Origin of the sequence: Geomonas diazotrophica, assembly GCF_018919385.1 — a bacterium.
GTDB lineage: Bacteria > Desulfobacterota > Desulfuromonadia > Geobacterales > Geobacteraceae > Geomonas > Geomonas diazotrophica.
This window is the reverse complement of the sequence record NZ_JAHLMF010000015.1, coordinates 1-57,205: the sequence shown is the minus strand read 5'-3', so window position 1 is coordinate 57,205 and position 57,205 is coordinate 1. Positions and strand designations below refer to the sequence as shown.

General features: G+C 62.6%; 52 protein-coding genes and 1 rRNA gene (1 of these 53 cut by a window edge). 12 read left to right on the top strand and 41 right to left on the bottom strand.

Annotation, left to right across the window (positions count from 1 at the left end; translation table 11 throughout):
* The 25 genes from hldE to KOM00_RS16075 form a co-directional block, all read right to left on the bottom strand.
* On the bottom strand, nt 1–1,255 hold the 5' portion of the coding sequence (gene hldE, locus KOM00_RS16195) for a bifunctional D-glycero-beta-D-manno-heptose-7-phosphate kinase/D-glycero-beta-D-manno-heptose 1-phosphate adenylyltransferase HldE (protein ID WP_216499975.1). 209 nt of this gene lie to the left of the window's left edge; the window shows 1,255 of its 1,464 coding nt (coding positions 1–1,255); the start codon lies at nt 1,253–1,255; its stop codon lies off the left edge, out of view.
* Nucleotides 1,256–1,403: 148 nt separating this feature from the next.
* Nucleotides 1,404–1,943: a transposase gene (locus KOM00_RS16190; RefSeq protein ID WP_216499974.1), complete on the bottom strand. Its 540-nt coding sequence runs from the start codon at nt 1,941–1,943 to the stop codon at nt 1,404–1,406.
* A gap of 187 nt (nt 1,944–2,130) precedes the next feature.
* Nucleotides 2,131–3,087: a hypothetical protein gene (locus KOM00_RS16185; protein ID WP_216500066.1), complete on the bottom strand. Its 957-nt coding sequence runs from the start codon at nt 3,085–3,087 to the stop codon at nt 2,131–2,133.
* A gap of 169 nt (nt 3,088–3,256) precedes the next feature.
* Entirely contained in the window at nt 3,257–4,276 is a 1,020-nt protein-coding gene (locus tag KOM00_RS16180; protein WP_216499973.1) for an NAD-dependent epimerase, read from the bottom strand.
* Nucleotides 4,277–4,408: 132 nt separating this feature from the next.
* Nucleotides 4,409–5,890 (bottom strand): capsular biosynthesis protein, encoded by a 1,482-nt coding sequence (locus KOM00_RS16175; protein WP_216499972.1) that lies wholly within the window; start codon nt 5,888–5,890, stop codon nt 4,409–4,411.
* Nucleotides 5,891–5,959: 69 nt separating this feature from the next.
* Nucleotides 5,960–7,018, bottom strand: coding sequence for a pseudaminic acid synthase (gene pseI / locus KOM00_RS16170; RefSeq protein WP_216499971.1), 1,059 nt, complete (start codon nt 7,016–7,018; stop codon nt 5,960–5,962).
* Entirely contained in the window at nt 7,015–7,575 is a 561-nt protein-coding gene (gene pseH / locus KOM00_RS16165; protein ID WP_216499970.1) for a UDP-4-amino-4,6-dideoxy-N-acetyl-beta-L-altrosamine N-acetyltransferase, read from the bottom strand. Before pseH ends, pseI begins: the two co-directional genes overlap by 4 nt.
* A 19-nt stretch (nt 7,576–7,594) precedes the next feature.
* Nucleotides 7,595–8,290 (bottom strand): pseudaminic acid cytidylyltransferase, encoded by a 696-nt coding sequence (pseF, locus tag KOM00_RS16160; protein ID WP_216499969.1) that lies wholly within the window; start codon nt 8,288–8,290, stop codon nt 7,595–7,597.
* Nucleotides 8,287–9,456: a UDP-4-amino-4,6-dideoxy-N-acetyl-beta-L-altrosamine transaminase gene (gene pseC / locus KOM00_RS16155; protein ID WP_216499968.1), complete on the bottom strand. Its 1,170-nt coding sequence runs from the start codon at nt 9,454–9,456 to the stop codon at nt 8,287–8,289. Before pseC ends, pseF begins: the two co-directional genes overlap by 4 nt.
* Nucleotides 9,457–9,466: 10 nt before the next feature.
* Nucleotides 9,467–10,477: a UDP-N-acetylglucosamine 4,6-dehydratase (inverting) gene (gene pseB, locus KOM00_RS16150; protein WP_216499967.1), complete on the bottom strand. Its 1,011-nt coding sequence runs from the start codon at nt 10,475–10,477 to the stop codon at nt 9,467–9,469.
* 237 nt (nt 10,478–10,714) lie between these two features.
* Nucleotides 10,715–11,767: a lipopolysaccharide heptosyltransferase I gene (gene waaC / locus KOM00_RS16145; protein WP_216499966.1), complete on the bottom strand. Its 1,053-nt coding sequence runs from the start codon at nt 11,765–11,767 to the stop codon at nt 10,715–10,717.
* A 123-nt stretch (nt 11,768–11,890) separates the two neighbouring features.
* On the bottom strand, nt 11,891–12,967 hold the full coding sequence (gene lpxK, locus KOM00_RS16140; protein ID WP_216500065.1) for a tetraacyldisaccharide 4'-kinase: 1,077 nt from the start codon (nt 12,965–12,967) through the stop codon (nt 11,891–11,893).
* Between the two features lie 25 nt (nt 12,968–12,992).
* Nucleotides 12,993–14,303, bottom strand: a complete 1,311-nt coding sequence (locus tag KOM00_RS16135; RefSeq protein ID WP_216499965.1) for a 3-deoxy-D-manno-octulosonic acid transferase — start codon at nt 14,301–14,303, stop codon at nt 12,993–12,995.
* Nucleotides 14,304–14,417: 114 nt separating this feature from the next.
* On the bottom strand, nt 14,418–15,344 hold the full coding sequence (locus KOM00_RS16130; protein WP_216499964.1) for a lysophospholipid acyltransferase family protein: 927 nt from the start codon (nt 15,342–15,344) through the stop codon (nt 14,418–14,420).
* Nucleotides 15,345–15,359: 15 nt separating this feature from the next.
* The gene (gene msbA / locus KOM00_RS16125; RefSeq protein WP_216499963.1) at nt 15,360–17,102 is read right to left on the bottom strand and encodes a lipid A export permease/ATP-binding protein MsbA; all 1,743 of its coding nucleotides are present in this window, start codon (nt 17,100–17,102) and stop codon (nt 15,360–15,362) included.
* On the bottom strand, nt 17,099–18,217 hold the full coding sequence (gene lpxB, locus KOM00_RS16120) for a lipid-A-disaccharide synthase (protein ID WP_216500064.1): 1,119 nt from the start codon (nt 18,215–18,217) through the stop codon (nt 17,099–17,101). Before lpxB ends, msbA begins: the two co-directional genes overlap by 4 nt.
* A gap of 199 nt (nt 18,218–18,416) precedes the next feature.
* Nucleotides 18,417–19,193, bottom strand: a complete 777-nt coding sequence (gene lpxA / locus KOM00_RS16115; protein ID WP_216499962.1) for an acyl-ACP--UDP-N-acetylglucosamine O-acyltransferase — start codon at nt 19,191–19,193, stop codon at nt 18,417–18,419.
* Between the two features lie 15 nt (nt 19,194–19,208).
* A complete protein-coding gene (gene fabZ, locus KOM00_RS16110; RefSeq protein ID WP_216499961.1) occupies nt 19,209–19,643 on the bottom strand; it encodes a 3-hydroxyacyl-ACP dehydratase FabZ in 435 nt (144 codons plus the stop codon).
* A gap of 163 nt (nt 19,644–19,806) precedes the next feature.
* Nucleotides 19,807–20,847: a UDP-3-O-(3-hydroxymyristoyl)glucosamine N-acyltransferase gene (lpxD, locus tag KOM00_RS16105; protein ID WP_216499960.1), complete on the bottom strand. Its 1,041-nt coding sequence runs from the start codon at nt 20,845–20,847 to the stop codon at nt 19,807–19,809.
* 182 nt (nt 20,848–21,029) lie between these two features.
* Nucleotides 21,030–21,545, bottom strand: a complete 516-nt coding sequence (locus KOM00_RS16100; RefSeq protein ID WP_216499959.1) for an OmpH family outer membrane protein — start codon at nt 21,543–21,545, stop codon at nt 21,030–21,032.
* Between the two features lie 25 nt (nt 21,546–21,570).
* Nucleotides 21,571–23,985, bottom strand: coding sequence for an outer membrane protein assembly factor BamA (gene bamA / locus KOM00_RS16095; RefSeq protein WP_407931692.1), 2,415 nt, complete (start codon nt 23,983–23,985; stop codon nt 21,571–21,573).
* Between the two features lie 54 nt (nt 23,986–24,039).
* Complete coding sequence (locus KOM00_RS16090) at nt 24,040–24,720, bottom strand: ABC transporter ATP-binding protein (protein WP_216499958.1); 681 nt, start codon at nt 24,718–24,720, stop codon at nt 24,040–24,042.
* A complete protein-coding gene (locus KOM00_RS16085; protein ID WP_216499957.1) occupies nt 24,713–25,963 on the bottom strand; it encodes a lipoprotein-releasing ABC transporter permease subunit in 1,251 nt (416 codons plus the stop codon). The genes KOM00_RS16090 and KOM00_RS16085 overlap by 8 nt, the downstream gene beginning before the upstream one ends.
* The gene (gene lysS, locus KOM00_RS16080; RefSeq protein ID WP_216499956.1) at nt 25,963–27,441 is read right to left on the bottom strand and encodes a lysine--tRNA ligase; all 1,479 of its coding nucleotides are present in this window, start codon (nt 27,439–27,441) and stop codon (nt 25,963–25,965) included. Before lysS ends, KOM00_RS16085 begins: the two co-directional genes overlap by 1 nt.
* Before the next feature lie 143 nt (nt 27,442–27,584).
* A complete protein-coding gene (locus tag KOM00_RS16075; protein ID WP_216499955.1) occupies nt 27,585–28,946 on the bottom strand; it encodes an RCC1 domain-containing protein in 1,362 nt (453 codons plus the stop codon).
* Between the two features lie 170 nt (nt 28,947–29,116).
* Here KOM00_RS16075 and ettA point away from each other — a divergent pair, with 170 nt between their 5' ends.
* The gene (ettA, locus tag KOM00_RS16070) at nt 29,117–30,802 is read left to right on the top strand and encodes an energy-dependent translational throttle protein EttA (protein ID WP_216499954.1); all 1,686 of its coding nucleotides are present in this window, start codon (nt 29,117–29,119) and stop codon (nt 30,800–30,802) included.
* 81 nt (nt 30,803–30,883) lie between these two features.
* Here ettA and bioC read toward each other — a convergent pair whose 3' ends face one another.
* From bioC to bioF, 3 genes are all read right to left on the bottom strand, one after another.
* Nucleotides 30,884–31,693: a malonyl-ACP O-methyltransferase BioC gene (bioC, locus tag KOM00_RS16065; RefSeq protein ID WP_216499953.1), complete on the bottom strand. Its 810-nt coding sequence runs from the start codon at nt 31,691–31,693 to the stop codon at nt 30,884–30,886.
* 123 nt (nt 31,694–31,816) lie between these two features.
* Entirely contained in the window at nt 31,817–32,596 is a 780-nt protein-coding gene (locus KOM00_RS16060) for an alpha/beta fold hydrolase (RefSeq protein ID WP_239027560.1), read from the bottom strand.
* Between the two features lie 52 nt (nt 32,597–32,648).
* Entirely contained in the window at nt 32,649–33,818 is a 1,170-nt protein-coding gene (bioF, locus tag KOM00_RS16055) for an 8-amino-7-oxononanoate synthase (protein WP_216499952.1), read from the bottom strand.
* Nucleotides 33,819–34,119: 301 nt separating this feature from the next.
* Between bioF and KOM00_RS16050 the strand changes: the two genes are divergently transcribed.
* The 3 genes from KOM00_RS16050 to KOM00_RS16040 all read left to right on the top strand — a co-directional run bounded on the left by KOM00_RS16050 (nt 34,120) and on the right by KOM00_RS16040 (nt 35,178).
* Complete coding sequence (locus KOM00_RS16050) at nt 34,120–34,260, top strand: hypothetical protein (protein WP_216499951.1); 141 nt, start codon at nt 34,120–34,122, stop codon at nt 34,258–34,260.
* A gap of 82 nt (nt 34,261–34,342) precedes the next feature.
* Nucleotides 34,343–34,855, top strand: coding sequence for a M48 metallopeptidase family protein (locus KOM00_RS16045; protein WP_216499950.1), 513 nt, complete (start codon nt 34,343–34,345; stop codon nt 34,853–34,855).
* A gap of 137 nt (nt 34,856–34,992) precedes the next feature.
* On the top strand, nt 34,993–35,178 hold the full coding sequence (locus tag KOM00_RS16040; protein ID WP_216499949.1) for a hypothetical protein: 186 nt from the start codon (nt 34,993–34,995) through the stop codon (nt 35,176–35,178).
* 81 nt (nt 35,179–35,259) lie between these two features.
* Here the strand turns inward: KOM00_RS16040 and KOM00_RS16035 are convergent, their stop codons facing one another.
* Together KOM00_RS16035 and KOM00_RS16030 are read right to left on the bottom strand one after the other, a co-directional pair.
* Nucleotides 35,260–36,129 (bottom strand): sterol desaturase family protein, encoded by an 870-nt coding sequence (locus KOM00_RS16035; protein WP_216499948.1) that lies wholly within the window; start codon nt 36,127–36,129, stop codon nt 35,260–35,262.
* Between the two features lie 59 nt (nt 36,130–36,188).
* A complete protein-coding gene (locus KOM00_RS16030) occupies nt 36,189–36,704 on the bottom strand; it encodes a DUF1440 domain-containing protein (protein WP_216499947.1) in 516 nt (171 codons plus the stop codon).
* Nucleotides 36,705–36,923: 219 nt separating this feature from the next.
* On the opposite strand from KOM00_RS16030, the gene KOM00_RS16025 reads away from it, so the two are divergent.
* Together KOM00_RS16025 and KOM00_RS16020 are read left to right on the top strand one after the other, a co-directional pair.
* Nucleotides 36,924–37,373, top strand: coding sequence for a hypothetical protein (locus KOM00_RS16025; protein WP_216499946.1), 450 nt, complete (start codon nt 36,924–36,926; stop codon nt 37,371–37,373).
* Nucleotides 37,374–37,376: 3 nt separating this feature from the next.
* Nucleotides 37,377–37,808: a hypothetical protein gene (locus tag KOM00_RS16020; RefSeq protein ID WP_216499945.1), complete on the top strand. Its 432-nt coding sequence runs from the start codon at nt 37,377–37,379 to the stop codon at nt 37,806–37,808.
* 3 nt (nt 37,809–37,811) lie between these two features.
* On the opposite strand, the gene aroC is transcribed toward KOM00_RS16020, so the two are convergent.
* The 5 genes from aroC to KOM00_RS15995 form a co-directional block, all read right to left on the bottom strand.
* Nucleotides 37,812–38,894 carry a chorismate synthase gene (gene aroC / locus KOM00_RS16015; protein WP_216499944.1) on the bottom strand — a complete coding sequence of 361 codons (1,083 nt, stop codon included), beginning with the start codon at nt 38,892–38,894 and terminating at the stop codon, nt 37,812–37,814.
* 15 nt (nt 38,895–38,909) lie between these two features.
* Complete coding sequence (gene glgX / locus KOM00_RS16010; RefSeq protein WP_216499943.1) at nt 38,910–41,042, bottom strand: glycogen debranching protein GlgX; 2,133 nt, start codon at nt 41,040–41,042, stop codon at nt 38,910–38,912.
* A 102-nt stretch (nt 41,043–41,144) separates the two neighbouring features.
* Nucleotides 41,145–42,695, bottom strand: coding sequence for an apolipoprotein N-acyltransferase (gene lnt, locus KOM00_RS16005; RefSeq protein WP_216499942.1), 1,551 nt, complete (start codon nt 42,693–42,695; stop codon nt 41,145–41,147).
* Nucleotides 42,696–42,864: 169 nt separating this feature from the next.
* Entirely contained in the window at nt 42,865–43,392 is a 528-nt protein-coding gene (locus KOM00_RS16000) for a YMGG-like glycine zipper-containing protein (RefSeq protein WP_216499941.1), read from the bottom strand.
* Nucleotides 43,393–43,395: 3 nt separating this feature from the next.
* The gene (locus KOM00_RS15995) at nt 43,396–43,791 is read right to left on the bottom strand and encodes a hypothetical protein (RefSeq protein WP_236027025.1); all 396 of its coding nucleotides are present in this window, start codon (nt 43,789–43,791) and stop codon (nt 43,396–43,398) included.
* 394 nt (nt 43,792–44,185) lie between these two features.
* On the opposite strand from KOM00_RS15995, the gene KOM00_RS15990 reads away from it, so the two are divergent.
* On the top strand, nt 44,186–45,724 hold the full coding sequence (locus KOM00_RS15990) for a cytochrome B6 (protein WP_216499939.1): 1,539 nt from the start codon (nt 44,186–44,188) through the stop codon (nt 45,722–45,724).
* Nucleotides 45,725–45,919: 195 nt separating this feature from the next.
* Here KOM00_RS15990 and KOM00_RS15985 read toward each other — a convergent pair whose 3' ends face one another.
* The 3 genes from KOM00_RS15985 to KOM00_RS15975 form a co-directional block, all read right to left on the bottom strand.
* Nucleotides 45,920–46,447 carry a DUF4142 domain-containing protein gene (locus KOM00_RS15985; RefSeq protein WP_216499938.1) on the bottom strand — a complete coding sequence of 176 codons (528 nt, stop codon included), beginning with the start codon at nt 46,445–46,447 and terminating at the stop codon, nt 45,920–45,922.
* Nucleotides 46,448–46,655: 208 nt separating this feature from the next.
* Entirely contained in the window at nt 46,656–47,441 is a 786-nt protein-coding gene (locus KOM00_RS15980) for an Fpg/Nei family DNA glycosylase (RefSeq protein WP_216499937.1), read from the bottom strand.
* Nucleotides 47,442–47,519: 78 nt separating this feature from the next.
* Nucleotides 47,520–48,446, bottom strand: coding sequence for a DMT family transporter (locus tag KOM00_RS15975; RefSeq protein WP_216499936.1), 927 nt, complete (start codon nt 48,444–48,446; stop codon nt 47,520–47,522).
* A 223-nt stretch (nt 48,447–48,669) separates the two neighbouring features.
* On the opposite strand from KOM00_RS15975, the gene KOM00_RS15970 reads away from it, so the two are divergent.
* Genes KOM00_RS15970 through KOM00_RS15960 form a run of 3 tightly spaced genes read left to right on the top strand, consistent with a single transcriptional unit; the run spans nt 48,670 to nt 52,016 of the window.
* A complete protein-coding gene (locus KOM00_RS15970; protein WP_239027673.1) occupies nt 48,670–49,005 on the top strand; it encodes a hypothetical protein in 336 nt (111 codons plus the stop codon).
* Nucleotides 48,995–49,870 carry an HDOD domain-containing protein gene (locus tag KOM00_RS15965; RefSeq protein ID WP_216499934.1) on the top strand — a complete coding sequence of 292 codons (876 nt, stop codon included), beginning with the start codon at nt 48,995–48,997 and terminating at the stop codon, nt 49,868–49,870. The genes KOM00_RS15970 and KOM00_RS15965 overlap by 11 nt, the downstream gene beginning before the upstream one ends.
* Nucleotides 49,857–52,016: an ATP-binding protein gene (locus KOM00_RS15960; RefSeq protein WP_216499933.1), complete on the top strand. Its 2,160-nt coding sequence runs from the start codon at nt 49,857–49,859 to the stop codon at nt 52,014–52,016. The genes KOM00_RS15965 and KOM00_RS15960 overlap by 14 nt, the downstream gene beginning before the upstream one ends.
* Nucleotides 52,017–52,095: 79 nt before the next feature.
* Here KOM00_RS15960 and KOM00_RS15955 read toward each other — a convergent pair whose 3' ends face one another.
* A complete protein-coding gene (locus KOM00_RS15955) occupies nt 52,096–52,398 on the bottom strand; it encodes a hypothetical protein (protein ID WP_216499932.1) in 303 nt (100 codons plus the stop codon).
* A 299-nt stretch (nt 52,399–52,697) separates the two neighbouring features.
* Here KOM00_RS15955 and KOM00_RS15950 point away from each other — a divergent pair, with 299 nt between their 5' ends.
* Nucleotides 52,698–54,296 carry a methyl-accepting chemotaxis protein gene (locus KOM00_RS15950; RefSeq protein WP_216499931.1) on the top strand — a complete coding sequence of 533 codons (1,599 nt, stop codon included), beginning with the start codon at nt 52,698–52,700 and terminating at the stop codon, nt 54,294–54,296.
* A gap of 65 nt (nt 54,297–54,361) precedes the next feature.
* Here the strand turns inward: KOM00_RS15950 and ung are convergent, their stop codons facing one another.
* Nucleotides 54,362–55,054 carry a uracil-DNA glycosylase gene (ung, locus tag KOM00_RS15945; protein WP_216499930.1) on the bottom strand — a complete coding sequence of 231 codons (693 nt, stop codon included), beginning with the start codon at nt 55,052–55,054 and terminating at the stop codon, nt 54,362–54,364.
* Between the two features lie 235 nt (nt 55,055–55,289).
* Here ung and KOM00_RS15940 point away from each other — a divergent pair, with 235 nt between their 5' ends.
* Entirely contained in the window at nt 55,290–56,816 is a 1,527-nt protein-coding gene (locus tag KOM00_RS15940) for a radical SAM protein (RefSeq protein WP_216499929.1), read from the top strand.
* Between the two features lie 128 nt (nt 56,817–56,944).
* On the opposite strand, the gene rrf is transcribed toward KOM00_RS15940, so the two are convergent.
* A 5S ribosomal RNA gene (gene rrf, locus KOM00_RS15935) occupies nt 56,945–57,061 on the bottom strand.
* Between the last annotated feature and the right edge of the window lie 144 nt (nt 57,062–57,205).

The following is a 57,205-nucleotide window of genomic DNA, read 5'->3' as shown; positions in this document are numbered from 1 at the left end:
CCACGCACCCGAGGGCCGCCAGGATGTGGGCCCGTTCCTTCTCCTCGATGAGCGGCCTCCCCTCCCCCTTGAGCCGGCGCACCGAGTCGTCGGTGTTGAGCCCCACCACCAGGATGTCGCCCAATTCCCGCGCCTTTTGCAGGTATTTCACGTGCCCGACGTGCAACAGGTCGAAGCAGCCGTTGGTGAAGACCACCTTTTTACCCCGAGCGCGCTCGCGGGCCGCCAGGTGGGCGAGGACGTCCAGGTTCTTGATCTTGGAATCGCTGTCGCGCAGGGAGTGGCCAACCTCCGCGATGATCTCGCGGGGAGAGACCGTTGAGGTGCCGAGCTTGCCAACCACGATGCCGGCGGCCACGTTGGCCACCCAGGCGGCATCCGCGAGTGTCACCCCGCAGGCAAGCCCGAGCGACAGGACCGAGATCACCGTGTCGCCGGCGCCGGTCACGTCGAAGACCTCGCGGGCCACGGTCGGGATGTGCACCGCCTCCCCCTGGGCCGGGAAGAGGGACATGCCCGCCTCGCTGCGGGTGATGAGGAGGGCGTCCAGCTCCAGGGTGGAGAGCATCCTGGCTGCAGCCACTTCCAGCGAGGCCTGGTCGATGATGGCGGTCCCCGAGGCGACCTCGGCCTCCTTGCGGTTGGGGGTGAGCAGCGTGGCGCCGCGGTACTTGGCGAAGTCGTCCCCCTTGGGGTCGACCACCACCGGCACGCCGAGTTCGCGCCCCTTGCGGCAGAGCGCGGAGAGAAGCGACGGGGTCAAGACCCCCTTCAGGTAGTCAGAGACCACCACCACGTCGAACTCGCCCAGGTGGTTGAGGAGGTAATCGAGCAGCGTCTTTTCACTGGCTGCACCGATCGAGGAGCGCATCTCCCGGTCGATCCGGACGATCTGTTGGTTGGCGGCGATGACGCGGGTCTTCTTGCTGGTGGTCCGCTCGGGGTCCTCGACCAGCCCGTCCACCCCGGCCCCCTTCTCCTCCAGGGCGTGGCGCAGGAGCTGGCCGTCTTCGTCCGTGCCGATCACCGAGCCGACAGACACCCGGCAACCGAGGGCGGCGAGGTTGTTGACCACGTTCCCCGCCCCGCCAAGGCGCAGGTCCTCGCGCGCCACCTCGACCACCTGCACCGGCGCCTCCGGCGAGATCCGTTCCGCGCGTCCCCAGAGGTATTCGTCCAGCATCAGGTCGCCGACCACCAGGGCGCGCACGCTGGCGGCGCGTTCGAAAAGGGATTCTACTTCTCGCCTATCCATGGGTTCTCCTGATGGTGCTTGGGACGGTGGCAGGGCGAATGATTATTCGCCCCTACGGCCATTGCACCGTCATTGGTTTTATTGCAGGGTGGCTGGACCGTCAGGGCGAATGATTATTCGCCCCTTACAGTTGCAACCCGTTGCAGCGTCATTGGTGTTCGTGCAGCTTTGTTGGGTTCTCAACTATGTATTGCCGGGCCAGATCCAGCTCGTTGTCGTTTCGGATTACGTGTTCATAGTAACTACGCTGCCAAACCTTATCGGCACATGGTTGGTTTTCTTTGAACCATTTCGTTACACCAATCTTGAATCCTCTAACCACTGAACCTACCGTCAATGATGTTCCGTGCTCCTGTAGGGGCGAATAATCATTCGCCCCCCTTACCCGCCCCGAGACCGGTACGTGCCCTGACAGTAACATGATGCCATGCACATGATCCGGCATGACGATGAACGCATCGAGGGTGACCAGTGGGAAATGCTGAGGTATCTCCAGCCAATATCTCTGTGCCGCCTGCCCGGCCGGGTTAAGTTCTACAGTAGTTTCAGTATCACCCGCCCGTAGAGCCCCGAAGAGAGGTTGTCTTTCATGGGCACACACCGTGACGAAGTATGCGCCATTTTGTGAATAGTCGAAGCCTTCCAGGCGAACGGATCGCCGATGGTGCAGCCTTGGATCATACGGCATCACCAACCTCTGAACGGATGTGGAATAGCCTGCGGCGGGGGCGAATGATTATTCGCCCCTACAGGTTCTGCAAAAAACCAGCGGCGTTCGTATCAGTTACTTTGGCATTACCCAAAAGCGGCATGATGAGCTGTGATCCAGTGTGCGTAGGGGCGAATAATCATTCGCCCTTGACCAATCTGCAACGTCACCTTTTGTTCCCCATTCTGTCCAGGATCCCTGCCGCCAGCAGCGGCAGCATGATCTCGTGATGCCCGGTGACCGTGTAGCCGCGGCTGTCGCCGGAGGTGGGACGCTTGACCACGTTCACCAACGGACGGTAATGCTGCTGCATGTCGAAATTTGCGGTGGTGAAACGGTCGACGTGATGCCCAAGGTTCTGTGCTATGGAAAGGGCCTTCAGGAACACTTCGGGCAGGAGCACGGCGCTGCCTATGTTGAGGTAGACACCGCCGTCACCTAGCTCGGAAACTACCGAGGTGAAGATCCGAAAATCGGTGAAACTCGCCGCGCCCAGAACGGCGCCGTCGGCGGAAGGATGCTGATGGGTGATGTCGGTGCCGATGGCGACGTGCACGGTGACCGGGATCCCCTTCTGCACGCAGGCGGCCATGAGGCTTTGCTCCCGGTAGGGAAGCTCGCGCTCCAGTATCATCCGCCCCAGCGCCTCGCCGTGCCCGAGCCCCTGGGCGACGCCCTGCTTCAGCGCCTCGTTGATCTGGGCCCCGGTCTCTTCCGCCATACCGAAGGTACCGGCATGGAGCACGGCGCCCACGTCCTCGCTGGTGGCACCGATCAGGGCGATCTCGAAGTCGTGTATGGAACCGGAGCCGTTCAAGGCGACGGCGGTGATCACGTCGGCATCGATCAGCGCCTTAAGCACCGGTTGGAGACCGCACTTGATCACGTGCCCCCCCATGGCCATGACCACCGGCTTCCCCTTGGCACGGGCGGCGACAACCGCGTCGATGACGCCGTTTAAGGCCTGGGAGCCCAGTTGGTCTGGCATGGCGGCCAAGAGCTCGGCGACGGTCATGCCGGGTCTCACCGGCTTGGCGAAGTGCTCCTGCACGTTCATCTTGTTTTTGCGGGACGCTAACGGGTAGGTGCTGACACCAGAAAAATCGAGTGGCCGGTATTTCACAGCGATCCTTTCTGCAGCTTTGGTGGTGTAAACATCCAACATCGCCTCTCCCTCCGGGAGAGGCCTGGGTGAGGGGAGTTTCCAGCTTCAAAAAGCCCCTCACCCGCCCTTCGGGCACCCTCTCCCGGTGGGAGAGGGGACTGGAGAGCTTGATGATTAGGGATGCCTGTTACAGGCCTTGTCCCCTGTAGAACTCGCGGTACCAGGCGACGAAGCGGTTGATGCCGTCCTCTATGGAGGTGGCGGGGCGGAAACCGACGTCCCGCATCAGGTCGTCCACGTCGGCATAGGTGGCCGGAACGTCGCCTGCCTGGATCGGGAGCAGGTTTTTCTGCGCTTCCTTGCCCAGCGCCTGTTCCAACACCTCGATGAAGCGCAGCAGCTCCACCGGGTTGTTGTTGCCGATGTTGTAGATCTTGTAGGGGGCGTAGCTGGTCCCAGGATCGGGGTGGGCACCGCTCCAGGTGGAGTCCTTCTGCGGCACCTTGTCGATGACGCGGGTGACACCTTCGACGATGTCGTCGACGTAGGTGAAGTCGCGCTGCATCTTGCCGTAGTTGAAGACGTCGATGGGGCGTCCCTCGAGGATCGCCTTGGTGAACAGGAAGAGCGCCATGTCCGGGCGCCCCCAGGGTCCGTACACCGTGAAGAAGCGCAGGCCCGTGGTGGGGATGCCGTACAGGCTCGAGTAGGTGTGGGCCATCAGCTCGTTGGCCTTCTTGGTGGCGGCGTAGAGCGAGACCGGGTGATCCACGTTGTGGTGCACTGAGAAGGGCATCGAGGTGTTGGCGCCGTACACCGAACTGGACGAGGCGTAGACCAGGTGCTTGACGCCATGGTGGCGGCACCCCTCAAGGATGTTCATGAAGCCGGAGAGGTTACTGTCCACGTAGGCGTAGGGGTTGATCAGGGAGTAGCGCACGCCGGCCTGGGCGGCGAGGTTCACCACAACGTCGAACCGCTCGCGCTCGAACAGTGCCGCCATCCCATCCCGGTCCGCGAGCTCCATCTTGACGAAGCGGAAGCCGGAGGTCTCTTCCAGCTGTTTCAGGCGGCCGTACTTCAGGTTGACGTCGTAGTAGTCGTTCAGGTTGTCGAGACCGACCACCTCGACGCCGGCGGCCAAAAGTCTTTTGCTAAGGTGAAAGCCGATGAAACCGGCGGCACCGGTGACCAGCATCTTCCTCATGACTCCTCCTATGCCGCGGGGGGCGGCCAGATTTCTGGGATGGCAATATGTACTGGCTGCAACAGGAGGCCGGCGTCTGGCGCCGGCTTTTGGCATCGAAGCGCCGCTGGTGCGGCGGCGCCTGTTTCCGGCCTAGGCGGCGGGGCCGGGGTTGAAGGTGAACTCCGCCTTCCCCCTCAGGAGGTCCATCAGGAGCGTGCAGACACCCTCGTCGTTCTTTGCCGCGTCGTAATCGGGGACCAGCTTGGTGTAGTGCCGGTCCACGACGCCGTCATGACACTTGAAGAGCAGCGCACCGAAGGCCTGCTCGAGTTCGGCGTGGTCGACCCGGTAGTTCATGATCTCGTCATAGCTGGTAGCATCCCCGTACTTGAAGACCCCGGGGAAGGACTGGTACCAGGTGTTGCCGAAGATGAGCGCCTTCTTCCCCTTGATGAGCGCCTCCCAGCCGACGGTCCCGGTGATGGTGCAGACGAAGAGGGAACGGTCGGTCAGGGTGTGGGTGTTGGCGAAGGAGGGGAGGACCACCACGTTCTTGATGCGCCGCAGGCGGTGGTAGAAGAGCGGCCCCCTGTTGTAGGCTCCCTGCTTCGGGTTCTCCTTGACGTAGATCTTTACGTTTTCCGGGAGGATGCTGGCCAGGCACTCGATGGCGAGCGCCTGGTCCCGGAAGTACCCGCCCAGCGCCGAGGTGGTCATCTCAGGCTGCAGTTGCAGCGGGAAGTAGACAAACGGGACGTCCAGGTCGTACTCCACCTTCTCGTACTGGATGATGTGCTCGAAATACTCCAGCTCGTTGACATGGAAGAACCGTGCGAAGGGGTCGCGCCACTTGGGCAGACGCCGGTAGATGTCGTTGGTGCGCTTGAGGATATCGTACAGCTTGGCCGGGTTCAACAGGTACGAAGGTTTCTTGATGGCCAGGAAGGAGAGGATGTGGCCGATCGCCTTGGCGGTGATCTTCCCGGTCTCCCCCTGCTCCTGCTTCACGTTCTTCATGTAGAAGAGGTCGATTTCCTTGTTCTTCTCGATGTGCGCCGGCGGTGCCTGGTGCTTCTTGGGCTCGAAACTGCCGTAGGCATCCATGGAGGGCATGGAGAAGTACTTGTTCGGGAACAGGGACTGGGTCACGATCACGATCTTCAGCCCGAGGCTCTTGCCGATCTGGTACAGGATGGTGTCGTAGGCCAGGTGCGGCACGTTGAAAAACAGCATGTGGGTGATGTTGTTTTCAATCACCTTCTCCGCCATGACGTCGAACAGGATGTAGTAGTAGTCAAGGTAATCCTGCATGCAGGCAAGGTTATGTGATTTATAGCAGAATTTTTCATCCCTGCGATGCAGGTGGTCGATAAAGATCGAGATGTCCTTCTCGAAGTCGTCCCGGGTGATCACCGAGTGCAGCAGGCCGTTGAACTTCTGCCCGTCCATGACATGGGTCTTGCCGACCGCCCTGGTCCTCGTCATCCGGGTCATGGACGATGCCTTGAGATCGGAGTCCTTGTCGCCAACGTGCAGCAGGAACTCGACCTCATCCCGGTACTGGTCCATGATCTTCTGCAAGATCGCGCTGGTGTTCTTAGATGTGGAGACGCACAGGAGCCTCATTGCCATAGTCACAAAACCCTTTCTGAAAGTTGCATCGTCCGCGACGCCAAGCCGCAGAGGAAAAAACGACCGGCGCTAGAGCCCGCCCAAGAGATCGAAGGAGAGCGGCGTTCCCCTGCGGATATCGACTGCCGCCCGCTTGCCCAGGAAGGTCTCCAGATACTTGGTGGGAAGACCGTTGCCGGGCCTGATGGCGCGGACGTTCTTCTCGGTGAACGGCTCGCCGGCCTTGACGTCCTCGACCACGTAGAGCGAGCGCCTGAACACCAGCGACTTCTTCTCCTTCTCGGTCGGCCCGTAGCTGATCCGCCCCAGCGACTGCCAGGCGCGCTCGGTCTCGACCACCAGGCTCTTCAGCTCTTCCGGCTCCAAGGAGAAGGTGGAGTCGACCCCGCCGTCGGCGCGGCACAGCGTGAAGTGCTTCTCGATCACCGTGGCACCGAGGGCGACCGCCGCCACCGAGACCCCCACCCCCATGGAGTGGTCGGAGAGCCCGATCTCGCAGCCGAAGAGATCCTTCAGGTGCGGGATGGTGCGCGCGTTGGTGTTCTCAGGGGTGCTCGGGTAGGTGCTGGTGCATTTCAGGAGCACCAGGCCGCGGCACCCCGCTTCGCGCGCCGCGCGCACCGTCTCGTCCAGCTCGGCCAGGGTCGCCATGCCGGTCGAGATGATCACCGGCTTCCCCGTCGCCGCCACCTTGCGGATCAGCGGCAGGTCGGTGTTCTCGAAGGAAGCGATCTTGTAGCAAGGTACGTCCAGCTCCTCCAGGAACTCGACGGAGCTCGCGTCGAAGGGGGTGCTGAAGCAGATGAGCCCCAGTTCGCGGCAGCGATCGAAGATCGGCTTGTGCCACTCCCAAGGGGTGTGCGCCTCCTGGTACAGGTCATACAGGGAGCGCCCCTTCCAGAGGCTCTTGGGGTCCTCGATGAAGAACTCCCCCTCCTTCAGGTCGAGCGTCATGGTGTCGGCGGTGTAGGTCTGCAGCTTCAGTGCGTGCGCGCCGGAAGCGGCCGCGGCCTCGACGATCTCCAGGGCGCGCTCCAGCGACTGGTTGTGGTTCCCCGACATCTCGGCGATGATGAATGGCGCGTGGCCCGGGCCGATGAACCTGTCGCCGATCTGGATAGAACTCATTGTGCTGCGTCCTCCCGGAATATCTTTGCCGCCAACGCTTCCTTGTTGGCCAGCCAGTTCTCTTTGAAAGTAGCGAAGACGACAACGTCCTCGTAGCGCCCGTTCTTCAGCACGTGCTGCACCAGCCGCCCCTCCTGCGCGAAGCCGAGGCGGGTGTGGTACTTGATGCTCCCCTCGTTGAAAGCGAAGGCCTCGGCGCAGAGCTTTCTAACGCCCTGCTTCTCGAAGATGTACTCCTGCGCCAGGAACCCCATCACCGTGCCGCAGCCGCGCGGCAGCTCCACGTCCCCGAGGTAGAAGCCCCAGTGGCAGCGGTTGGAATGACGGTCGATCTGGTTGAAGCTCTTCAGGCCGACCTGCCGGCCCTGGTACTCGAAGATGAGGGTCGCGGGGAATTCCGCGTCGCGCGTCCTGGCGAACCAGGCCCGGTGTTCCTCGGGGGCGATCAGGTGGTCGGTGTACATGTAGGAGCGCACGCGCTCGGAATTGCGCCAGGAGAGGACCAGGTCGAGGTCCCGCTCTTCGATGGGGCGCAGGTTGAACTCTTCAGGGCGCATCTGTCACCTCGATGGTTTTTTACTCGACCTGCCCGCGCCAGGCCCGGAACATCAGCTCCGCCCGGTGCCAGTCTTCCAGGGTGTCGATGTCCTGCACCTGGTGGCGCGGCAGAAGGACGGGGACCGCCTTTTCCGAAAAGATCTTCTCCTCGGCTATCCAGGCCTCGGCACGCCCCCAGTAGAACTGCCCGGCATCGTGGAAGGCCTCCTCGAGGTCCTGAGAACGGGTGGAAAACTGGGCGGGATCGAACATCCCGACGCGGCCGTTGCCGTCGATCCTGATGGCGCGCTGGATCGGAAAGGGGTAGCTGGTCACCGAGAAGGCGTAGGAGCAACCGGCCTCCCTGATCAGGTCGAGGCCGCGCTTCAGGTCCGCCGGCGTCACGAACGGGGCGGTGGCGTAGATGCAGCAGGCGTACTCGGGGCGATCCCCCTCCCCCGCCACAAACTCGACCGCGTGGCGGATGACGGGAATGGTGCCGGTATGGTCGTCGGAAAGCTCCGCGGGACGCCGGAAAGGAACCTCCGCCCCGAACTTCTTGGCCACCTCCGCAATCTCGGCGTCGTCGGTGGAGACCAGGACCCGGCTGAAGCAGCCGCTTTCAAGCGCCGCCTCGATGGACCAGGCGATCATCGGCTTGCCGCAGAACTCCTTGATGTTCTTGCGGGGGATCCGCTTGCTGCCGCCCCGTGCCGGGATGATGGCTACGTTCACGACAGCGTCTCTTTGAGCGCCGCGACCACACGGTCCTGCTGCTCGTCGGTGAGGCTGGAGAACATCGGGAGGCTGATCGCCTCGGCGTAGTAGCGCTCGGACTCGGGGAAGTCGCCCGGCTTGAAGCCCAGGCGCCGGTAGTAGGGCTGGGTGTGCACCGGGATGTAGTGCAGGTTGACCAGGATCCCCCGGGCACGCAGCGCCTCGAACACCTCGCGGTGGCTCTTCGAGATCTCGTCCAGCTTGAGCCGGATCACGTAGAGGTGCAGACCCGAGTAGCTGTCGGCGTGCTGGTACGGGGTGACCACCGGGAGCTGCGCCAGGAGTTCGTCGTAGCGCGCCGCCAGGCGGTGCCGGGAAGCGACGAACTCGTCCAGGCGGGTCATCTGGGAAAGGCCGAGGGCCGCCTGCAGGTCGGTGATGCGGTAGTTGAAGCCGAGCTCGATCTGCTGGTAGTACCAGGGGCCGTCGCTCTCCCATTCCATGAAGGCGGGGTCGCGGGTGATGCCGTGGCTTCTCAGGCGGATCAGCCGGTCGTACAGGTCCTTGCGGTTGGTGAGTACCATGCCCCCTTCCGCCGTGGTGATGATCTTCACCGGGTGGAAGCTGAACACGGTCATGTCGGAGAAGCGGCAGCCGCCGATCGCCTCACCTTTATACTTGCCGCCGATGGCGTGGGAGGCGTCCTCGATGACGGAGAAGCCGTACTCGCGGGAGAGCTCGGCGATCCGGTCCATCTCGCAGGGCTGGCCGGAGAAGTGAACCGGGACCACCACCTTGGGGAGCTTCCCTTCCGCCTTGGCCTTTGCCAGCTTCTTTTCCAGCTCGGTTGCGGAGAGGTTGTAGGTCTTCGGGTCGATGTCCACAAAGTCGACACCGGCGCCGCAGTACAGGCCGCAGTTGGCCGAGGCGACGAAGGTGTTGGGGGTGGTCCAGAGGGTGTCCCCCTCGCCAAGTTCGGCGGCGAGGCAGGCGATGTGCAGCGCGGAAGTGGCGCTGTTCACGGCCACCGCGTACTTCGCGCCGCAATACTGCGCCACCGCCTGCTCGAAGGCTTCGATGGACGGCCCTTGCGTCAGCCAGTCGGAACGCAGGACGTCAACAACCGCCTGGATGTCGGCCTCGGAGATGGACTGCCGGCCGTAGGGGATCGGTGCCTGTTTCACGCCCTGCCTCCTAGTAGGTGAAGTTCGGGTCGACGTGTTCCTTGATCAGCTCGCGCAGTTCCTCGACGTTCAGCCACTCGCTGTTGGTGCCGGAGTTGTAGCAGAACCCGTCCTGGCAGAGCTTGCCGTTGAAGGCGGCGGCGAACTTGTCCACGTCCCAAAGCGGGATGGAGGGGAGGATGACGAAGTACTTCTCGAACTCGACCGTGGAGATGGCGTCGGTCATGGTGATCATCTCTTCGTGCAGCTTCTCGCCCGGGCGGATACCGACCACTTCGCGCTTGCAGTTCGGGGCGATCGCCTCGGCGATGTCGTTGATGCGGTAACTCGGGATCTTCGGCACGAAGATCTCGCCGCCCCACATGTTCTCGAGCGCGTAGAGCACCAGCTTGACGCCGTCCTCGAGGGTGATGTTGAAGCGGGTCATGCGCTCGTCGGTGATGGGGAGGACGCCGGAGCTCCTCTTGTTCATGAAGAACGGGATCACCGAGCCGCGGCTCCCCATGACGTTGCCGTAGCGCACCACGGAGAACTTGATGTCGTGCTTCCCCTTGAAGTTGTTGGCGGCAACGAAGAGCTTGTCGGAGCAGAGCTTGGTGGCGCCGTAGAGGTTGATCGGCGCGGCGGCCTTGTCGGTGGAAAGGGCGACGACCTGCTTCACGCCGCGCTCGATGGCGGCTTCGATGACGTTCTGCGCGCCGTGGATGTTGGTCTTGATCGCCTCGAACGGGTTGTACTCGCAGGCCGGGACCTGTTTCAGCGCGGCGGCATGGATGACGATGTCGATCCCTTCCATGGCCTTGGAGAGGCGCTCGCGGTCACGCACGTCGCCGATGAAGTAGCGGATCTGCTTGTACTTGTCGTGGGAGAACTGCTGCGCCATCTCGAACTGCTTCAGTTCGTCACGAGAGTAGACCACCACCCGTTCGATCTCCGGGTACGCAGTGAGAATGGTTTCCACGAATTTCTTGCCAAACGACCCGGTGCCACCGGTGACCAGAATGCTGCGATTTTTTAACACGTTCGTCCCTCGCTTGATAATTTCGATAAATATCTTTTCAGGTGCTGCGGCAACCGCTCCGCCCCCGTTTACCTTCACATTCCCAACCGCCCAGGCGGGCTCCGGGCAAAACAACGCACAACATAGCAGAAACGCCACAAAAAAGCGAGCAAGGACAGCGTCTGCGGCCATCCTTGCCCTAATTAACCTCTTTGCCTATTTCTCCCTCCTCCCTTGCGGGGGAGGGGGTGGGCAGTTCTACCCGACTGACGGCGCCAGCAGGCGCAGCACGGCCGAGAGCACCGCCTCGACCTTTATGCTGTCACGACACTTGGCGTCCTTGTCGCAGTGGTCCCTCAGGCATCCCGCACAGTGCATGGGCGATTGCAGGGCGACATGGGCGTCGCCGCGCGGCGCGCTCCTCTTGGCGAGGGTGCCGCGGTAGAAGGAGACCGTCGGTGTCCCCAGGGCGGCGGCCATCTGCACCAGCCCGGCGTCACCCCCGACCACCAGGTCCACCTTCTTCAGGAGGGCGACCAGCCCCTTCAGGGAAAGGCGGTCCAGGACCCGGCACCCCGGCCCGACGGCGGCGGCTATCGAGCAGGCCACCTCGCGCTCGGCGTCGGTGCTGCAGGGGAGCAGGATGGATGCGTCGTGAAAGCGATCCAGCACCTCCCGGCCCAGTTCGGTCCACCCCTTTTCACTCCAGGCCCCGGTCGGCTGGGCGGTGCCGTGGTGAAACAGGAAAACCAGCCCGTCCGCCAGCGTGGCGAGGAGCGCCTCGGCGTTGGCTTCGTCCTCCGGCGAACTCTCGAGGTGGCTCACCAGGTCCATGGAGCGGAAGTCCTTGGCCAGAGGGATGCTGACCATGCGCAGGGCACGGTCGACGTTGTGGAACTCCTGCCTGCGCACCGGAATCAGGCGGGTGTTGCACATCGTGTTGAGGGGTTCCTTGACCTCTTCGCGCTCGAAACCGAGCCGGTCGGCACAACCGGAAAACCGGGAGATCACCCCGCTCACCTGGTCTCCCTGGAGGTCGAACACCAGGTCGTAGGCCCGCTCGCAGAGGGTCTTCTGCAGGGCGGAAATCCCGCGCCAGGTCTTGACGGCAAAGCGGTGCCTGCGCCACCGGGCGGCCGGCACAGGGTGCAGTTGGCTTACCAGCGGGTGTCCCGCCAGCAGCTCCTGCAGGCTCTCCTCGATCACCCAATCGACCTCGATGCCGGGCGCCGCCTGGTGCAGGTAGTCGAGCACCGGCAGGGTCTGGATCACGTCGCCAAGGGATGATGGTTTGATGATCAGTACGCGCATCTAGTTTTCACTCGCAGCATTTTTTTCGCTTTCTAGCCCCTCTCCCCACTGGGAGAGGGTGGCCGAAGGCCGGGTGAGGGCGACGGCAGGATCAAGATCTTGCCACTTGCAGCGCCCTCACCCCTACCCTCTCCCGGGGGGAGAGGGGGAGGGTGACGATGTCAGCAGCTTGGACAGGGCATCCTCAAGGGGATGCGAGTCCCGGAACTCCAGTTCGAGCACCACTGCAAAGCAGCCCGGGAGCTTTTCCGCATGGGGGAGCAGTTTCACGGCATCCTTCTGGGTGGTGAGAAGCACCGTGGAGCGCGAGGCGGTCTTCAGCCGGACTATGGCGGCGATCTCGGGCTCGCCGTAGCTCACGTGGTCAGGGAAGGAGAGCGTGGTCACCGGCCTTACCCCGACCGCTTCCAAGCCGTCGAAGAAGGCACCCGGGTTGGCGATGCCGGAGAAGGCCATGACGCGCGGCCCCTGTGCCGATTCGAATCCGGTGGCGGGCCCGCCGCCGAGCGGGACTATGCCAGAAAGGCGATGCTTTGTCCAGCAGGTCGGCTTGCCGGGAACAGGGGCGCCCCCCCCCTTTCCTTCCGGCGTCCTGGTGCATACCACCACGTCGGCGCGCCCGGCCGCAGCAGGCGCCTCGCGCAGGAAGCCTCCCGGCAGGGTGAGGCCGTTGTCGAACGGCTTCTCCGCGTCCAGCAGCAGGAGGTTCAGGTCCCTCTTCAGCTTCAGGTGCTGGTAGCCGTCGTCCAGGATGAAGATGTCCGGGTTGAGAAGCTCCAAGGCATGGAGCCCGGCCCGGTAGCGGTTGGAACCGATCACCACCATGAGGCCCGGCAGCATCCCGGCCAGCTGGCACGGCTCGTCCCCCGCCTCCTCGGGCGAGAGCAGGAGGTTCTCGCCGTCGGAAACGATGCGGATCTCCCCCTCGGCGCTCCCGCCGTAGCCGCGGGAAAGCACACAGACCCTCTTGCCTTGACTCATCAGACGCCCCGCCACCCACGCGACCATCGGGGTCTTGCCGGTGCCGCCCAACACCAGGTTGCCGACCGAAATCACCGGGCGCGGCAGCCGGTGCGAGGGAATGAGCCCGAGCCGGTACCCGAGCGCCCTCAGTCGCAGCACCGCCGCGTACGGGCGTGAGGCGAGACGCAGCAGGGCGAGCAAGGCCCGGTCTCCCCGGCCGGAGCGTTTCCCCGACATCAGCTCGCGATAGTAGTTCTCCAGGTCAGCCACGTTGTCCTCCTCGTTCCAGCAGGGAGGCCATCACGTCAAGGTGCCGCCCGGTGGCGCCCGCGCTCTCCAGGAGGATGCCGGCGCCCCGGCGCCCCAGCTCTTCCCGAAGGGAGGCATCGGCGGCGAGACGCATGACCTCTGACTTGAGCGCCGCCACGTCGGGGGGCTGCACCTCGGCGCCGCAATGCTTCACGAAGAGCGCCGCGATCTCGCGGAAGTTTTCCATGTGCGGCCCGAACAGCACCGGCACCTGGCATGCGGCCGGCTCAAGCGGGTTGTGCCCGCCGGTTGGGACCAGGCTCCCCCCGACGAAGACGAGGTCGGAGGCGCGGTAGAGTCCGGCTAGCTCGCCCACCGTGTCCAGCAGCAGGATCCCCCCCGCCGGAAGCGGACCGGAGCCGTCCAGGGCGGAGCGGGACTGGAAGGGGAAGCCCTCCTTCTTGATCAGCTCGGCGACCCCGGGAGCGCGCTCGGGATGGCGCGGCGCCAGGATCAGGAAGCTCTGCGGATCGCGCGCCAGCAGGTCGCGGTAAGCCGAGAGGACCTGTGCCTCCTCCCCCTCGTGCGTGCTTGCCGCGGCGAAGACGAAGCAGTCCGTGGGTATTTGGTATTTCTCCTTGATCCCGGCCACCTGCTGGGCCGGCGCCTTGACCACCGGAATGTCGTACTTCAGGTTCCCACCGACGTGCACCGCGGCGGGCGGAGCGCCTATCGCGCGGATGCGCTCGGCGTCCACCGCAGTCTGCATGCAAAGGGCCGAGAGGCGCTGCAACACCGGCCGGAAAAACCAGGACAGACGCAGGTACCGACCGAAGGAGCGGTCGGAGATGCGGCCGTTGGCTAAAAGCACCGGGATACCCAGCTCCCGCGCGACGGCGATGAAGTTGGGCCAGATCTCGGTCTCCATGATGACCACGAGCTCCGGGCGGATCTGTTCCAGCACCGAACGGACGGCGAAGGGGTAGTCGAAGGGGAAGTAGATGCAGAGGTCGGCGGCCTTGCTCTTCTGGGCGACGCTGCGGCCGGTCTCTGTGACGTTGGAGACAACGATCTTCTTACCGGGGAAGCGCTGGCGGATCCCCTTCAGGAGCGGCAGCGCGGCGTTGGTCTCGCCGACGGAGACGGCGTGCACCAGGATGGTCCTTCCCCCGTTGCCGATCAGGTCGAGTTCCTCGGCGGGGATGCGGCCGAAGCGTTCCAAGAAGGCGGTACGGCGCCCGCGGGAGAGAGAACGGTAGGCGTGGAAGGGAACCAGGAGCGGCAGGATGAGCCACAAAAGCAGGTTGTAGATGATGTTGATCATGTAAGGACTTTCGTAGGGGCGAATAACCATTCGCCCGCCTTTGGCTCGCCTGATTGCTCCTGCGCGGGTACCGTGGTCGGGGCACCGGTGGGCAGGGCAAATGATTATTTGCCCCTACAGTGCGGGGCTGGCGGCGGGCTGCGGCGCGTTCTTCCAGCGTTTGTGCACCCAGTACCACTGTTCGGGGTGCCGGACCACGTACTCTTCGATGTAGCGGTTCAACCCGCAGGCGTCCTCGAAAGCGGTCACCTCCGGATCCTCCGCAGCGGAGAGCCGGTACTCGGGATGTATGGTGATGACGCTCTTGTCCCCCTCGCGGTGGATGAAGGCGGGGACCAACGGTGCACCGCTCTTCCTGGCGATCAGGGAGGGCATGCGCATGGTCCAGGCCGGACGCCCCAGGAAATCAGCGAGGATCCCCCACTCGGACTGTACCGCCTGGTCGATCAATAGCCCCACCACCTCCCGCTTCTTGAGCGCGGAGAACATCGCCCGGAGCGCGCCGTCCTTGTAGATAAGCCCGTTGCCGTAGCTCTTGCGGATGCGCTCGACCATCCGGTTCAGGTGGGGGTTGTCCTGGCGCCTGGCCACCACGGAGAGCTCATGCTTGTGCACCCCGAAGGCGAGCGCCAGAAGCTCCCAGTTGCCGCTGTGGGCCGTGATGAAGATGAGTCCCTTCCCCTTGGCGAAGGCGGCGTCGAAGTGCTCCAGCCCGCGGAACTCGACGTTGTCGATCAGTTCCTGCCCACGCCCCCGGTATATCTTGCAGACCTCGACGATGCAGCAGCCCAGGTTCTCGAAGACGCCCCGGGCCACTTCCTTGGCGGTCCCCCCCTGCCACCCCGGCTGGCGCTCCAGGAAGGGGAGGCTCGCTTCCAGGTTGGCGATGGCGATGCGGCGCCTCCTCCCCAGGAAAAGGAATGCGATCCGCCCCAGCAACCGTCCGGCCGACAGGGCGACGCTGTTGGGGAACAGCGCGATCGTGGAGGAGACCACCACGAAGAATGCCATCTCAAGATACCAGCGCACCTGTTTCAGCATGCCCCGCTCCCCCGTTTACGCCCTGAACTGCATGCCGTGCAGGCGGCTGTAGATCCCATCCGCCTTGAGCAGGTCGTCGTGGCTCCCCATCTCGGCAACCGCCCCCTTCTCAAGCACCACGATGCGGTCGGCATGGGTGATGGTGGAGAGACGATGGGCGATGACGAAGGTGGTTCGGTTCTGCATCAGGTTGTTGAGCGCCTTCTGCACCATCTGCTCGCTCTCGGTGTCGAGCGCGCTGGTCGCCTCGTCCAGGATGAGGATCGGGGCGTCCTTGAGTATCGCGCGGGCGATGCAGAGCCTCTGGCGCTGGCCGCCGGAAAGACGCACGCCGCGGTCCCCGATGTTGGTCAGGTACCCCTCCGGGAGATCCTGGATGAAGTCGTGGGCGAAGGCGGCGCGGGCCGCGGCCTCGACCTCCGCATCGGTCGCGGTCATCCTCCCGTAGCGGATGTTGTTGGCGATGGTGTCGTTGAAGAGGATGGTCTCCTGGTCGACCAGCGCGATCTGCTCCAGGAGGCTCTTCATGGTCCGCTCGCGGATGTCCACGCCGTCCATGAGTACCTGGCCGCTGGTCGGGTCGTAGAAGCGGGTGATGAGTGAGACCAGCGTGGTCTTGCCGCCGCCGGAGGGGCCGACCAGGGCGATCACCTCGCCTCTTTTCGCCGTGAGGTTCACCCCCTGCAGCACGTAGTCGTCCTCGTACTTGAAGCGCACATCGCGGAACTCCACCTCGCCGCGCGCCTTGCCCAGGTCGCGCGATCCCGGGGCGTCGACGATCTCCGGTTTCTCGTCCATGACCTCGAAGACCCGCTCGGCGGCCCCCATGGAGCGCTGCAGGTTGTTGAAGGCGGCCAGAAGCCTCTTGATCGGGTTGAACACCAGCACCATGGCGGTGATGAAGGAGAAGAACTCCGAGGCACTCTTCGTGCCGTGCATGACGTTGGAGCCGCCGACCCAGATAACCGCGGCGATGCCGAAGGAGGTGATGAACTCCATGATCGGGGTGGAGAGCCCCTCGTACTTGATGTTCTTCCGGGTGAAGTGGTAGAAGTCGCGGTTGCGCGCCCGGAAGCGCTCGATCTCGCGACCCTCCAAACCGAAGGCCTTGACCACCTTGATGCCGGAGTAGGTCTCCTGGAGGATGCTGGCGAGATCCCCCATCTTTTCCTGCCCCTGCCGCGCCACGCGCTTGATCCTCTTGCCGATCTTCCTGGCCGGGACCACGGTGAGCGGGATCACCACGAAAGAGATCAGCGCGAGCTGCCAGTCACGGTAGAAGATGACCCCCAAAAGGGCGATGGCGGAGAGGCCGTCGCGGAACAGGCCGGTGATGACCTGCCCCACCCCCTCCTGCATCATGCTCACGTCGGAGAGGACGCGCGACATCAGCGTCCCGGTCTCGTGACGGTGGAAGTAGCCGATGCTGAGCCTCATGTTCTTTTCGTACAGGTCGTTGCGCACGTCCTGTACCGCGAGCTGTCCGGCGCTTCGGATGAAGTAGTCGTTGGTGTAACGGCACAGTCCGCGCAGGGCGTAGAGTAAGACGATCCCCGCCGGGAGCAGGACGAAGATCGCCGTCTCCTTGCCGGAGAAGATCCTTCTCAGGACCGGTTCCACCAGGTACGCCATGGCGCCGTCCATGCCGCCCACGCCGACCGAGCCGAGCGCGGCCAGCGCGATGCGCCACCCGTAGGGGCGGCTGTAACTTAACAGGCGTTGAAACACGTTGGGTCTTACGGGTACTGCACTGCTCATTTCATCATCTCCAAGGCGAGTCGGGCCACCCGGCCCAGGGCCCCGCCGTTACCAAGCTTCACTCTCATCGCCGCGAAATCCTCGCGCATCTGCGCCGCATACCCCGGCCGGTTCAGCAGGGCGTCGATCTCGTCGGCGATCGGCACCGGCTCGGCCTCGTGCTGGAGCAGTTCCTGGACCATGCGCTTTTCAGCGACGATGTTGCTGATGCCGATGTGCGGCACGTTGATCACCCGCTTCCCGATCTCGTAGGTAAGGGTGGACATCTTGTAGATGATCACGTGGGGGACTCCCACCAGGGCGAGCTCCATGACCACGGTACCCGATGCGGCGATGACCGCGTCGCAGCCGCTCATCACGTCGTGGTTTCTCCCGGAGACCACCTTTACCTCGAGCCGCGAACCGGCGAGGTACGGTGCCAGGTCCTCGTCCTTTAGGGACGTCGCGCGCGGCAGAACGAACTGCAGGTCCGGCATGCGCTCCTTGAGGATCCGCGCCGACTCCAGGATGATGGGGAGGAGCTTCTGGATCTCGGAGCGGCGGCTCCCCGGGAAGAGGCCGATGCAGCGCCGCTCGGGGTCGAGCCCGAGCGAGGCGAGCGCCTCGTCCCGCTTCATGGTCGGCTTGACCAGGTCGAGCAGGGGATGCCCCACGAAGGTGACCGGCACGCCGGCCTTCTGGTAGAAGGGAACCTCGAACGGGAAGAGCACCGCCATCATGTCCACGACGCGTCCGATGCCGTGCACGCGGTGGCTTCTCCAGGCCCAGACCTGCGGCGAGATGAAGTAGAGCACCTTGACGCCGGCCTTCTTGGCCACCTTGGCGAGCCGAAGGTTGAAGTCGGGGTAGTCGATCAGGATCAAAAGGTCGGGGGGATCGTTGTGGATCTTTCTCTTGAGGGTGGTGAAGCCGCTCACGATGGTGGGGAGGTGCGCCACCACCTCGACCAGTCCCATCACGGCCATCACGTTGGCGTCGACCAGCGTCTCGACCCCGGCCTCGCGCATGCAGTTCCCGCCCATGCCGAAGAAGCGGGTCCCGGGGGCAAGCGCGCGGATGGCGGTCGCGATCTGCGCGCCGTACATCTCGCCGGACGCCTCACCGGCGACGATCATCACTGACTGTTTCTTCTCTTGCAAAAGAACCTCTTAAAGACAGATAAAGATTAAGATCAAGACTAAGAAGGCCTCTCTCAATCTTAATCTTTGTCTCAATCTGCCCTCTTAAAGACAGGTAAAGATAAAGATTAAGACTAAGAGAGTGTAACTTAATCTTAATCTAAGTCTTAATCTTCCTTTTGATCTGCCTTCGTTGCTACCTGGCGACGCCGCGCTTCGAGCTCTCGATGAACTCGATGAAGTGGTCCACTTCGGGGCACCTGGGAACGTCGCTCTTCATCTTCTCTACCGCCTCGGCAAGCTTCAGCCCCGACATGGAGAGGAGCTTGTACGCTTTCTTAAGGCTCGAGATGGTCTCGTCGGAAAAGCCGCGCCGCTTAAGCCCGATCAGGTTCAGACCGCGCAGACGGCTTTCGGAGCGGTCACCGGTGATGATGGTGTAGGGAGGAACGTCCATCGGAACCGAGGTCATCCCCCCCACCATCACGTGCGCGCCGATGCGCATGAACTGGAGCACGGCACAAAGCCCCCCCAGGATCGCGTAATCCTCGACGGTGACGTGGCCAGCCAGGGTGGCGGAGTTGGCCATGATCACGTTGTTGCCGATGTGGCAGTCGTGTGCGACGTGCGAGTAGGCCATGAAGAGGTTGCTGTCCCCGACGGTGGTCTCCCCGTCGCCGGTGACGGTGCCGAGGTGCAGGCTGGCGAACTCGCGGATGGTGTTGCCGTTGCCGATCTTGAGCCAGGTCTTCTCGCCGCGGTACTTGAGGTCCTGCGGAATGGCGCCGACCGAGGCCATGTGGAAGATGGTGTTGGCCTCACCGATCTCGGTCCAACCGTCGATGACAGCGTGCGGACCGATCTTGGTCCCCTTGCCGATGCTGACGTTTTCGCCGATCACTGCGTACGGGCCGATCTCGACCCCCTCGGCGATCTTGGCGCCGGGGTGGACTATTGCGGTGCTGTGGATCATAACGTTCTCCGTGTACTACTTGTCGCCCAGCGTTGCCTTCAGTTCCGCCTCGGTCATCAGGGTCTCGCCGACGTAGGCCTTGGCGGCGCAGCTCCAGATGCCGCGCTTACTGAAAAGGGTCTCCACCTCGATCCTCAGGGTGTCGCCCGGCTTCACCGGCTTTCTGAAGCGTGCGTTGTCGATGGCCATGAAGTAGCTCACCTTCTCCTTGGCGTCATCGCCCATGGCGGTGTAGGCGAGGATGGCGGCGGACTGCGCCATGGCCTCGATGATGAGGACCCCCGGCATGACCGGGAAGCCCGGGAAGTGCCCCTGGAAGAAGGGCTCGTTCATGGTGACGTTCTTGATTGCGACCACCCGCTTGCCCGGCTCGAGTTCGAGGACCTTATCGATCAGGAGGAACGGGTAACGGTGGGGCAGGATTTCCATAATCTGGACTATGTCGAGCATGCTGATTTCTCTCCTCGCATCGGCGTTTTGCCGGTCAGGCTTGAGCCGAAGTAATTGCATTTCAGTCGTTATGACTCTTCCCCCTTGCGGGGGAAGTTGGGAGGGGGAAGCGCGAAGCCCCCTCCCTACCCCTCCGGGGGAGGGACTAGAACCTTGTGAACGGTTACTCGCCTTTTTGCGCGAGCTTCTCTTCCAACTCGGCCACCCGCTTCTCCAGTGCAGAGAGGGTCTTCCTGAACTCGGGGAGCTTGGGAACCAGGGTGGAGGACTTGAGCCACTCCCGGTGCGGCATGACCGGGGTCCCGGAAAGGACCTGGTTCGGCTCCACGTTGCCCGGCACGCCGGATTGGGCGCCGATCATCACGTTGTCGCCGATCTTGATGTGGCCGGCGACCCCCACCTGCCCCCCCAGGATGACGTGCTTGCCGAGTTGGCTGCTGCCGGAGATCCCCACCTGGGACACGATCATGCAGTCCTCGCCGATCACGCAGTTGTGCCCGATCTGGACCAGGTTGTCGATCTTGGTGCCGCGCTTGATGCGGGTCACTTCCAGCGCCGCGCGATCGATGACCGTGTTGGAGCCGATCTCGACGTCGTCCTCGATTACCACGATGCCGATCTGCGGGATCTTGTACCACGAGCTGCCGTCGGGCGCGTAGCCGAAGCCGTCCGAGCCGATCACCGTGCCGTCATGGATGGTGACCCGGTTGCCGACCCGGCAGCGCTCGCGGATGCTGACGTTGGCGTACAGCGTCACGTCGTCACCCACGCTGGAGCCGGGGTAGAGGACAACGCCCGGGTAAAGGGTGACGCGGTCACCGACGGTCACGCCGGGGCCGACGCTTGCGCCGGGATAGATGGTGACATCAGCCCCGATCTTGGCGCCCGGAGCCACGAAGGCGCCGGGGAGCACGCCCAGCCGCGGGGGCGGTGCCGTGTAGAACAGGGTCAGCAGTTTCGCGAAGGCCAGGTACGGGTTGACATGGAAGATGGCATTCTTGCCGTGGGTGTTGCCTCCGACCCCCATCAGCACCGCCGAAGCGTTGGTGGTGGCGACCTTGCCGGCGTACTTCGGGTTGGCGAGGAAGGTGAGCTGCCCCTCCCCTGCGTCATCCAGGGTGGCCAGTCCGCCGATCAGGATCTCGCCGTCCCCGGCAACGGTGCCACCGAGGTACTCTGCTATCTCACGAAGGGTCTTTTTCATGTAAACATCCTTGAAACCGTTCTAAGTTCTAAGTTCTACGTTCTACGTTAAAAACGACAAGTCCCCCTTCGTGCAAAGGGGGCTCATCGAAATGTTCCGGCAACGGCTGAGGAAGGAGTTATCCGCACCTTCAGACGTGCTTCCTAACGTGGAACGTAGAACGTAGTACGGCAGTTAGAGTCTTATTTCTTTCTGCTCTCGTTGAAGGCCTTCAGGACCGCATCGGTGACGTCGGCGGCCGGGTCAACGTAGACCATGGTCTCCCTGCTGAAGATGGCGGTGTAGCCGCTCTTGCGGCCGAACTCCTGAACCACCTTGCCGATCTCGTCCAGGATCTTATTGGTGTACTCTGAGTTCTTCAACTGCAGGTCGTCCTGGGCATCCTTCAGGAAACGCTGGTAATCCTTCATCCCCTTCTGGTAATCGCGATCCTTCGCGCTGCGGGCGGAGTCGTTGAGCAGCGCGGTCCCCTGGCTCTCCAGTTCACCTTTCAGCTTGAGGAGTTCGGCCTCCCTGGCCGCCTTCTCAGCCTCGTACTTGGAGGCCTTCTGCATCAGCTGGTCCTTCGCCTCTTTGCCGGCGTCGGACTGCGACAGCACTTTCTGAATGTCCACGGAACCGACCTTGGAACCGTCGGCAGCCATTACCGCCAGCGGAAGTGCCAGAACCAGCATAATTGCGATGATGAAACGTTTCATGACTTGCTCCTTCCAGTACATGGATTTAGAAAATGCTGCCGATTGAAAATTCGAGCTTGCCGCCCTTGTTGTCGATCCCCTCCCTGGGGTTGATCGGAATCCCGTACTCCAGCCTCAGCGGGCCGATCGGGGAGAACCACCTGATGCCGCCACCGTACGAGGTGAGGATGTTCGAGAAGGTCCCGTTAAAGGTGTTGTCGCAGTTGCCGGCATCGAAGAACAGCACCCCTTTGAGACCCGCCTCCTTCAGGAGCGGGAAGGACCATTCCACGTTGGCCACAGCCTCGACGTCCCCGCCCAGGTAGACGCGGTTGTCCTTGGAGCCGGTCAGGCCGCCGATACCGGAGGTCGGCACCGGGGTCGTCTTGTTGGGGCTCACCGTCCTCGATGAGTACCCGCGCAGCGAGCTGATGCCGCCCAGGTAGAACTTCTCGTCGATCGGGATCTCTTTGCCGCCGTAGGACTGGACGTACCCCAGCGTGCCGCGCACGGACCCCACGCCGTAGAACAGCGGGTGGAACAGCGTGTGCTCGGTGATGTACTTGATGTACCGGTTGGTCCCCCCTACCCCGGCGAACTCGACGGAGAGGGTGTTCAACATCCCGGTCGAGGGATCGAGGCGGTAGTCGGTGGTGTTCCTGGAGAGGCTGGCGATGATGGCGCTGGTGGTAGAGGTCTTCTCAGGAGCGAGCACCGTGCCGTTAAGGATGTTGAGCCTCAAATCCTCCGACTCGTCGAAGATCTCCTTCTGCTCGTACTTGTAGAGCCAGAAGGTGCTCACCGTGTCGGAGAGGGGGTAGCCCGCCTTGATGTCGCCGCCGGTGGCCCTGCGGGTGTAGTCGAGGTACTGCCGCTCGTTGCGGTAGATGTCGGCGCCCAGGGTCCACTTGGTGTCCATGAAGTAGGGATCGGTGAGGCCCAGGTTGTAAGTCTGCGACTTGCTACCCAGCGATGCCGCGGCGGTCATCTTGAGCCCCAGGCCGAGGAAGTTCGCCTGCTGCACCGACCCCTGGCCGATGATGCCGTCCAGCGAGCTGTAACCGGCGCCGATGCTGAAGGTGCCGGTCGGCTTCTCCTTGACCTCGACGTTCAGGTCGAGCTTGTCCGCGGCGCTCCCCTTGGCCGTGGCCAGGTTCGCCTCCTCGAAGAAGCCGGTGTTCATCAGGTTCTGCTTGCTCTTCTTGAGCGCGGTGGAGCTGTACAGGTCCCCTTCGTCGAGCTTCAGTTCGCGGCGCACCACCTTGTCGCGGGTCTTCACGTTGCCGGTGATGTTGATCCGGTCGATGGTGACCTTCTGCCCCTTCTCCATGTCGAAGGTGATGTCGATGGTGTGGTTCTCCGGGTTGAGCTTGGTGATCGGAGAGGCGTTGGCGAAGGCGTACCCCTTGTCGGCGTAAAGGTCGGTCAGGCCGAAGACGTCGGTGCGCAGGTCGGCGCGGCTGAAGAGCTGGCCCGGCTTCTCCTTGAGCTTGCCGTTCAGCACGGTCTCGCTCTCCAGCAGCTCACCCTTGAAGCCGAGCTTGCCGACACGGTACTGCTCCCCCTCGGTGATGCCGATGCTCACCTTGAGTCCCTTGCGGTCCGGGAGCAGCTCCACCTTCGGCTCGCCGACCTTCACGTTGACGTAGCCGTTGTTCATGTAGTGCTCGGTGAGGAGGTTGACGTCGTTTTTAAGGACCTCTTCCTTGTAGGTGCCGGCGCCGGTCAACCAGGAAAGGAACCACTTCTCGCCGGTCTCCATGGTCTTCTTGAGCTTCTTGTCGGGGAAGGCGTGATTCCCCTCGAACTCGATCTGCTGGATGAGAACCTTGTCCCCTTCCTTGATGCGGAAGATGACGTGGACCTCGGTCTCGGAGCGGATGCTCAGGTCGCCGGAAACCTCGGCTAAGTAGTACCCCTCGTCGGAGTAGAGCTTCTTCACCTTCTTGACGCTCTTTTGCAGGTCCTTGGCGGAGAAGACGGTGTTGGGCTTGATCTCGATCGCCTCGCGGACCTTGTCGGTGGAGAGCTCCTTGGCCCCCTCGATCTTCACCTCGCGCACGATCGGCTTTTCGGTGACCACGTACTCGATGACGACACCGCCGTCCTTCGCTTCGCTCTGCACCTTGACGTCGGTGAAGTGCCCGAGCTTGTAGATGGCACGGATGTCCGCGTCGACCTTGTCCGGGGTGACGACATCGCCGCCCTTCAGGCGCACCGCCTGGAGGATGGCTGCGGTCTCGATGCGGTGGTTGCCGCTGATCTTGACCGCCACGATCTTACCGCCGGCAGCTTGCTCTCCGGCTGCCTTGTCGGCAGCGGACTTGTCGGCAGCGGCCTTGTCGGCGGAGGTGGTATCGGCGGCCTTCCCGGCAGCAGCTTGCTCGGCCTGGGCGGAGGCAACCGTCATGCAAAGCATCAGCTGAGCGGCAAGCAGGGTAGATAACGATTTACGCAGCAAAGGGTCCCCCGAAAAAGCCAAAGATAATAGTTATCAGTAAAAAGGGCGGCGTGGTCAGGCCGCCTCGACCACCTTGCCGTCGACCATCCTGACGGTGCGCGCCATGCCGGCCGCCAAGTGCTCGTTGTGCGTCACTATGACCAGCGAGATGCCGGTGTTGCGCTGGATCTCGTACAAGAGCGAATGCACCTCTTCGCTGGTCTTCATGTCCAGGTTGCCGGTCGGCTCGTCGGCCAGAAGGAGCTTCGGCTCGCGCACCAGGGCGCGCGCAATGGCCACCCTCTGCTGTTCTCCGCCGGAAAGCTCGCCCGGCCGGTGGGTCACCCGGTGGGAAAGCCCCACGTCTTTCAAAAGCTTGAGCGCCCGCCCTTCGCAGCGGGAGCGCTTCTCGCCGCCGATCAAAAGCGGCATCATCACGTTTTCCAGCGCGGAGAACTCCGGCAGCAGGTGGTGGAACTGGAACACGAAGCCGATGGAACGGTTGCGAAAGGCCGCCAGCGGCTGGTCCGCGAGGTTGAAGATCTTCTCGCCGTCGAAGAGCACCTCGCCGGAACTGGGACGGTCGATGGTCCCCATCACGTGCAGGAGCGTGCTCTTGCCTGCGCCGGAGGGCCCCACCAGGGCGATGGTGTCGCCGGCCGCCACGGTTAGGTCGATCCCCTTCAGGACCTCGACCCTGGCCTCGCCGGTCCCGTAGGACTTGAACAGGTTCTTTACCTCGAGCAGGCTACTCATAGCGCAGCGCCTCGGCGGGGGCCATGCGCGAGGCGGCCCAGGAAGGGTACAGCGTCGCGGCAAAGGAAATGAGCACGGCGGTGACGCTGATCAGCACCACGTCGGACGTCACCACCTGGGACGGGAAGTGGTCGAGGTAGTAGATGTCCTTGCTGAAGAGCTCGAAGCCGGTCAGTTTCTGGATCACCGACACAATCGGCTCCAGGTTGAGGGCGACCAGAAGGCCTCCCAGGACGCCGATGATGGTGCCCAAGACGCCGATGATGAGCCCCTCGAAGACGAAGATGCGCATGATGCTGCGGCTGGTAGCCCCCATCGACTTGAGTATCGCGATGTCGCGGGTCTTTTCCATGACCACCATGAACAGCGTCGAGGCGATGCCGAAGGCCGCCACCAGCACGATCAGGGTCAGGATGATGAACATCACGCTCTTCTCGGTCTTGAGCGCGAAGAGGATGTTCTTGTTCATCTGCATCCAGTCCCGGGCGTGGAAGGGAGGGCCCAGTTCGCGGTCGATCCTGCCGGCCAGCTCCCCGGTCTTGTAGACGTCGCGCACCTTCAACTGGATCCCGGTCACCACGTCCCCAAGCCCCAGGAACTGCTGGGCTTCCTTGAGCGAGACGTAGGCCAGCGTCGAGTCGTACTCGAACATGCCGGTGTTGAAGATGCCGGTGATGCGGAAGCGGTTCAGCTTGGGCATCATCCCAAGCGGCGTGATGTTCCCCATCGGGGAGATCACGTCCACCGTGTCGCCCAGGAACAGCCCAAGGTTCTTGGCGAGCTCCTTGCCGATCACCACCCCCGGCGTCTTGCCCACCTCGGGCTCCAGCGATGTGAGGTTCCCCTCGACCATCGACTTGTGCAGGTTGGTCACCTTGGCGTCGGTGGCGACGTCGATGCCGCGCAGGACCACACCGGAGACGTTCTTCCCGGTGGAGAGCATGACCTGGTTGTAGATGAACGGGGTGGCGGCGACGACACCGTCCACCCCCTCAAGTTTCTTCATTACCTGCGGGTAGTCCTGCACCGCGCCGAGGCCGTTCAGGACCACGATGTGCGCGTTGGTCCCAAGGATCTTGTCCTTGAGATCCTCCTCGAAGCCGGTCATCACGGCCAGCACGATGATGAGGGCCATGACGCCGAGGGCGACCCCCGCCACCGAGATCAGGGTGATCAGCGAGATGAAGGTCGATTTGCGCTTCGCCTTCAGGTAGCGCAGCCCTATGAAGAGCTCAAAGGGCATTATTTGCCCTCTTTACGCAGCTGCGGGAACAGGATGACGTCGCGTATCGACGGGGAGTCGGTGAGGAGCATGACCAGGCGGTCGATGCCGATCCCCTCCCCGGCGGTCGGCGGCAGGCCGTACTCCAGGGCGCGGATGTAGTCCTCGTCCATGTAGTGGGCCTCTTCGTCCCCCTTGGCCTTGGCGGCCACCTGGGCCAGGAAGCGCTCCTTCTGGTCGCGCGGATCGTTGAGCTCGGAGAAGGCGTTGGCCATCTCCCGGCCGGCGCAGAAGAATTCGAAGCGGTCCACGTACTCCGGGTCGTGGTCGTTCTTCCGGGATAGGGGCGACACTTCGGTCGGGTAGTTGGTGATGAAGGTCGGCTGGATCAGCTTGGTCTCGGCGACCTCCTCGAAGATCTCGGTGATCAGCTTGCCGTAGCCGATGTCCTCGGGGAGCTCCAGCCCGATCTTCTGGGCGTAGGCGTAGGCGAGGTCGCGGTCCTCGAGGCTCTTCGCGTCGATGTCGCCGTACTCGAGGATCGCTTCCTTCACGGTGAACCTCTTCCAGGGGCGCTGGAAGCTGATCGCCTCGTCGCCGTAGGTGAAGTCCAGGGTCCCTAAGAGTTCCTGGGTCACGTGGCAGAGAAGTTCCTCGGTGAAGTTCATCAGGTCCTCGAAGGTGGCGTAGGCCTGGTAGAACTCCATCATGGTGAACTCGGGGTTGTGGCGCACCGAGATCCCTTCGTTTCTGAAGTTGCGGTTGATCTCGAAGACGCGCTCGAAGCCCCCCACCACCAGGCGCTTCAGGTAGAGTTCCGGGGCTATGCGCAGGAACAGTTCCATGTCCAGCGCGTTGTGGTGGGTCACGAACGGTTTCGCGGTGGCGCCGCCGGGGATCGGCTGCATCATCGGCGTCTCGACCTCGAGGAAGTCGTTTTTGGTCATGAACTCGCGGATCAACTGCACGATCCTGGAGCGCTTGTAGAAGACCTCGCGCACCTCGGGGGAGACGATCAGGTCGACGTAGCGCTGGCGGTAGCGGGTCTCCACGTCGGTCAAGCCGTGGAACTTCTCGGGGAGCGGCAGAAGCGACTTGGTCAGAAGGCGTACGGTGGAGACTGCCAGGGACAGCTCGCCGGTCTTGGTCCTAAACGGGGTACCGGTGGCGCCGATGATATCGCCGATGTCGTAGTTCTCGAACTCGGCGAAGAGCTCCTCGCCCAGGGTGTCCTTCTTAAGGTAAAGCTGCATGCGCCCCTTGCGGTCCTGCACCTGCACGAAGGCGGCCTTGCCGAAAGAGCGGCGCATGATGATGCGCCCGGCGACCACGAAGGTCTGCGGGTCGTCCTCGATGACCTCCTTATCGCCGTAGGCGTCGCGCACGTCGGCCGAGGTATGCTGAGGCTTGTAATCGTTCGGGTACGGGTTGATCCCCGCCTCCCACAATGCATCTACCTTGCGTCTTCTCTGCAGCAGCAGTTCGCTCAACTCTTCCATGTTATCTGCAACCTTTCTTTACCGCGTTGGGCTGTGAAACAATCCGTCAAACTAAACTATTTGCGCCAGCCAAGTCAAGGGAAAAGGGGTACGGCTCGGCCTGGTGAAGCAAGGCTAAAGCCGTATCCCTTCTGACAAATGTGCTACTGGAACTTGACCGTCACCGGCACCTTGAAGTAGGGAACCCCAGAGGTGGTGTCGACAGTGTTGCCGAGCTGCCCCATGCTGTTGTTGCCCCAGCCATACCAGACGCCGTTCACTTTGGCGAACGAGCAGGTCCCGAAGGCGGCGATGTCGGTGGCCCCGGCGAAATGGGCGCCGCCGAAGGTCTGCAGCACATAGACCAGGCTGCTGGAGTTGGTGAAGGTGCCGTTGCCGAGCTGTCCGTAGTAGTTGTTGCCGATGGACTGGATCTCGTAGCTGCCGTCGCTGCCGTCGTTGCCGGGATCCCCCAGAAGCAGCAGGATATGGTTGGTCCCGGTGACCATCTTCTTGATCACCTTGCCGGTCACGGTAAAGACCGGTACCGGGTCGGGGCTGCTCTTCAAGGTCAGCGGCGTCACGTTGCCGTGCTCGATCAGGTCGCCGAGTTCCCCCGCGTCGTTGTACCCCCACCCCCACAGGATCTCGGAGGCGATGGCGCCGAGGTTGTCCCGCTGCACCTCCAGAGCGAGGCTTGCGCTGCCGAGGGCTGCGACCTGCTCGATGGTGCCCGTAAGGGTATCGGGGAAGGTCACCTTCCTGGGACGTGCGCAGCTCGTAGAGTAGGTGCCGAAGCTGGTCTTGCCGAAGCCGACCTGCCCGTAGCTGTTGCCCCCCCAGGCGTAGACGTAGTTGACCGGGGTCCCGCCGCCGGTGGTCAAAAGCGCAAGGGAATGGAGGCCGCCGGCCGCCACCTGCAAGGGGTGCAGCAGGGTCAGGTCTTCGCCGTCGCGGCCGGTGGTGACCTGGACGGGAGCGGTGGCGTTGGTCGTGCTGTTGTTGCCGACCTGGTGGTAGGTGTTCTGCCCCCAGGCGTAGAGCTTGTCGCCGGCGACGGCAAGCGAGTGGTAGCCGCCCGCTGCGATGTCGGTCACGGTGGCGTGCATCCAGACCTCAACCGGTTTCGAGCTGTAGGCATCGGGATAGGTGGTGGAAACCTTGCTCCCCGCCCCGAGCTGGCCGTACAGGTTGTACCCCCAGGAGGAGACGAGGCTCGTGATGTTGCCGAACACCATGGTATGTTCGTTCCCCGCGACGGCCTTTGCCCCGGGCAAGACCATGTTGTCCATTCCCGGAACGTGGACGGCGACCTCGCGTTTCGTCAACGTGCCGTCGCCCAGTTGGCCGAAACCGTTGTACCCCATGGTGAAGGTACTGTGGTTTCTGAAGATGACGCTGTGGCTGTAGAATATGGTGACCGTGGAGGGGATGTGGTCCTTGGAGGAAGAGCCGCCGCAGCCGGAGAGTGCGGCAGTAAGAAGCCCGGCGCAGATCAAAACCTTGAAACGCCCGCGAGTTTGCATGTTAGAGACCCCTTGTTGGTTAATTCGATCCGGCGGATTTAACTATACATAAATGGGAATGTCAAGGACGGACTCCGGGGGATGGCAGTTGACATGCCGCGGTAGTTGCATGTAATAATGGCCCTTTTACAAAACGATACAAAGATTAATAAAACGATACGGAGGAAGTCATGGCTATCGAGCCGAACAAGGTCATCTACTCGATGATCGGGGTGAGCAAGTTTTACGACAAGAAACCGGTGCTGAAGGACATCTACCTCTCCTATTTTTACGGCGCCAAGATCGGCGTGCTCGGTCTGAACGGCTCCGGCAAGAGTTCGCTTCTGAAGATACTCGCCGGCACGGACAAGGAGTTCAACGGCAAGACCATCCTCTCCCCGGGCTACACGGTCGGCTTCCTGGAGCAGGAACCCACCCTCGACCCCTCCAAGACGGTGCGCCAGTGCGTCGAGGAAGGCGTGCAGGAAGTGGTCGACCTGGTGAACGAGTTCAACGAGATAAACATGAAGTTCGGCGAGGAGATGACCGACGCCGAGATGGAGAAGCTCTGCGACCGCCAAGCCAAGGTGCAGGAGAAGCTGGACCACCTGGACGCCTGGGACCTGGACAGCCGCCTGGAGCTTGCCATGGACGCGTTGCGCTGCCCGCCCCCCGAGACCAACGTCGCCAACCTCTCCGGCGGCGAGAAGCGCCGCGTCGCCCTGTGCCGCCTGCTGTTGCAGAAGCCGGACATCCTGCTTTTGGACGAGCCGACCAACCACCTCGACGCCGAGAGCGTGGCCTGGCTTGAGCAGCACCTGCAGCGCTACGCCGGCACCGTCATCGCCGTGACCCACGACCGCTACTTCCTTGACAACGTGGCGGGCTGGATCCTGGAACTGGACCGCGGCCAGGGGATCCCGTGGCAGGGGAACTACTCTTCCTGGCTGGAGCAGAAGGAGAAGCGCCTGGCCCAGGAGGAGAAGACCGAGAGCGAGCGGCAGAAGACTCTGAAGCGCGAGCTGGAATGGATCCGGATGTCCCCCAAGGGTCGCCATGCCAAGGGCAAGGCGCGCATCAACTCCTACGAGGACATGCTGAACACCGAGAGCGAGCAGCGGGCCAAGGACCTGGAGATCTTCATCCCGCCCGGGCCGCGTCTGGGCGGGGTCGTGGTCGAGGCGGAGAACGTCAGCAAGGGGTACGGGGATAAGCTCCTCATCGAGGGGATGGAATTCCGGCTCCCTCCCGGCGGCATCGTCGGCGTCATCGGCCCCAACGGCGCCGGCAAGACCACCCTGTTCCGCATGATCACCGGCGAGGAGAAGCCGGACTCCGGCAGCTTCAAGACCGGCGAGACGGTGAAGCTCGCCTACGTTGACCAGAGCAGGGACGCCCTCGATCCGGACAAGACCATCTGGGAGGTGATCTCGGAGGGCCAGGAGCAGCTGCAGCTCGGCAAACAGCTGGTCAACTCCCGCGCCTACGTGGCCCGCTTCAACTTCTCCGGCGCCGACCAGCAGAAGAAGGTCGGCATGCTCTCCGGCGGCGAGCGCAACCGCGTGCACCTGGCCAAGATGCTCAAGGAAGGCGGCAACGTAATCCTCTTGGACGAGCCGACCAACGACCTGGACGTGAACACCATGCGTGCGCTGGAGGAGGCGCTTGAGAACTTCGCCGGCTGCGCCGTGGTCATTTCCCACGACCGCTGGTTCCTGGACAGGATCGCCACCCACATCCTCGCCTTCGAGGGGGACAGCAAGGTGGTCTGGTTCGAGGGGAACTACTCCGAGTACGAGGAAGACCGCCACGCCCGCCTGGGGACCGCGGCCGACCAGCCGCACCGCATCAGGTACCGCCAGCTGACCCGCGCCTAGGCGGCAAAGGGGCAGACACAAGAAGGGGGCGGCCGATTGACGGCCGCCCCCACTTTTTTGTGCACCTGTAGGGGCGAATAATTATTCGCCCCCTCCCTTGCGGGCGACCCCGTAGACCACCTCGTAGGTCGCCGGCACCCCCGCCTCGCTGCCGAAGCGCGAGCGGTAGCTCGCCATCATCTCCAGCATAACCCTGCGCTCCGCCAGTCCCCTGCCGCTGGCGGGTGCCGTGCTCCCGGCCCCGATCCTCTTCAAGGAGCGGAGCAGTGCCGGCACGTCGGGGTGCAGTTCCACCTCCAGCTCGGAGCCGACCCGCGCTGCCTCGAAGCCAGTCCGCTCCAAGGCGGCCGACACCTCTGCGCAGGGGAAAAAGCTGTGGGTGCGGTCGCCCCCCCCTTCGACTGCCGCCCGGTAGGACTCCCGCAGTTCGAACAGGGTACGCTCCCCGAAGAGGGCGAAACAGAACACCCCGCCGGGGGCCAGCACGCGGCGCGCCTCGGAGAACGCCTGGTCCAACGTGGCGAGCCATTGATAGGTCGAGGTGGAGACCACCACGTCGAAGCTCTCCGCCTCGAAGGGTAGCGACTCGGCATCGGCGTTCACCATGCGTACCCGCCTGCCGGCAAGGTTTTCGGCCGCCGTCTGGCACATCCCCGGCGCGAGATCGACGCCGACGGCGTCCATGTCCGGATACAGATCGGTCAAGCGCGCCAGGAGCCTCCCGGTCCCGGCGCCAATGTCCAGCAGGCGAGCCGGGCTCACCCCTTCCGCCTGCAGCAGCCCGAGCAGCTTCTCGACCACCCTCCCCTGGACCACGGCGTGCCGGTCGTAATCGGTAGCCTGGCGGTGGAACGACTCCCGCACCTTGTCTCTGTCTATCTCTGCTGCCATCGATACCTTACCGAATGATACTCACTCCCCCGGAGGGGAAGGGTTAAGGGAGGGGGAATCCGACGTCCTTGCCTCCATTCTCCCCCTCCGGAAGAAGGGGTTAGTGGAGTGCCGCCGGAGGGGCTAGAGTGCCTCCAGGAAATTTCTGAACAGCTCGTTGAACCGCTCCGGCCTGGTCATGAAGGGGGCGTGACCGCACCCCTGGAATATCTCCAGCCGCGCCATCGGGAGCCGCTGCGCCAAATAGGTCGAGGCAGCGGCAGGGCAGACGGTGTCCAGCTCGCCATGAACGACGAGCACCGGCCGGTCCACCTGCGGCAGTTGCTCCCGCAGGTCCGCCGTGGACAGTATGTTGAGCGATTGCATGACCGCCTCAGGGTCGGCGGAGCGCCCCCCCATCACGATCCCGTGCACGATGCGCTGGTAGAGTGCGTGGTCCAGCTCCCCTTCGGCGAACATCCCCTTGAAGAAGTCGCCCATGGTCTTTTGGTGGTCGCGCCTGAGGCGCAGCCCCATACCCTTCACTTCGACCGGCGGCTTGCCGTGCGGGTAATCGTCCGTGCTGGCGTATCGGGCGTTGCCTCCCACCAGCACCATCCCGGCAAGACGGGGCCGCAGTGCCGGGAAGGCTTGCAGCGCCACCTGCACCCCCATCGACCACCCCACCAGGACCGCGTCCTGCAAAGCGAGTTCTTCGAAGAACGCGGCGAGGTCCGAGGCGTAATCGTCGATGGTGTAGGACGGAGCCGGGGCAGAATGGCCGTGGCCGCGCAGGTCCAAAAAGATGAGGCGCCCGGCATCCGCCAGCTCCTGCTGGAAACGCCAGGCACGCCCGGACATGGCCCAGCCGTGGACGAATACCACCGGTCTTCCCGCGCCTGCTTCCTGATAGTGTAGGGTCACCCGACTTTCTCCTTCTGAAATTACGAAAAGCAGTAACCGCTTTGAACCGGTTTCAAATCACACCAAGCTTTTTCCCCACCCGGGCGATGGTGTCGGCAGCAGCTTCGAGATCGGCGGCCTCATGGGTAGCCATGATGGTGCAGCGCAGACGACAGCTTCCCGCCGGTACGGTGGGAGGCCTGATACCCTGCACGAAGATCCCCTCGTCCAGCAACTCCTTGCTGAACTGCATGGTCGCCTCGGCCGGTCCCACGAAGACGGGGACGATCTGGGTCTCGCTCCCCATGGTGTCGAAGCCCGCAGCGGCAAGCCTGTTCTTGAAAAGCGCGACGTTCGCCGACAGCCTGTCCCGCAACTCCTTCCCCTCGCGAGAATCGACCAGGTCCAGTGCCGCGATGGACGGCGCCAAAACCGCCGGAGGAAGCGAGGTGGAAAAGATGAAGCTTCTGGCCTTGTTCACCAGGTATTCGCAGATCGTCCGCGACGCAGCCGCGTAGGCTCCGAAGCTCCCCAATCCCTTGCCCAGCGTCCCCATGTGGATGTCCACGCCGTCCATCACCCCAAGGAGTTCGGCGGTGCCACGCCCGGTAGCACCGAGAACCCCGGTGCCGTGGGCATCGTCGACCATGAGCAGGGCACCGTATTGCCGGGCGAGCTGCACCATCTGCCGCAACGGAGCGATGTCGCCGTCCATGCTGAAAACCCCGTCGGTGACGATCAGGCGCCGCCCGGTCCCCGGCTTTTCCTGCAGCAACCGCTCCAGGGCCGCCATGTCCCGGTGCGGGTAACGGTGGAAGTTCGCCCGCGACAGCAGGGCCCCGTCCACGATGCTGGCATGGTTCAACTTGTCCGAGAAGATGGCATCACCCCGCCCGACCAGCGCGGAGATGATCCCGGTGTTGGCGGCATAGCCGGAGTTGAAGACCAGCGCCTTTTCCGTCCCCTTGAACCGGGCGATCCGCTCCTCCAGCTTCTCGTGCAGATCCATGCTGCCCGAAACCAGGCGCGACGCGCCGCTTCCTGTCCCGAAGGCCGCGCCGAAGACCGCGGCCCGGCGCAGTGCGGCATGATCGGCCAGCCCGAGATAGTTGTTGGAACAAAGCAGGAGCACCCTTTTACCGTCCAGATCGACGTGGCTCCCCTGCGCCCCTTTTATCACCCTCATGCTGCGGTACAGCCCCTCGGAGCGCAACTGGTCCAGTTCTTCTGCGAATGTCTGCACAGTTTCTCCTCTCATAACAGCGTAAAAGCGGAGCCCTTTTATTAGCACAGGCGCCCGGGTTCGTCAACCTGGCAACGGCCAGCGGTTGACAAATACATACAGCCAAACCTATAGAGCTGATTTCATGGCACAATTCCGTGCCGCCACAACCTGAACCGTCCCCCGAGCGCTGCATCGAGCTCCTCCAGCAGTGCAGGGAGCAGAACCTGATCCAGGTGGCTGACAACGCGCAGTTCGGGGGCAGCTCCATCTGCAACTGCTGCAGCAGCCGCTGCGAGACCCTGATCCGGGGCACCGGGCCATGGCGGCCCTCGTCGGTGCCATCCTGAGGCTTCCGGCCGTGCAACAGAAGCTGGCGGCAAGCGAACGGGGCTCCCGCTACCTGGGGTGCATGATGCAAAGGATGGTCGAGCGCGCCAGCAGGTTGCCGTTGCGGCTCTGACTCTGCGCGTCTCGTTTGCACTTCCCGGGGCGATGTGCTACCTTCGCGACGCAGTCGCACACCATCATCCCGGGAAGAAAGAATGCGCGGATTGAAATACCTGGCAGGATATTCCGAACAAGTCACCTCCAAGGTGGAGCGCCTGCTGGCGAACAACGAACTGGGGGACGTGTTGCTGGCCAAGTACCCTACCCCGCACCAAATCAGGACCGACCGCTCACTCTACGATTTCACCGTCAACTTGAAGAACGAGTTCCTCCGCAAGTCGCAGCCGCTTAGCAAGGTGAGCTACGACCCGAAGATCAGCGTGATCAACCACGCCCTCGGCCTGCATTCCTTCGTGTCCCGTGTCCAGGGCGCCAAGCTCACGGCGAAGCACGAGATCAGGATCGCCACGCTGTTCAAGACGGCCCCGGTCGAGTTCCTGCGCATGATAGTGGTGCACGAACTGGCGCACCTCAAGGAGAAGGAGCACAACAAGGCCTTCTACCAGCTCTGCGAGTACATGGAACCCAACTACCACCAGCTCGAATTCGACACTAGGCTGTACCTCACCCACCTCGACGCATTCGGCGCGCTGTACCGGGAAGCCTGATCGGCACGGTTGCGCCGCCGCGCAGCCCCCTCCCCGCCATTGACAACCGCCCCCCTCCCGCTAGCATTTACACTGTCGAAAAATCAATAATCTTCAGCATTGCAACCGACCGTCCATCCTGGCTCAAGGAGGATCCCATGTCGTTCGCGCTCTACATCATCGGGTTCATTCTCATCATCTCAGGCGTCGCCTGGGCCCTGGTCGCGGCAGGGGTGGCCATGTTCAAGATCGCCATCGTCTCCATCATTTTGCTGGGCATCGGCATCCTGACCGGCGTGGTGAAGACGCGGCCCAAGGACCCGCCCCGGGGACCGCTGGCCTGACTCTCCCCCCCCCACACGGCAAAAAAAGAGACCCACCGGGAACTCCCGATGGGTCTCTTTCGTTTTTCGTAAGGGAGACAGTCACACTGCCAGCACGGTCGTCGGCACCGGCAGCGGTTCGCGCTTGGGACCTTCCGCCTCCACCTGCGGGGTGAACGGCATCGCCAGCACCCTGCCCAGCGTGAGCTGCTTCGGATCCTGGAAACCGGCCACCCCGATGTCCAAAGAGTCCTGCATGACGTTGAGCCGGATGGTGCCGTGCAGGTAATCCGGCCACGAGAAGATGGTGGACCAGTTGGAGTCCCTTTCCTCCCTGACCGCCGAATGATGGATCCCGTGCATGCGCGGAGTGACGATGAAGCGGCACAAACGCCGCTCGACGCGATGGGGGAGCCTCAGGTTCGAGTGATGGAACAGGATCTCCATCAGGGTAAGGGTCTGCCATAAGGCGAGCGCGAAGGGTGCGACCCCGATCAGGCGGACCTGCGCCGCCCGCCAGGGAACCGACAGCAGCAGCTCGCCGAAATGGAAGCGAAGCGCGGTGCTGGCATCGAGGTCGAGATCGACGTGGTGCGGCCTGTGGAAGCGCCAGAGCAAGGGGACCTTGTGGGTCAGGACGTGCCAGATGTAGAGCGTGTAGTCGAGGAGCACGACGGACAGCGCAACTTCCGCCCAGGCCGGGAGGCAAAGAAGTTTCACGAGCCCCAGGCGCCTTGCCTGCACCCGCAGGGCAAGCGGCCCCACCACCGGCTTCTCGGCGAGCGCGACGGTCGTAGCGGCGATCACGGAGAAGGCAGCGTTACGTTCGTTGCGCCGCAGCTTGTCCTCCTTCTCCCTCCGGAGCGGACGCCTGAGCTCCATGGCCGCGACCACGGCGCAAGTGCCGAAAATAAGCGCCGCGTTCAGCCACTTGGGCAGCTCTCCCCTCAGGTTGTCTCTTCGTGCGGACATGCTTTGACTCCCTCTTTTCATGCAGTCTGTCGCCTGGCACGGCCCCGGCCGCCATTACCTCAAGATCTCACCCCCGCCACCCGGTGCACCAACTCGGCGGCGGCGGTCCAGGCGATGTGATTACCGAGTTCCTTCGCGCTCGGCTGCCAGGGGATGCGCCCCAGACGCGGGGACAAGCCGAGGCTGGGCGCTATCAAGCCGTCGCAGGCGAAGAAAAAGGGGACGGCGAAGGGAAGACCGCCCCAGCGGGTAAGGAATGGATATCTCCCGGTGAGCCTGCCGTGAATCACCCCCCACCCCAGGCCGTAGATAACGCCGAAGAGAGCCCTGGCCCGCTTCTTCTCCCTCGCATCCAACCTGCGCCCCAGGAGCTTCGCCCCGAAGTGCGGGCCCGCCATCCGGTGGGCCGGCGCCTCGCGCACGCGCCGGTCACGCCTCTTCTGCTTTTGAGTCACCAACGGGTCCAACATCCTGTCGCTTACGGCCGCCACCGCACCGGCAACCAGGCCGGCCGCCATTGCCACGAGCACCGGGTGTCCTTCCGCCAGGGACCGCAAACCGCCTTCCTTGGACATGACAGCCTCCCTGGGGCCTGTATCGGTTGTTTGATTTTGCCGCTGGTCCGAACAATTTTCCCATTGTAGCCCCAGCAGCCCAGCTGTCAATTTCGCCGCGACCATCACCCAAGCCTTGGGTTTCCGGGGTTCACGGGGCTTGACCATGTAAGAGGGCGTTTTATACTTAGGTCGGCCCGATCCCAGGCCGCAGCGCAACGACACGATCAGGAGGCTCCCATGCTGGTCCGCACCCTGCAGGTGGTGGTACATTGCGAGCACAAGACGCTGTGGAACATGCTTATGGACAGGCTGCAGCACCCGGAGCGCTACATACAGGGGGTGGCCGAGGCACGGGTCACCGAGGAAGAGCCCGGGGTATTCATCGCGGAGATGGCGCTCCGCGGGGAAAGGGTCAAGGAACGGGTGCTGGCACGCCCCTACGACGGCGAACTGCGCCACGAGCTGCTGGAGCACCCGCAATTTACCGGGTTCATCGTCAGGAAGATCGTGAAATCGGCGCGGCAGAGCCCGGTGGCCCCGCTCTACCTGGAGTACGACCTGGACCTGCTGCGCAAGTCCCTGAAGGTCCAGGGGGTGGTGAGGGGGGAAGAGGAAATCCTGACCGACCTGGAAACGGAGATGCAGAAGGTGAAATTGCGGGCGGAGGAATCGGATTCGAGGGGGTAACCGATGCGGGTCTGGCTCTTTCATGCCACGTTGTGCGCGGCGTCCCTTTACTCGGCAACGGCGCTGTGCGCCCCGCCCGACTGGCTTTTCATGGACCAGAACGGGCAGTCCAGCTTCTACTACGACAGAAACAGCAATGTGACCGTACGCGAAGGGGTGATCCAGGTAAGGACCCGGGTGGTCTACAGCGAAGAGGGGAGAAAAGAAGCGATCAAGCTGCTGAAAGGGATGCCGGAGTCGGCGTTGCTCCAGGAGACGCTCTACAGCTACGAGATCGACTGCCCCGAGCGGGAGGGGCACCTGCTGGCGTCGAGCCACCTGGACCGGAACGGGACCATCCTGAAATCCACCGACCTTGCCGCAGCCACCCAGTGGGAGTACCTGCCGGACGACACGCGCATGGGACGGGTGGTCCGGCAAGCCTGCCCCCCCTAGCGCCTACCTCTTCCGATATTCCTGCCGCAGCAACAGATCCATCAACACCAGCGCCGCCATCGATTCCACCACCGGTACCGCCCGGGGGACGATGCAGGGGTCGTGGCGCCCCTTCGCCTCCAGGACCGTTTCACTGCCGTCAAAGCGCGCCGTCTTCTGCGGCAGGGCTACCGTTGCCGGAGGTTTGAAGGCCACCCGGAAGTAGACCGGCTCCCCGTTGGAAATCCCCCCTTGCACGCCTCCTGAGTAATTGGTCGCTGTCCCCAGTCGCCCCCCCTTGTCCACGAAGGGGTCGTTGTGGGCGCTCCCCAGCATGCGGCTGCCGCTGAACCCGGAACCGATCTCGAACCCCTTGCTCGCCGGAATGGAGAGCATGGCGTGCGCCAAAAGTGCCTCCAGCTTGTCGAAGACCGGCTCGCCCAGCCCGGCGGGGAGGTTCCGGCAGACGCAGCAGACAGTCCCCCCGACGGAATCGTCCCTGCTCTTCACCTGGGCGATCAGGTCGGCCATGGCCTGGGCCATGGCGGGGTTGCCGCAGCGGACCGGGTGCGCGTCCACCTGCCGGCGATCAACCCGTTCCAAGTCGACGTCCCCCGCTTCGAGCGCTCCCACGCTGTCCACCCAGGCCACGATCTCCACGCCGTGGCGCTCAGCCAGGAACTTCTCCGCGATGGCGCCGGCCGCCACCCTGGCGATGGTCTCACGGGCGGAGGAACGACCGCCGCCGCTGGAGGCACGCACGCCGTACTTCACCTGGTAGGTGTAGTCGGCGTGCGAAGGGCGGGGGACCTGGGACATCACCTGGTAGTCGCCGGGGCGCTGGTCGCGGTTATGCACCATGAGGCCTATGGGTGTGCCCAGGGTGACGCCCCCCTCGACGCCGGAGAGGATGGTGACCACGTCCTCCTCCTCGCGCGGGGTGCTCAATTCGCTCTGCCCTGGACGGCGGCGGTCCAGTTGAGGCTGTATGTCGGACTCGGAGAGGCACATCCCCGCCGGCGCGCCGTCGACGATGGCGCCGACCGCCGGACAGTGGCTCTCGCCGAAGGTGGAAACTCTGAACAGGGTACCGAACACGGAGGACATATCAGCTCCTTCCCCTCACGGAGCGGCCGGGGCAACCGGCCGGGAGGAATTTCTCGGGTGACGCTTTGCCACCAGCACCACCAGGCTGCGCGGCGGGAGCCGGTAGCTGTCGCCGTCGACCACCGGGATCGCGTCCCAGGGGGTGATGTCGTCGGGGGATGCCAGCGAGGTGTCGATCCAGCGGTGCCAGGCGCCGCCGGGAAGCCTTCTCGGCGGGGGGAGGGTGAAGCTGAGCGGCTCCCAGTAGGCGTTGACCATGTAATGGAACACCAGGTGTTTCGAGGCGCTCCACACGGTGAGGGCGATGCTGTGCGACTGGTAGCTCCAGTCCGGGGTGCCGAGGTGGACGCCGTGCCACTCAAGGCGCGCCTGCCCGAGGAGCTGGTTTAGCGTGAGCGTCTCCGAGGAGGTGTCGCCCTGCCTGAGCCGCGCCCTGATCAGCTCCCTGGTGAATCGATAGATGCCCGGGTGGACCGCCAGCCCGTCCCAGTCGAACCACCCCAGCTCGTTGTCCTGGCAGTAGGCGTTGTTGTTGCCGCGCTGGGTGCGGCGCATCTCGTCCCCCATCAGGATCATCGGAGTCCCCAGCGCGAGCAGGGTGACCGCCATGAAGTTCTTCACCTGACGGTTGCGCAACGCCTCGATGGCCGGGTCCGACGTCGGTCCCTCGACGCCGCAGTTCCAGCTCAGGTTCGCGTCGGAGCCGTCCCGGTTCTGCTCGCCGTTGGCCTCGTTGTGCTTTTTGTTGTAGGAGACCAGATCGTTGAGGGTGAAGCCGTCGTGGCAGGTGACGAAGTTGATGCTCTGCTCGGGCTCGCGCTCCTGGTGGCCGTAGATGTCGGGGCTTGCCAGCATCCTGGCCGCAAAGCGGGACACCACCCCCTCGTCCCCCTTGAGGAAGCGGCGCACGTCGTCGCGGAACTCGCCGTTCCACTCCTTCCAGCTGTCGCCGATGAAGCTCCCCACCTGGTACAGGCCGCCGGCGTCCCAGGCCTCGGCGATGAGCTTGATCCCCGCCAGCGCAGGATCGGACTCGATGTCCCAGAGGATGGGAGGGTTCTTGAGCGGACGCCCCTGACCGTCGCGGGAGAGGATGGAGGCGAGGTCGAAACGGAAGCCGTCGACGTGCATCTCCTTGACCCAGTAGTGCAGGGAATCGATGATCAGCCGGCGCACCACGTGGTGGTTGGCGTTCAGCGTGTTGCCGCAGCCGGTATGGTTTATGTAGCTTCCGTCGGCGGCGAGGGAGTAGTAGACATCATTGGCGAAGCCGCGGAAACAGAAGGTGGGGCCTTTGTGATCCCCCTCCGAGGTGTGGTTGTAGACCACGTCCAGGATCACCTCGATGCCCGCCTTGTGCAGCGCCTTGACCATGTCGCGGAACTCGTCCAGCGGCCCCAGCGGCCCCTTCTTGGAGCTGAAGGCGGCATGCGGCGCGAAGAAGGAGACCGGGCTGTAGCCCCAGAAATTGCGCAGCCCCAGGGGGGCGTCGAGCGGGTCGAACTGGAATACCGGGAGGAGTTCCACGGCGGTGACGCCGAGATCCTTCAGGTAGGGAATCTTTTCCACGAGGCCGGCGTAGGTGCCGCGCTTTCCTTCGGCGACGCCGGAGGAGGGGTGCTTGGTGAAGCCGGCCACGTGCATCTCGTAGATGACCGTCTTCGTGTAGGGGCGCTTGAGCGGCAGGTCCCCTTCCCAGTCGTAGCCGCGCGGGTCCGCCACCACGCTCTTCATGGCGCTCTTCGCGTTGTCGCCGGGAAGGCAGGCGTCGCCACGGCGGTACCCGTCGGGAACGGCGACGGCGCGGCCGTAGGGGTCGATGAGCACCTTCCCCGGATCGAAGCGCCGTCCCCGTTGCGGCTCGAAAGGGCCGGCCACGCGGTAGCCGTAGAGCTGGCCCGGGCCGATACCGGGGACGAAGATGTGCCAGTAGTGGTAGGTGCGGTTGCACTTGGGATCGAGGGAGATGACGCGGGAGGGGGTGGCGTCGTTGGCGTCGTCGAAGAGGAGCAGTTCTACCCCGGTGCAGTCCCTGGCGAAGACGCTGAAGTTCACCCCTCCCCGGGTCACCGTGGCGCCCAGCGGCGAGGTATTTCCCTTGGGAAGCTCGCCGTTTCTCGTGCCTGCTCTTCCAGTCGTTCTCGCCATTGTTTCCTTCCGACCGATCACATAGCCTGAACGCGCTCTCTGTGAGGTGGGCTGTAACTGCGCTTTTTACCCAGTGAGACTATAGATGATTATGTTTTTCAGTCAAACGGAGGCGCGCGCTTTTTTAGAAACAGTCGCTGCGGCGATCCCGCACGCCGAGATGAAAGCGCAGAGCCAGCCGATCCAGTCTCCCGCCGCCCCGTACAGCGTCCCCCCTTCCAGAAGCGGCACCCGGTCCACCAGGACCTCGCGGGTCCAGACCCCGGTGCGGCTGACGATGCGGCCGACGGGATCCACGAATGCCGATATGCCGGTGTTGGTGACCCGCACCAGGGAGCGGCGGTTCTCGATGGAACGGAAGCTCGCCAGCGCCAGGTGCTCCATCGGCTCGACCGACTTGCCGTACCAGGAGTCGTTGGTCAGGTTGAACATCACCGCCGGTGTGCGTCCCTCGCGCCCGCCACGCATCAGCTTCCTGATGTGGGTGGGGAAGATGTCCTCGTAGCAGATGCTCACCGACAGGAGGTGGTTCCCCAGCTTCAGGGGCTCGGTGCTCCTTCCGGAGAAGAACTTGGCGCTGTAGGGGGACCAGGCGTAGAGCTGCGGGAAGACGTCGCCGAAGGGTATGTACTCGCCGAAGGGAACCAGCACCGTCTTGTCATAGCTTCCCAGGATGCGCCCCGAGCCGTCGGCCAGAAGGGCGCTGTTGCAGTAGCGGGTCTCCCCCTCCTCGTCGATGCGGAGACAGCTCCCGAAGAGGAGCGGGGTCTGCAGGTCGCCCAGAGCCCACGTGGGCAGGCTCCCCTCGCGGGAGGAGAGGCTCACGCTCAGCACCCCTTCGGGCCAGACCACGAGGTCGGGCTTTTGTGCCGCCACCAACTCCCGGGACAGGTCGCGATGCTCCTTCTGCATGAGGTCGACCGCCAGGTGATTGTCGGCCGCGCCCCGGTTGGTCTGCACCAGACCGACGGTCAGCCTCTGCGCCGTGGCAAGCTTTCCATCCACCTCCCGGATGCGCAGCTCCCCGTACCCCGCCACCAGCAGCAGCGTAACGGCCAGCGCCGAAACTGCGCGCCACGGCACGCTCCGTTGCTCGCGCCAGCTGACCGTCGCCCAATACAGGGTGGCATTGATGTAGACCACCAGGAAGGAGACCCCGAGGATGCCGGAGAAGTCGGCGATCTGGGTCAGGTGCGAGATGCGGTACTGGCTCGCCCCCAGGTAGTTGGGGAAGACCTCCGGCCAGAACTTCTCGATCGCCGTCCAAAGGACCGGTGCCACCCAGAGCACGTACCATTGCCTGTCGCGGGTCAGCAGCCGGGTTCCCCAGGCCCATGCCGCCAGCACGATGCCGTTGGCGGCGGCAAGGAGCAGCAGACCGAAGACACCGGCGATAAAGGGGGCGCCGGCAAACTGCTGGAACATCTGGATGATCCAGTAGAAGCCCCCGCCGTGCCCCACGATGCCGGCCAGCCAGCCGAGCCAGAAGGCGCGCGCCAGGCGCTGCCCCCGCAGCGCCCAAAGCAGGGGGACCAGGAAGAACCACTCGAGGTAAAACTGGTCGAAACCGGCGTAACCGAGGAACATGAGGACGCCGCTGGCCACGGCGGCACCCCACGGCAGCAGGAACTTGAAGTTTGCGGAAGTTGTCAAGAATGGACCTCTTGTCTGAAAAACTGCAACCGCGGGTGGCGCACCCGCGGCTTGCGCAGGTTGGCACAATACCACAGCCGCTTAATAACCTCAATCCAACAGGGGAGCAGGGACCGGGCTGCACCGCCGCCCATAAGAAAGGGCGCCCGGGAAGGCGCCCCATTTACTTTCAACGCTCCGGATAGTAATCCGGCGGAACCGAGTACATGTCGGGAGGGGGGGGCGGGGTGTACGGCCTGGCCCGGCGTGCCTTGCGCACCGATCCCGGGATCTGGTTCCCCTTGGCGTACATGCACTGCACGTAGGTGTTGTCGTAGCGGCGCTGGGCCTCGTAGCCGTAGACCCGACCGGATTCGGAGCCGCTTGCCGCGCCGAAGAGAAGGCCAGTACCGCCGCCGATCGCCGCACCGGCACCTGCGTTGCCGCTGGCCGCGCCCAACATAGCGCCCACCCCGGCACCGATGGCCGTCCCCACGACTGCGCTGGTGGCGGTGTTCTGGTTTGCCGTGTCCTGCGGGCTCATACCGAGCTGCTGTTCGGCGTACCTGCGGCAGAGCGCGTCTTCAGCCATGAACTGCTCGAACGACTTCCCGGGGGTCGGCAGCACCCTCACGCTTGGCCCGGTGGGCATGGTGACACAGCCACCAAGCACCAGGAAGGCGATCAGCGACCAAACTGCTGTCCTGGTCTTCATCATCTGTCAATCCTCCTTATCTTCCTCTGGCTGAGCGGGAGGTGGCGTGTTGGGTACCACCTTCATCCAGCCGCTGGGGCAACGCTCCACGTACGGGTAGTAACCTTCCGGCTTGCGGCAGTAATACCAGTAGCCGGTCTGCTCCTCGCCGGTCCCGGTGTCCGGGGAGATGTACTCCTGCGGCTCCTGCGGCACCACGACGGTCGGAGGGTTGTAGTAGTACGGGTATGCGGGGTACGGGTAGTAGTACGGGTAAAAGAATGGATCCCAGTAGCCCCAGCCCGGGCCGATATAGACACTGCCCGAGAAGTGCCCGCCCCCCCTGTGGCCACCATAGCTGTAGCCGCCGCGGCTGTAGCCCCGGCTGTAGGTGGTGCCACCGCGCCCTGCCGCCCGGCCCACGACCTCTCCGCCTCGACCGGCTCCACGGGTGAAAGCTTCGCCGCGCGCGCCGGAATCCGCGTAGCTTGTCGTAATGGCACCCGTCATTGATACAGCCGCCGCAAACAACGAAATGAAAAGGGCACTGATCCGGATTTCCCTCATGACTTAGCCCTCCTTTAAGGGGCGTTTCGCAACTGTTTCAGTATACTCCCAGGCTTCAATATCTGCAAAAGCTAACCCAGAGCCAAAATACCCGCCCACACTTGCCCTGTCAATGCCACCCTGCCACGGCAAAGGGTGAGGCTGGATACAGCACCGCCCCTGTCCGGCCCCCCTCCGAACCGGTTTGACTTATCCGCCGACTGTGGAAAAATTAGCGTGTTCAAATATTCCAGACACAAAGGAGCTACGTATGAGAAAAGATGCAACGGTGGTGTCATCACTCTTTCTTGCAGCGGCTCTGATTCTTCCCGCGGTCAACTCCTGGACCGCGGAGGGGCACGCGCCCCGCAGTGCCCCGCCGGACGCGGTCCTGGAAGCCCAGACCCCGCGGGATGTCCCCCAAAACCGCCCGGAGCAGCAAAAGGGAAACCACGACCAGTCCGACCTCTTCAGCGCGACCAAGGCCGAGCCCTCGTCAACCGCTTTCAGGAACCAGCCCGACGAGGGGAAGACCCTTGGCTTCGAGTTCTACCGCGACCCGCTGGATGCCAAGAAGCCGATGACGACCTTTCAGGAGGTGCGCCAGAAGGATGTGGCGGAAAAACCCAAGGTCATGGAGACGCAGCGACGCCTGCTTGAATCGCGCTACGACCTGCGCCCCAGGCTGTCACCGGACGTCAGGATGTCGCGCGGCAAGCCGGTCGCCGTCGGCCCCACCGCGCGCCTGGGGGAGGGAACTTCCTGGGAGAAGCTGGCGGCGCTCCCCCCTGCGGAGATCAGGTCCAGGAACCTGTTCCCCTACCCGCCGCTCCCCCACCCAAAACAGGTCAACGGCGGCCAGGTCTTCCCCCAGATGCAGATCGACATGTTCCCGAGGTTGCAGCGTTTCGACGTCGACTTCGACCTTCCCGAGCCCTTCCTCCCGGAATTCCCCCCGGCGATCTTTTTGCAGAACCGGCCGGAACTGGGGGACGTGTCGCGCGGCGAGGTGGTGTCCATCAACAACTACTACCGCCTCTTCAAGGACCTCCTCACCCCCGTCCAGCTCGACGGCCTGCGCATGCTGGTGACCCCCTTCCCGCAGGAGGAATTCAACCCCACCGACGACAGGAAGAGCGACAGGCCAAGCCTCGGCGTTGCCTGCTTCGACTGCCATGTCAACGGCCACACCACGGCCCAGTTTCACCTGAGCCCGGACATCCGCCCCCAGGAACGTCGCTTCCGGCTCGACACCGTGAGCCTCAGGGGGCTCTACAACCAGCAGATCCACGCTTCCAAGCGGAGCCTGCGCTCGGTCGAGGACTTCTCCGAGTTCGAGCAGCGCACCGCCTACTTCAACGGCGACGAGATCCATGCTGCCAAGAAGGGGATGAACGTCATAAGCCGCGTCCAGGTCGCCCACATGGCCCAGATGCAGAACATGTTCGACGTGCCCCCGGCACCCAAGCTGGACCCGGCCGGTTATCTCGCGCCGGAACGGGCTTCCCAGGCGGAGCTGGCCGGGCAGAAGGTGTTCTTCGGTAAGGGGAGGTGCGGCGCCTGCCATCCCGCCCCGTTCTACCTGGACCAGCAGATGCACGACCTGCAGCTCGACCGGTTTACCAGGGAACCGGGCGACGGCCCCATCAAGACTTTCACCCTGCGGGGGATCAAGGAGAGCCCCCCTTACCTGCACGACGGCCGCTGTCTGACGCTCGAGGACACCGTGAAGTTCTTCGATCTGGTCCTGGGCTTAAGGCTCACCCAGGAGGAGCAGGACAACCTGGTCGCGTTCCTGCGGGTGCTCTAGTCCCTCGGGCCGGCGTTCCGCGTCCCCGCATCGAAAGCCCCGCCCCACAAGGGTGGGGCTTTTTTCGTTGTCCCGAGTTGCCGGTTGAGAACCTCCTCTGACCCGTGGGTCACCGGGGCGCGCACAAGCGAAGAGGGGCTTCGTCTAGCGACGAAGCCCCTCCCCCTTTGAACCTTGCATGGCTGCAGCCGGCGGCTATTTCTCGGCAACGCCCAGCTTGCGAGCCATCTCCCTCGCATGTTGCAGGTGCTGCTCCAGCACCGGCAGGGTCTTGTCGATCCACCCCTTCAGCTCCGGATCCTTCACCTTCTTGCTTTCCTTCTTGAATTTCTCCACATCCTTTTTATGGTCCTTCAGCATGGCCTCGGCGTACTTCTTGTCGAACTCGTCGACGGAGGCCTTGGAAAGCTTGTCCACGGTGGCCTTGTGCTTCAGCTCCAGCTTGGTCGGCATCTTCACCCGATTCCCCGCGACGCTCTTCAGCTCGTCGTTGGCCTTGCCATGGTCTGTGGCCATCATCTGCCCAAAATCCTTCACCTCCTGTGATTTCCCCTTCTCCTTGGCCATCTGCCCCAGCTCCACCTCCATCATCCCCGAGCTGGCCGCGTCCTTCACGAACGACTTCTCGCCCATGGTCAGCTTCTCGGCCGCCAGCGCCGGAAGAACCAGACTACATACCGCAAACAGGGAAACCACCGCCATCCACACCAGTTTTCTCTTCATGTTGCCTCCTTTTTGTGGCCGAAGCCGATGATGTGTCAGATTAACAAAATCTAACCATCTAAAAGTAGCGGGCTTCGCCCTCTTGTCAACCCGCTCGGGCTGGGCCCCTGGAGAGACAGGGAAGGTGAAACGAAAAAAGCGCCCTTGCGGGCGCCTTGAAGGCTGGCTAAAGAAGATCGGGTGGCGGGGACAGCACAAAGGAGCGCCGTTACTGGTACAGCAGCTGTTCCTCGGTGTAGTAGGTTCGCTTGGACTGCACGTTTTCCTTGATGATCCTGGCACCGGTAGGCGAGGTTTTCAGCTCGGGGCGGTGCACCTTCAGGAACTCCCGGTACTCACCCGAGACCATGTCCGGGTGGCGCTTCCTCAGTTCGGCGATGGCATCTTCGAGCACCTGCGGGATGGCGGCCGCCAGGGCCCGGACCGCTTCTGGAGGGAGCTTGCCGGCTGGGGACTTAGGGGAGATGCGCGCGGCCCACAGTATCTCGTCGGCGTAGGCGTTGCCGATACCGCCGATGAGTGCCTGGTCGAGCAGCAGCGGCTTGATCAGGGTCCTCGGCTTCTTCCGGCAGAGCTGCTGCAACTGGTCGACCGTCAAGTCAAGGGCGTCGGGTACGTCCCTCTCATCGCCGGGGTTGAGGGCGACGCTGGCCCATCCCTTTTCGTCGCTGACGGCAAGGACGGAGCCGTCGTCGAAGGTAACGGTAAGCACCGGGTAGCGCAGGCGGTCGAGGTGGCCGGAGTCGGTCAGGACGAAGCCGCCGGTCAGCATCAGGTGCACCCGCAAAATGGTCCCGTTGCCGAACCGGAAGGCGACCTGCTTCCCGGTTCTTTCCACGCCGGCGAGCGTTGCTCCCGCAACGGCCGTGGATAGTTCGGCATCGGAAACGTTGAGTTTCCCCCTCTGGTGGTATTCCACCCTGCGAACTTTCTTGCCGGCCAAGGCCTTGTTCAGATTGTCAGCGTAGATTGTGAGATCGGGCAGTTCTGGCATGGTTCCTCCTGAAGGGGAGAAGATCACGGGGTGAGCGTAGCCCGCAACGGCGCGATGTCAACGCCCAGGGGCGAGGGATCAGTCGGCAGCAGCACCCTCGGCGCGGTAGTCGATCCCGAGCTGCCGCTCGCGCAGGCGCTTGACGGACAGGGGGAGCACCACGGCGGCGAAGATCAAGGCGCAGCCGGTCCACTCCTCGGCGGTCAGCCTCTCACCCAGAAGCAGCGTCCCCCCGAGCATGCTCCAGACCGGATCCATGGTGTAGATGAGTCCCGCCTTGGTGGGGGTGGTGTAGCGCTGGTAGGTGTTCTGCAGGGTGAAGCAGATCACGGTCGGGAAGATGGCGCAGTAGATGAGCGACCCGAGCGAGACCCAGGTGACGGACAGGGGGGCCGAAGGAAAGAGCAGGTCCAGGGTCCCTCCGACGACGGCCACCGTTGCGAATTGCACGAAACTCAACAGGTAGATGTCCTCGTCCCGTAGCAGCTTCGACACCGAGATGATGTGCAGCGCGATGAACAGCGCGCACAGGGTCGACAGCAGGTCGCCCTTGTTGAACCCGTCGACGCCCCCCCGGGCGAGCAGCCAGAGCCCCGCCAGGGCAAGCACCAGCCCGGCGGCGCTCAAGCGGTCCAGCCGCTCGCGCCAGAAGGCGAAGCAAAGCAGCGGGATCAGCAGCACGAACAGGTTGTTCAGGAATCCCGCGCGGGAAACGCTGGTCCCGCTTACCCCGAGGACGAAGGAGAGGTTCGTGGCCGCCAGGGCAAGCCCCACCACGAGCCCAGTCCTGAGGGTGCTCCAGTTGAAACGCCCCAGCCGCGGTAGGCACAAAAGTCCCATGAGCAGCGTCGCCAGCGCGAAGCGGTAAAACAGGAAGGTGATCGGGGGGATTTCGCGAAAGCCGATCTTGTTGAAGATGAAACTGCCGCCCCAAAAGACGGTGGTCAGTATCAACCAGAAGGTCGCTTTGGATGAGCGAGGGTCGTCGTGATGTGATCTTTGCATCCGCATATTAAAGACAGGGGTGACCGCAGATGTCAACTCTTGTGACGCCGGCGAGACATTGACTTAAATATATTTTAGTTTCCGCCGGCGAACCGGCATGAACTCTTCACAGCTCCTTGCGGTAGCTTTATCTTCCCTAAAGTAAAATCTACCGCCGGCCGATACTATCAAAACAGGCTCAGTTGCAGCCAGCTCCCCCCCCAGAGGAGGCCTTGCGTTGGCAGTGGTTCATATCGACAACCTTACCCCCGGCATGGTCCTAAGCCGTAACGTCTGCGACCGCAGCGGTCGCATGCTCCTTCCCGCCGGCGCCGAGCTCACCGAAAAGCATTTCTCCATCTTCCGCATGTGGGGCGTGCTCGAGGTCGAGGTGGTAGGCGAAGCCGTCGCTGAGGATGTCGAGACGTCCCCCCCCCTGAGCCAGGAGATCGACCCGGAGCTCCTCGCCGAAGCCAGGGCGGAAATGGAGCGTCTGTTCATCTACAACGATCCGGAGCATCCCGCCATAAAGGAGCTGATGCGCATCTGCACCGAGAGGAGGGCGAGCCGTGCTGCGTAAGCCTCAACTGTCGGTGGAACACATGGTGGAGGATGTATCCACCATCCATTCCCTCCCCCTATTCTATTCGCAGCTGTCCGAGGCGATCGATCATCCCCGCAGTTCCATCGGCGACATCGCGAAGATCATCGCCGAGGATCAGGGGCTCACGGCACGGATCCTCAAGCTCGCCAACAGCCCGCTTTTCGGCTACTTCTCCAAGATCGACACCATCACCCAGGCCGTCACCATCATCGGGGTCCTCCAGGTGCGCGACCTGGCCCTGGCCCTCTCGGTCATGGACGTCTTCAAGGGTATCCCCGAGGACCTGGTGAACATGGAGCAGTTCTGGAAGCACAGCATCGCCACCGGGCTCGCCTCCAGGATACTGGCCACCAGCCAGCGGGAGTCCAACCTGGAGCGCTTTTTCGTGGCCGGGATCCTGCACGACGTGGGGAGACTGGTGATGTACGTCAAGATACCCGAGATCTGCCTGGAACTGCTGGAGGAATGCCGCGCGACGGGATCTCTTCTGCACCGCTCCGAGCGGGAGAAACTCGGTTTCGACCACGCCGAGGTCGGCAGCGCCCTTCTCAAGCGCTGGAAGATCCCCCCGCGGGTGGCCGAGCCGGTGGGGACCCACCACGACAGCAGCAAGGGGGACCAGTACCCGAGGGAGGGAGCCATCCTGCACTTCGCCGACCTGATCGCCCACGCGCTGCAGATAGGCAACAGCGGAGAGATTTTCGTACCGGAACTGGACCTGGGCGTCTGGGACCGGCTGCAGATCTCCAGCTTCTACCTGCCGACGCTGGTGAAGCAGGTCGATGCCACCTACGAACAGACTGTTTCCGCACTCTTCGGGGGGGAAGATGCCGCCCGATGACGCGCGGGACATCCAGATCCGCAAGCTCCAGGAAAGGGTGAACTTCCTCGAGGAGAGCAACCTCAACTACCTGAAGACTCTCGACGTCCTCACCGCCTGCAGCGATTTCCAGTCGGACATCTATCGCCTCAAGGAGTCCTCCTTCGTCATCAAGGCCGTCTTCGGTCAGTTGAGGCGGCTGATCCCATTCGTGACACTCTCCATGTTCGGCATAGACGAGGACTCCTCCTTTGATCTGACGGTCTGCGAGCCGGAGAAGGCCAAGGCTGCGGTACGTAAAGAGGTGGAGGCAAGGGTGCAGGACGGCACCTTCGCCTGGGCGCTTAACCAGAACCACCCGGTCGTGGTACCCACCATCTCCGGCAGCGAGACGCTGGTGCTGCACGTCTTGGCCACCAACAGCCGCATCAGGGGGATGTTCGCCGGCATCATGCCCGGAAATCACCTGAACACCGAGGTCTCGACGCTGAACGCGCTGAGCAGCATCCTGATCAACACCGCCTATGCCGTGGAAAACTCCGAGCTCTACGACATGCTCCAGGAGCACATGCAGAACCTGGAGCTGAAGGTACAGCAGCGTACCACCGAACTGGAGCACGCGCTGGTACAGGCCGAGGCGGCCACCGCGGCGAAGAGCATCTTTCTCGCCAACATGAGCCACGAGATCCGGACCCCGATGAACGGCGTGATCGGCCTGGCCCGGCTGCTCATGGACACGCCCCTTGACCAGGTGCAGCAGGACTACCTGGGGTCGCTGTCCGACTGTGCCGAAAGCCTGCTCACCATCATCAACGAGATCCTCGACATATCCAAGGTGGAGGCGGGCATGATCACGCTCGAGAAGATCGTGTTCGATCTGCATCGCTTCCTCGCCCGGTCCCTGCAGCCCTTCATCCTGCGCGGGCAGGAAAAGGGCGTGCTGGTCCAGTTGGAGATGGGACAGGGGCTGCCTCAGCTGGTCGTGGGGGACCAGGTGCGCATCGGCCAGGTGCTCGGGAACCTGGTGGGGAACGCTCTCAAGTTCACCCACAAGGGGGCCATCACCGTCAGTTGCCGTCTCCTTGAGCACACGGCGGGAGGGGTGCTTTTGAAGTTCGCCGTCGCGGATACCGGAATCGGCATCGCGCCCCAGGCGCTGGATGTCATCTTCGAGAAATTCTCCCAGGCCGACAGCTCCACCACGCGGCTCTACGGCGGCACCGGTCTCGGCCTCTCCATCAGCAGAAGTCTCGTGGAGCTCATGGGAGGCACCCTCGGTGTGGAGAGCCGGCTTGGCGAGGGGAGCGTATTCAGTTTCACCCTCCAGGCGCGGCTCCCGCTTCCCGGCGAGATGCCGACAGAGGACGCGGAAGAACAGACCGTCGAGGCGCTCGGCCCGCTGCGCATACTGTTGGTGGATGACGTTCCCATCAACCTACTCATCTCCTTGAAGCTCATCGCCAAGACCGGCAACCACCAGGTGGACTGCGCCGCAAACGGCGAGGAGGCGCTGGAGAAGTGGGGCCGGTCGCCTTACGATCTCATTTTCATGGACGTGCAGATGCCGATCATGGACGGGCTGGAGGCCACCAGGATTATCCGCTGCCGTGAAAAAGGAACGGGACAAAGGGTGCACATCTGCGCCATGACGGCCAACGCGATGAAGGAGGATGTGGAGATCTGCCGCCAGGCCGGGATGGACAGCCATATCTCCAAGCCCGTGCGGGAGAAGGAACTGAACGCCGTGATCAGGAAGCTCTGCAGCGAAGTCGCGCGCGATGAGCAACCGTCCGACGTCTTCGCCGGACCGGAGTCGGTGCCTCCCGCGACAGGCGAGGAGCCCGATTTCGACCTGGGTGACCTGTTGGAGCGGCTGGACGGCGACGAGGAGCTGGTGGGCCTGTTCGTCGTAAAGTTCGTGGAAGCGGTAACCGAGCACATTCGCCTGCTCAATGAAGCACTACAGCGGGGGGACCACGAGACCTGCTATTTCAAGGCACACACCATCGCCGGGACGGCGGCCAACATGGGTGCGCCGCGCATGCGCAAGATAGCGGCACAGATGGAACAGGCCGCAAAGGAGCGGGACCTAGCACCACTGCCCGCCCTTTTCGACCAGTTGCAGAAGGCTTTTGCGGCATTTGTAGCAGTGACCGCGCCTCCCTAAAGACCAGGGGCAAAAAAATGGAGGCTTAGCCCACAGCCCCCATTTTCTTGAAATCCGGATTTTGTTCTGCAACGCTCAGTTACGCACCGCCCCTGGTCAGGACTTCCATGGTTTGGATGGCGTCTTTGAGCTGGAACTCCAGTTTTCTCAGTTCTTCCTGCGTGTACACGCTGGTCCCTTTGCCGATCTCACGATGGAGCCTGTCGATCCTCTGTTGCAGCGAATCAACGCTGTCTCGGCAGTTTTGTGCTACCAGCAGGCATTCATCTTTCTGAAAATTATCACCCCCGTTCATCCCCATGCCTGTTTCAGCAGTCACCGGAAGGGCGGATATGAGCGTAACGGTAACAAGGAAACCCAACTTCCTGACAATACCTTTCATGACGAACCTCCTTTTTCAACTGCAATTCAGGATATTATCAATATAGGCAACGCCCTCTAAGATTGCAACTGAATTTCGTTATCACAAACACCGCTTTTCTAGCACAGCCCGTCTCTGTCCTCAGACATCACTCCCATGCCACTATGCCAGTGAACCGCGGTAAAGAAGCTCGAGCGACCGCCGGCATACTGTATACAATTTCACGTTCAAATTCCCTAAATATTCTAGTGCCTAAGCCGATATGTAATACAAATTGACGGCACCAAATTTTACACATCCGTGAGAAGAGGTCGACATTAATGAACATCAGCAAAAAGATTTTCATCGCGAACGTGGCCATCGTCCTGTTTGCCACCATAACGACATCGGCAGTCACGCTTTACGTGATCAAGAAGGAGATCACCCGCCAGGTCACCGTCGGCCTCACCTCACGTACGAAGGCCTTCCGCGAGCTCGTTGCTCCCAACGGCTCCGGATTCGCAGTCGTGGATGGCAAGCTGCAGGCAAACGGCACCGTTCTCGATGGTCGCAATGATTTGACCGACAAAATGAAGGATATCTTCGGAGGCGAAGCCACCATCTTCCGGGGCGACATCCGGGTTGCCACCACCATCAAGAAGGATGACGGCAGCCGGGCGGTAGGTACCTCGCTGCAAGGAGCAGCCAGGGAAGCGGTCATAGACCGCGCTACCGCTTACATCGGCGAAGCCAAAATCCTGGGCACCCCCCATTTTGCGTCCTACCTGCCGCTGCTTGACAGCCAGGGGAAAGTCATCGGCGCCCTTTTCGTTGGGGATAAGAAGTCGCAGTTTCTCGCCGTTTTTGATGATCTGAAGTACCTGAGCCTGGGCATCTCTGTGCTGTTGGCCGGACTCCTGGCGCTGGTCGCGTTCCTGGTCATGCGCAGGGCGCTCGAGCCGATGCGGGCACTGATCGCGACCCTTAAGCACGTTGCCGAGGGGGATGGGGATCTCACCCGGCGCCTGGCCGAGTCCGAGGACGAGATAGGAACGGCGAGCCGGTACTTCAACCTGTTCATCGAGAGGGTGCACGCGATCGTCCAGACGGTTGCGGAAAATGCCAACTCCGTTACGGAGGCGAGTTCCGAACTGCATCACAGCACCGAACAGTTGGCGCGCACCACGGAAGAAGTGGCGGGCCAGACCGAAACGGTTTCGACTGCAGGGGAGGAGATGGCCGCGACCTCCGCAGACATTTCCAGGAACTGCCTGCAGGCGGTGGAAAGCGCGCAACGCGCCTGCGACATGGCCACCATTGGCTCCGCCGACGTCGAGCGGAGCATACGCGGCATGCAGCTCATCAACGAGAAGGTGCGCCTCACCTCCGAAAGCGTGAGCAGCCTCGGGGCCATGTCTCAGCAGATCGGTGAGATCATCAACACCATCCAGGACATCGCGGACCAGACCAACCTGCTGGCCCTCAATGCGGCAATCGAGGCGGCCCGGGCCGGCGAACAGGGGCGCGGCTTTGCCGTCGTCGCCGATGAGGTGCGCAACTTGGCCGAGCGGACCACCCATGCCACCAAGGAAATCGAGATCAATATCCGTTCCATTCAGGACGAGACCACACGAGCGGTGCAAGTGATGCAGGAAAGCGCAAGGGAAGCGGCCAAGGGGGCCGAGGACTCGGTGAAGTCGGGGCAGAGTCTCGAAGGGATCCTAAAACAGATCAGCGAGGTGACCCAGCAGATAGGACAAATCGCTACTGCGGCCGAGGAGCAAAGCGCCACCAGCCGTGAGATCAGCAACAACGTCCACCAGATAACGGGGATCATTCAGGGAACGGTCAGGGCCAACCGTGAATCCATGACCACGGCCGACAAATTGAACGCGCTGTCGGCAAACCTCAAGGGGCAGATCAGCAAGTTCAGCTATTAGAGACAAACTGTAGCGAAGATACACGGACGGCCCGGCACATGCTCGGGCCGTTTTTTTTGAAGTGGTCAGGACAGGCGCCAGTCGATCGGGTCCAAGCCATGCTGCACAAGGTAGGCGTTTGCCTTTGAGAAATGTCGGCAACCTAGGAACCCACGGTGCGCCGACAGCGGTGAAGGATGCGGTGCGCGCAGGACCAGGTGCCGTGCATCATCGATAACGGCTCCTTTTTTTTGAGCGTAGGCTCCCCACAACATGAATACGACGTGCTCCTTCTTCTCGTTCAAGAGGGCAATCACCCGGTCCGTGAAAACCTCCCACCCTCTCCCCTGGTGTGACGCAGCCCTCCCTGCCTCGACGGTCAGAACACTGTTGAGGAGCAAAACGCCCTGGTCGGCCCAAGCCCTGAGGTGGCCGTGCCGGAAATCAGCCGGCGCAAGCCCCAGATCTGCCTGTATCTCTTTAAATATATTCACCAGAGAGGGGGGCGTTTCGACGCCGTGCGGCACAGAAAAGCAGAGTCCGTGAGCTTGGTCCGGCCCATGATAGGGGTCTTGGCCCAGGATGACGACCCTGACCTTATCGAAGGAAGTGGAGTTCAGGGCGTTGAAGTATTCACTCCCTTTCGGATAGATCACCTTCCGCTTGGACATCTCCTTGCGCAGGAACTCTCTGAGGTCCCGCATGTAGGGTTTCTCAAACTCGTCCAGAAGACAGCATTTCCAACTCGGCTCCAACCGTATCTGCGATTCTGTCGACATCGTGGCAACTCCGCATGCCTCATCCGTGGAATACGCAAGAAATTAGCATACCCTTCCCCAGCGAGCCAAGCCCAATCTACCAACGCCCCCAGTTATGAGCTCTCCGTTGCCCTTGTGGACACGCCGAGCAACATTTGTTGCAGTGTTACTGCCCACGCCACAACATTGACAGCTTTTAATGTTGAAGTAGACTGGTGTGGTTGAAAAACAGAGGCGAATTTCGAAGGAGGAAACCATGCCGCTAGAATGTTCCGTTTTGGGCAAGGACCTGGCTATCACCGAGACCACTGTTCCCGTAATTTCTCCTTACTGGCGCCTGAAACGAAATGGTCATTGGGCACTACTATGCCGCTACGAGCAGGAGCAGGCTCGCTGCTCCATGCTGTCCCCTAAAATGGGCGCTACTCTGGCACTCATGGATGGCAGGCTGACTTTCAGGCACCTGTCGCTGATAGCCCAATACGCCTTCGACCTGGAATCGCAGGAAATGTCGCAGGAGTTCGTTACAAGGGTCATCATGGCGGCGAACGGGGAGGATGATGCCGTTGTCAACATGACTCGGGAACTGGAACCTTATGTCAAACGAATCGACCCGTTTGATTTCGCGGTAAAGGCATCGAAATGGAAGGCGCAGGAAAGACCAGCTGTACCTATTTCGTTGAACCTGATGTTTTCCAATGACTGTCATACCAACTGCTCGTACTGCTTTGCAAAAGGACACTGCCTCCCCGAGAGCAAACTCTTGTCAACAGAGCGCTGGAAAGAGCTCTTGCGTGAGGCAAAATCGATGGGGATCGAACAGGTTTCCCTATCCGGTGGGGATCCGCTTTTTAGAAAGGACGCGTTGAAGCTGATAGAGGAACTGATCGATCTAGAAATACTCTTTGCTCTTTCCACGAAGTGCTACATTACCGATGAAATCGCAGACAGGCTGGTTTCCATCGGCATGACCCAGCCGGTCAACCAATACGTGCGCGAGATGCAGCTGAACATGGACCCCAATGAGCCGACGGCGGACAACCTGGCCGGCAGCCCGGGATACTACCACAGGGCGGTACACAGCATCAGGAACTTGTTGAAAAGAGGCTTCAACGTCAGGGTTAAAGCTGTGGTGACAGCTCTCACTGCTCCACACATCTACGAGTGGGTCGATGAGTTGCAGGATATGGGGGTGCGTCAGATATCGGTGGCAGCCTATAACAGAAGCCCCCGCGGCAAAAACGAAACTTTATTCCTAAGCAATGAAGACAGGAATTCCATCATCGACCAGTGCCGTCACGCCAGAATCGACTTTCCTGAAATCGACCTCAGGACGATAGGATGTGAACCGCCCCAATACACTGTCTCGATACAGAAGGTCGCTACTGAAACTGTGAACGCACTACCTGATGAGGATGCGGAAATTCACGAGAAGCTGAGGTGCTGGAGGGAAGGCGATCACTCCTTTGGGGCACAATGCAGCATGACCATTACTCCCGACGGGAAAGTGATGCTCTACGACACCGTTCCGGAAGACGAAGCCCTGTTCGTAGGCGACGTCTCTGCGACATCGATACTCGAAGTATGGAACAGTGACCCCTTGCGGAACTCCCCAACCCCTAAGACGGAACAGCTGAAAGGAGCAGCATGTTACGACTGCAAGAATCTGGCGAGGTGTCAGAGCAAAGCAGGATACTGTTTCCGTGATGCCTATTTTAACTCCGGGACGCTGTTGGTGCCCCCTGCACAATGTCCCATGCTGCAGGGGAAGAGCAAGGTCTAAGCAGGCCCCGACGGGGGCTTGAGAGTGGAGTTGCCTAGTCAACAGGAACAAAGAGGCACAGGCAAAAAGTCCGTCTCTGGACGCGAAAAAGCCCCGTCTGTTTTCAGACGGGGCTTTTTCTATTAAATTCCCTGCGGCGACCTACTCTCCCACATCGTTTCCAATGCAGTACCATCGGCCCTGAGAGGCTTAACTTCCGTGTTCGGGATGGGAACGGGTGTGACCCTCTCGGCATAGCCACAGAGAAACCCTTAGCTTTGGCTTGCGCCATCGCAGTATGTTTCTCACAATCGCATTTCGTGTCTGTAGGATTTTTGGCAGTTTATGATCGGGGGGTGGAGAACCACCCCCCTCTCTAAGAATTTTTTATGGTCAAGCCTCACGGCCGA

Coding starts and splice junctions, on each gene's coding strand:
- aroC (WP_216499944.1), bottom strand. CDS start 38,894: ATGTCCTCCGTGTTCGGTACCCTGTTCAGAGTTTCCACCTTCGGCGAG.
- KOM00_RS15950 (WP_216499931.1), top strand. CDS start 52,698: ATGAACATCAGCAAAAAGATTTTCATCGCGAACGTGGCCATCGTCCTG.
- glgX (WP_216499943.1), bottom strand. CDS start 41,042: ATGGCGAGAACGACTGGAAGAGCAGGCACGAGAAACGGCGAGCTTCCC.
- KOM00_RS16175 (WP_216499972.1), bottom strand. CDS start 5,890: ATGGCAATGAGGCTCCTGTGCGTCTCCACATCTAAGAACACCAGCGCG.
- pseH (WP_216499970.1), bottom strand. CDS start 7,575: ATGCGCCCTGAAGAGTTCAACCTGCGCCCCATCGAAGAGCGGGACCTC.
- KOM00_RS16190 (WP_216499974.1), bottom strand. CDS start 1,943: ATGCCGTATGATCCAAGGCTGCACCATCGGCGATCCGTTCGCCTGGAA.
- KOM00_RS16090 (WP_216499958.1), bottom strand. CDS start 24,720: ATGAGTAGCCTGCTCGAGGTAAAGAACCTGTTCAAGTCCTACGGGACC.
- KOM00_RS16050 (WP_216499951.1), top strand. CDS start 34,120: ATGGCGGCCCTCGTCGGTGCCATCCTGAGGCTTCCGGCCGTGCAACAG.
- KOM00_RS16075 (WP_216499955.1), bottom strand. CDS start 28,946: ATGCAAACTCGCGGGCGTTTCAAGGTTTTGATCTGCGCCGGGCTTCTT.
- KOM00_RS16130 (WP_216499964.1), bottom strand. CDS start 15,344: ATGCTGAAACAGGTGCGCTGGTATCTTGAGATGGCATTCTTCGTGGTG.
- lpxD (WP_216499960.1), bottom strand. CDS start 20,847: ATGAAAAAGACCCTTCGTGAGATAGCAGAGTACCTCGGTGGCACCGTT.
- KOM00_RS15960 (WP_216499933.1), top strand. CDS start 49,857: ATGCCGCCCGATGACGCGCGGGACATCCAGATCCGCAAGCTCCAGGAA.
- KOM00_RS16135 (WP_216499965.1), bottom strand. CDS start 14,303: ATGATCAACATCATCTACAACCTGCTTTTGTGGCTCATCCTGCCGCTC.
- KOM00_RS15940 (WP_216499929.1), top strand. CDS start 55,290: ATGCCGCTAGAATGTTCCGTTTTGGGCAAGGACCTGGCTATCACCGAG.
- KOM00_RS16025 (WP_216499946.1), top strand. CDS start 36,924: ATGCTGGTCCGCACCCTGCAGGTGGTGGTACATTGCGAGCACAAGACG.
- KOM00_RS16040 (WP_216499949.1), top strand. CDS start 34,993: ATGTCGTTCGCGCTCTACATCATCGGGTTCATTCTCATCATCTCAGGC.
- KOM00_RS15980 (WP_216499937.1), bottom strand. CDS start 47,441: ATGCCAGAACTGCCCGATCTCACAATCTACGCTGACAATCTGAACAAG.
- lpxB (WP_216500064.1), bottom strand. CDS start 18,217: ATGATCGTCGCCGGTGAGGCGTCCGGCGAGATGTACGGCGCGCAGATC.
- KOM00_RS16000 (WP_216499941.1), bottom strand. CDS start 43,392: ATGATGAAGACCAGGACAGCAGTTTGGTCGCTGATCGCCTTCCTGGTG.
- KOM00_RS15990 (WP_216499939.1), top strand. CDS start 44,186: ATGAGAAAAGATGCAACGGTGGTGTCATCACTCTTTCTTGCAGCGGCT.
- KOM00_RS15975 (WP_216499936.1), bottom strand. CDS start 48,446: ATGCAAAGATCACATCACGACGACCCTCGCTCATCCAAAGCGACCTTC.
- KOM00_RS16030 (WP_216499947.1), bottom strand. CDS start 36,704: ATGTCCAAGGAAGGCGGTTTGCGGTCCCTGGCGGAAGGACACCCGGTG.
- KOM00_RS16035 (WP_216499948.1), bottom strand. CDS start 36,129: ATGTCCGCACGAAGAGACAACCTGAGGGGAGAGCTGCCCAAGTGGCTG.
- bioC (WP_216499953.1), bottom strand. CDS start 31,693: ATGGCAGCAGAGATAGACAGAGACAAGGTGCGGGAGTCGTTCCACCGC.
- lpxK (WP_216500065.1), bottom strand. CDS start 12,967: ATGTCGGGGAAACGCTCCGGCCGGGGAGACCGGGCCTTGCTCGCCCTG.
- lysS (WP_216499956.1), bottom strand. CDS start 27,441: ATGGAAGAGTTGAGCGAACTGCTGCTGCAGAGAAGACGCAAGGTAGAT.
- KOM00_RS15985 (WP_216499938.1), bottom strand. CDS start 46,447: ATGAAGAGAAAACTGGTGTGGATGGCGGTGGTTTCCCTGTTTGCGGTA.
- lpxA (WP_216499962.1), bottom strand. CDS start 19,193: ATGATCCACAGCACCGCAATAGTCCACCCCGGCGCCAAGATCGCCGAG.
- KOM00_RS16180 (WP_216499973.1), bottom strand. CDS start 4,276: ATGAGGAAGATGCTGGTCACCGGTGCCGCCGGTTTCATCGGCTTTCAC.
- KOM00_RS16085 (WP_216499957.1), bottom strand. CDS start 25,963: ATGCCCTTTGAGCTCTTCATAGGGCTGCGCTACCTGAAGGCGAAGCGC.
- KOM00_RS16020 (WP_216499945.1), top strand. CDS start 37,377: ATGCGGGTCTGGCTCTTTCATGCCACGTTGTGCGCGGCGTCCCTTTAC.
- KOM00_RS16045 (WP_216499950.1), top strand. CDS start 34,343: ATGCGCGGATTGAAATACCTGGCAGGATATTCCGAACAAGTCACCTCC.
- ung (WP_216499930.1), bottom strand. CDS start 55,054: ATGTCGACAGAATCGCAGATACGGTTGGAGCCGAGTTGGAAATGCTGT.
- pseI (WP_216499971.1), bottom strand. CDS start 7,018: ATGAGTTCTATCCAGATCGGCGACAGGTTCATCGGCCCGGGCCACGCG.
- waaC (WP_216499966.1), bottom strand. CDS start 11,767: ATGCGCGTACTGATCATCAAACCATCATCCCTTGGCGACGTGATCCAG.
- ettA (WP_216499954.1), top strand. CDS start 29,117: ATGGCTATCGAGCCGAACAAGGTCATCTACTCGATGATCGGGGTGAGC.
- KOM00_RS16100 (WP_216499959.1), bottom strand. CDS start 21,545: ATGAAACGTTTCATCATCGCAATTATGCTGGTTCTGGCACTTCCGCTG.
- fabZ (WP_216499961.1), bottom strand. CDS start 19,643: ATGCTCGACATAGTCCAGATTATGGAAATCCTGCCCCACCGTTACCCG.
- KOM00_RS15955 (WP_216499932.1), bottom strand. CDS start 52,398: ATGAAAGGTATTGTCAGGAAGTTGGGTTTCCTTGTTACCGTTACGCTC.
- msbA (WP_216499963.1), bottom strand. CDS start 17,102: ATGAGCAGTGCAGTACCCGTAAGACCCAACGTGTTTCAACGCCTGTTA.